Source organism: Nonomuraea sp. NPDC050202, from assembly GCF_040656115.1.
Taxonomy (GTDB): Bacteria; Actinomycetota; Actinomycetes; order Streptosporangiales; family Streptosporangiaceae; genus Nonomuraea.
Genome location: NZ_JBFALF010000005.1, coordinates 1 through 57206, shown reverse-complemented (window position 1 = coordinate 57206; position 57206 = coordinate 1). Strand labels below are relative to the sequence as shown.

The following is a 57206-nucleotide window of genomic DNA, read 5'->3' as shown; positions in this document are numbered from 1 at the left end:
CCACACGTTCATCCGCAGGGACCAGGTGCCGTTCGGCGCCTCGGTGAGCGACCGCTCGTCCTGGCGCGTGACCAGCTCCATGATCTGCGACGCCGCTCCGTACGGCGAGACCTGCCCCTGCTCGGCCCCCAGCACGACCGGCACCCGGCCCGCCGCGCGCACCCGCTCGATCAGCCGCCGCACCTCGGACTCGGGCGCGAGGTCGGCGGAGCCCACCCGGGCCACCTGCGCGGCCGGCTTACCGCACATGCCGCGGACGACCTGGACGAACCGGTCACCCGTGACCCGCTCCACGGTCAGCACCGAGGCGTCGGCCGGGATCTGCGCGCACATCGCCTCGACCGCCGCCGCCTCCCCCCGCTCGACCGGCGTGAACGCCGTCCCGATCGAGGTCACGACCGGGGGCACCAGGACGAGCACCACGGCCGCCGCCATGCCCCACTTCAGCACCTGCGGCCCGTGCCGGTCCGTGAGGCGGCGCAGCCGGGCCAGGCCGTAGGAGGCGAGCAGGATCATCCCGGGGATCACGACGGGGACCAGGCGGCGGGCGGCCCACGGATGGTCGGGGGTGATCTCGGGCCGCAGCAGCGTGGTGACGGTCGTCCAGCCCACGACGGCGAGCGGCAGCAGCCACTCGAACGACGATCCGCCGCGCAGCAACCTGCGCACGAGCAGGGCGGCGGCGATCGTGGCCAGCAGGACGGCGGGGGCGCCGACGTACCAGACCACCCAGTGCAGGGAGCTCTCGAAGTACAGCCTGGTGCCGTCGACGGGCAGGCCGTTGGCCCGCTGGATCTGCTCGATCATCTCGGCCGTGCGGCGGTCGTCGTCACTGGCGGGGATCCGGGTGACGGTCTGCACCCACGGGCGCGCGTACAGGGCCGCCATCAGCAGCACGACCAGCACCGCCCCCGTCCGCGGCGCCCACCTCGGCAGGCGGATCCGGGCGAGGGCCGGAGCGGCGGCCGTGCCCGCGGCGGTGAGCACGAGGACGCCGGCGCAGATGAACAGCAGCGGCTTCACCGAACCGGACAGATAGGAGAGGTAGGGACGGGCCAGCAGGTACGCCGCCAGCATCCCCAGCCCGGCCCCGGCCACCAGCCCCACCAGCAGCGGCGGCCCCACCACCCCCTCCGGCCTGCGGAAGCGCCGCATCGCGATCAGCAGCCCCGCGAACGCCAGCACCGGCAGCACGTCCCGCAGCCCGTCCACCCTGACCAGCACGGCCAGCCCGAACACCAGCCCGGCCAGCAGCGCCCTGCCCCGCTCCCGCCGGGCGAGCGCGTCGTACGCCAGGGCCAGGCCGCCGAACAGCAGGATCAGCGACGGGATCTCGCTGAACGTGGTGCGCGAGGTGTACAGGACCGGCAGGCTCACGGCGAAGGCCGCCGCCGCCACCACCGCCCACCTGGCCCCGGCCAGCCGCGCCACCACCCCGGCCACCGTCAGCACGGCCAGCGCCCCCAGCACGGCCGGCACCACGTACGGGGCGCCCAGCCAGTGGCCGATCGCGAACACCATCGGCGGGCCCGGCATGAACTGCGGCACCACCGCCCCGGCCACGTCGTAGAACCCGACACTCTTGAACACCAGCGCGGGATCCGGCCCGCCGAACGCCTCGGCCTGGGCGGGGACGGGCAGCCCGCCGTGGGCGGCGATCCAGGCCGCGTACTGGGTGTAGGTGGCCGGGTCGCGCCTGACGGCGATCTGCTCGCTGTGCATGATCGCGTTGAACACGCCCGACGCGACGGCGACCCCTACGACGCCCGCCACCTGCCACGTGGCGGCCCTGACCCGCCCCAGAACGCCCTCGGCCGCCCGCGACACCACCGCCTGCGCGACACCGCCGCTCCCCTCGGCCCTGCGCGTCACCGCCGCCTGGGCGCCGCCACCGCTCGCCGTGCCGTCGAGGGCCGTGCCCTCGCGGGTCGTGCTCCCGCCGAGCCGCCGCGTGCCCGCCGAGCACAGCAACACCGCCAGCGGGACCCCGAGCAGCGTGGCGGGCAGCGGCGCGAACCGGCCGAGCAGCAGCAGCGGCAGACCCGCCAGCAACCAGCCCGCCACGGCCAGCGCGGGCAGCACGGACAGCGTGGCGAGCACCCGGCCGGGTCGATCGAGTTCCATCGGAGAGCGAGCGTATCCAACCTTGGCGCCCCCGCCGTCCCCGCGTGCGGGCCGCAGGGTGCGGGTGAGTGGGTGAGCAGGCGGCGCGGCGTGCCGGCGATCGCCGGTAGCGTACGGACGTGCCGGAGAAGCGGGAGGACATGCGGTGAGGTCGGAGGCTCGCGACGGGGAGCCCACGAGGACCGGCCGCGGCCGGCGGCGCCTGCCACGCGATCCGCGTCGCCGGCCGGCACAGCTCCTGGGTCCGCTGGCCCGCCTCGCCGCCCTGGCACGCGTCCTGAACCCCGCGACGCGCCGCCCATCCGACAGCGCCGCACGGGACAGCCGCGCACCGGACAACGCCACACGGGACAGCGCCACACGGGACAGCGCCACACGGGACAGCGCCACACGGGACAGCGCCACACGGGACAGCGCCACACGGGACAGCGCCACACGGGACAGCAGCGCACCGGACAACGCCACACGGGACAGTGCCACACGGGACAGCAGCGCACCGGACAGCGCCACACGTGACAGCGCCGCGCGGGACAGCGCCACACCGGGGGGTGGCGCGCCTCGGCAGTGGGTGCGCCGGCACCGCTGGTTCCTGGCCGTGCTGGCCCTGGGCACCGTCCTGCGGGCCCTGGCCATGCTCGGCTACCGCCCCGCCCTGTGGTTCCCCGACTCCTACACCTACATCGTCACCGTCTTCAAACCCCGCCCCGACCTCGTGCGCCCGGCCGGCTACTCGATGTTCCTCAAGCTGCTGGAGCCGCTGCACGCGTTCGGCGCGGTCACGGCGGCCCAGCACCTGCTCGGCCTGGCCACCGGCATCCTGATCTACCGGGCCGCCCGCCGGGCTCCCAGGTGGGCGGCGACGCTGGCCACGGTGCCGGTGCTGCTGGACGCGTACCAGATCGAGCTGGAGCACCTGCTCGTCTCCGACACGCTGTTCATGTTCCTGGTGGTCGCCGCCGTGGCGCTGTGCGTCACGCGCCGGACGGCGACCATCGCCGCGATCGGCCTGCTGCTGGCCGCCGCCACGCTCACCAGGACGGTCGGCCAGCCCCTGATCGTGGTGCTGGCGGCCTGGTTCGCGCTGCACCACCGGCTCGGGCCGGCAGACGAACCGATCAGGCCGGCAGACGGATCGATCGGGCCGGCCACCGTACGAAAAAGGCCGACCGTGCGAAAAAGTCCGGACGCGCGGAAGAGGCTGGCCGTGCGGATCAGGTCGGCCGTGCGGATCAAGCCGGCGGCCGTGCTGCTGGCCGCCGCGCTGGTGCCGATCCTCGCGTACGGCGCCTGGTTCCACGTCACCTACCAGCGCGTCGGCCTGGTCGGCGCGAACGGCGTCTTCCTGTACGCCCGCACGATGTCCTTCGCCGACTGCGCCAGGATGGACCCGCCGCCCGACCTGAAGGTCCTGTGCGATCCGCGCCCGCCGGAGCAGCGCCCGCCCTCGCAGGAGTACATCTGGGCCAAGGACGCCCCGCTGGTGCTGCGGCCGGGGATCACGTTCTCGAAGGAGAACGACGACCTGGCGGCCAGGTTCGCGATGCTGGCGATCGTCACGCAGCCCCTCGACTACGCCGCCTCCGTGCTGGAGGAACTGGGCCGCTCGTTCACCTGGGGCCGGCCGATCTACCCCGACGCCGAGATCTACGGCTACTACCAGTTCCCGGCGACCGCTCCGGGACCTCCTGGGCGCTATCCCGCGCAGGTCGGCGCCGAGTATGCCAAGCTCTACGAGCAGGGTGCGATCGGCACGGAGATCGTGGAGCCCTTCGCCGGATGGTTGCGGGCCTATCAGAGCATGGTGCGCCTGCCCGGCCCGGTGCTCTTGGGGATCTTGCTCGTGCCACCGGTGGCGGCGATCGCCCGCAGGCGTGAGGGAAGGCGCCTCGCGGCGGGTCCGGCCTGGCTGGTGCCCTGGTCGGTGGCCGTTGTGCTGCTGATCACACCGGCCGCGGCCGCCGAGTTCGACTACCGGTACGTGTTGCCGGCCGTACCCCTGGCCTGTCTGGCGGCGGCCCAGAGCCTCGGGCCTGGCCTGCTCAGACGGTCCGGTGGCGATCCGAGGGCGAAAGAGTTTGGCGATGATATTCCACCCAATGTCCAGCTCTGAGTATGCTTTGCCGCGGAAACATCACGTCCGGGTCACGGCCGTTCCCCGCGATCATGGCTCGGGGCACGCCGTACGTGACCTAGTCTCGTGGCGCGGAGCGACCAATCCGGCGGCGCAAGGAGTGAGGCTAGGGGGCGTATGAGTGACTACAGGAGCGTGCCGGTAGTCGATTCCGTGCAGGACCGCCGTACCGCCGTCACACAACCCGGCAGCCGGATGGCGCGCCGGCAGGCGGCCGCCGCGCCGCCCCCGCCGCCCGACGACCGGCCCCCGCGCGGCCACCGCTCCGGCGGCGGCTCAGGCGGCCAGGCCAAGATGCGCGTGCTGGCCTGGGTCAGCATCGGCCTGACCACGGTCATGGTCGCGGGCGCGCTGACCGCGTACACCACCTACCGCGACGCCTTCGGCAACATCAACCAGAAGAGCGTCAAGGAAGACATCATCAATCCGCGTCCCCCGGAGACCGGCGCGCTCAACGTGCTGCTCGTCGGCTCCGACACGCGCGCGGGCCAGGGAAACGCGAGGTACGGCCAGGAGCTCGCCCGGCAGGCCGACGCGGGCGGCAAGCGCACCGACACGATCATCCTCATGCACATCTCGCCCAACCGCGACAAGGCCCGCCTGATCAGCTTCCCGCGGGACTCGATGGTGCAGATCCCCCGGTGCAAGAACGAGACCACCAAGCAGGAGATGGCCCCGCGCCGGGACATGATCAACTCGGCGTACAACGCGGGCGGCATCGCCTGCACGATCTCCACGATCGAGACCCTCACCGGCATCCGCGTGAACCACTACGTCGAGGTGGACTTCAGCGGGTTCAAGAACATCGTCGACGCCCTGGGCGGCATCGAGATCTGCCTGCGCACCGCCGTCGACGACAAGGCCTCCAAGCTGGTGCTGCCGGCCGGCAAGAGCCTGCTCAACGGCGAGAAGGCGCTGGGTTACGTGCGCCTGCGCAAGTACGGCGACGGCAGCGACATCCAGCGCATCAAGCGCCAGCAGATCTTCCTGAGCAAGGTCGTGGCCAAGGCCACCAGCAGCGAGCTGCTCACCGACGTCGGCCGGCTGCGCGACTTCGTCGCCGCCGCGGCGGGCTCGGTCACCATGGACCCCGAGCTGGCCAACGACACCGAGCAGCTCATCCAGATCGCGATGAGCGCCAGGGCGATGACCGCGAACGGCGTCAAGTTCACCACGGTGCCCTGGGGCCCCGACCCGCAGGACCCGAACCGGGTGGTCTGGAAGGAGCCGGACGCCACCGAGCTGTTCACCTCGATCAAGACCGACACCGAGGTCACCACGCCGGAGCCGAGCTCGAGCGCGAGCACCAAGCCCAAGGAGAAGATCAAGCCCGAGCAGGTGCGCGTGCAGGTGCTGAACGGCACCAAGACCGTGGGCAAGGCCCGCGAGGTGGCCGACGAGCTGGCCAAGCAGGGCTTCAAGGTCGTCGGGGTGGGCAACTACGAGGCGCCCGGCGGGGTGAGCCTGGCCAAGAGCGAGATCCACTACACCAAGACGGTCGAGACGGCGGCCGACCACGCCATCACGCTGGGCGGTTCCGTCCTGCCCAAGCCGCAGGCCGCGTCGGGCAAGGTGGCGGGGACCAACGTGCAGCCGTACACGTCGACGGTCACCAACGCCACGGCGGGGGGCGCCACGAAGGGCACTCCGATCATCCAGCTCCTGGTGGGCGAGGACTTCGAGTCGGTCAAGGTCACCAAGCTCCCCGACAGCGTCAACAACAGCACCATCACCGCCTCCGAGCAGAAGAACGTGTGCACCTGAGGCTCCAAGTTCCCTGTGGAAGCGGGCATTCTGCTCCTCTGCGAGAGACAGGACCCGCGAGGGCGGGATAGTCTGTTGCGGGTTGGCGACGCAGCGCGACACCAAGCCTCGTGGGTTTCCCGCTCTTGTCGTCGCGGTTCCCCGGCCCCGAGCGAAGCTGAGCGACTTCTTCCGTGTCTGACACCAGATTCTCCCCATCGGCCACGCCCCAGCGCAGCCCAGAGGAGCAAGGGCCCGCCAACACGGGAGCCCGCTGGCCGTTGCCGGAGGAGGCGTTCTGGAGCGAGTCCACCGATCCCCACGGGGTCGCCCCCGGCGAGCGCGCCGCGCCGCAGACGGCGATCGCCGAGGGGCCGGCGTCGGGCGAGGGGCGTGAGGAGCAGCCGCAGCCGGCGACGGAGCCGGCCAAGCGCAGGCGCGACCCGTTCCTCGACAACGTCAAGTTCATCCTGATCGCGCTGGTGCCGATCGGCCACTCGCTGGTGCCCACGCTGGCCGCCGACTCGGCGCGCGCGGCCTACATCTTCATCTACGTCTTCCACATGCCGCTGTTCGTGGTGATCAGCGGCTACCTGTCCAGGAACTTCTGGAACTCCAACGCCAAGACCAACAAGCTGGTCGACACGTTCCTGGTCCCGTACGTGATCGTCGAGGTGGGTTACGCCGCGCTCCGCACCGCCCTCGGGTCGAAGTGGAGCCTGACGATCATCGATCCGGCGTGGCTCAACTGGTACCTGCTGGCGCTGCTGTTCTGGCGGTTGTCCACACCGGTGTGGAAGCGGATGAAGTACCCGGTGCCGGTGGCGATCGCGATCTACCTGTTCGCCGGGTTCTCGCAGATCTCCGGTGACTTCAGCATGGACCGGTTCTTCGGCCTGCTGCCGTTCTTCGTGATCGGCCTGGTGCTGCAGCCCGAGCACTTCGAGCTGCTCAACCGGCGCTGGATCAAGGCCGTCTCGGGGTTCATCCTCCTCGGCGCGGCGGCGGTGGCGATCTTCATCGCGCCCATGGCGAAGCTGGGCCCGTTCTACTACAAGAACAGCTTCCAGGATCTCGACCTGTCCTGGTACATGGGCCTCGGCCTGCGCATCGGGCTGCTGGTCTGCGCGCTGGCCATGTGCCTGGCCGTGCTGGCGCTGGTGCCCAGGAAGGAGACCTGGTACACCGACCTCGGCACCCGCACGCTCTACTGCTACCTGCTCCACGGCATCCCGGTGCTGATCGCCAAGGAGATGGGCTGGCTGTCGATGCCGTGGCTGTACGGGCCGCTGGGCGTGCTGGCGATCAGCGCGAGCTGCTTCGCGCTGGCCATCATCCTGTGCCTGCCGGAGACCCGCACGGTCTTCAAGTGGGTCCTGGAGCCCCGCCTGACCTGGCTCTATCGGCGCCCCTCTCGAAGTTAAGCAGCCGTTTCACCCGCATTAACGCCTTTGACCTGGTAAGCGCTCAGCATCGACACATGCGCGCATGTGTCGCCACGACCGTCCACCATCCCGAGGACGCCCGGATCATGCACCGGCAGATCCGGGCGCTGCTCGACGCGGGCCACGAGGTGACCTACGTCGCGCCCTTCACCTATTTCAACGTGACCCCCGCCATGGGGCTGACCGCGATCGACGTGCCCCGCCAGGCCTCCTACGGCCGGGCGCGCACCGCGCTCAGACGCGGCGTGCGGGACGCGGACCTGCTGATCGTGCACGACCACCGGCTGCTGCGGGCGCTGCCGTACCGGCGCCCTCCGGTCGTCTGGGACGTGCGCGAGCAGGTCACCGCCAAGCAACTCGCCCGCGCCGGAAGGCGCCACCGGGTGATCACGCCCGCCGTGGTCCCCGAGGCGACCCTGGTGTCGTCCAGTCCTCCCCCTCCTGGCGACACCAGGGTCGTGCACATCGGCCGCCTGTCGGCCGAGCGCGGCGTGACGGAGCTGATCGGGCTGGCCGAGCGCCTGGTCCCGCACGGCATCCGGCTGGACCTCATCGGCGCCGCGGCCCGCGAGGTGCGCCCGCTGCTGCGGGACGCGCAGCGCGTGGGCCTGCTCGACTGGTTCGGGTACGTCCCGAACCGGCACGCCCTGCGCATGGCCGAGGGCGCGCTGGCCGGCCTGTCGCTGGCCGACGACACGGTCGGCGCGCCCCCCACCAAGATCATGGACTACATGGGCAGGGGGCTGCCGGTGATCACCACCCCGCAGGGCGCCTCGCTGGTCGAGGGGGCCGGATGCGGGCTGGTGGTGCCGCTGGACGTGGACGCGGTGCTGAACGCCGTACTGGATCTGAAGGAGAACCCGGCGCGGCGGCTTCGACTCGGCGCGCAGGGGCACGCGGCGGCGCGGCTGCGCCACCACTGGCCGGACCACTGCGAGGCGTTCGTGCGCCGCGCCGAGTCGTGGGCCGGCCTGACCAGGCACGCGCTGGCCGTCTAGGGGCTAGGGGCGGTCCAGGTCGAAGGTGGCGTCGGCCAGGCGGATCGTGCGCACGCGCGGGTCCTCGATGAGCCTGCGCAGCTCTTCGACCGAGGCGAGCTGGTCCACGTAGGCGTAGGCCAGGCCGTCGCCGGCCGCCTTGCGCAGCCGGTTCAGGGACAGGTCGAAGCGGCGCAGGTTCGCCTCGTCGTGCTCGCGCAGCAGCCGGACCCAGGAACGGAAGTTGGACAGGCCCACGCCGCACCCCTCCTTGCCCTCGACGAACTCACCGCGGTCCCAGGTGGTCTCTCCCCAGGTGATGGGCAGCGAGCTCGGCCTGCGTTCATAGACGACCTTGTCGGCGCAGGTCTTCTTCTCCTCCAGGAAGCCCTTCAGCTCGGCCTGCTTCAGCGGCGCGGCGAACTCCACCACCGCCAGCGTGTTGAGCCCGGCGGGCAGCCTGGCCAGCACCTTGCGGACCTGCTCCTTGCGCGCGAGCGTGCCGCCCAGGTCGTAGAGAGCGATGGAGAGCCTGGTGTTGGCGGTGCTGCCCAGAGGCAGGTGGCCGACGCGGCCGAAGAAGTCCTGAGTGATCGTGTACGTCTCGCCGCCCACCGGCCAGAAGCCGCCGACGGCACGCAGCGGGGCCGCGGCGACCTGGAACGACATCGACACCGGCGTGGTCTCGCAGCAGTCGCCGACCGTCACCGTGTAGGCCGGGTTGTACACCTTGAAGGCCGTGCCGAGCACGTCCATCATGCGTTGTTCCCGATCGCCGCGCTCCTGGACGAGCGTCGAGCCGAGCGTGGCCGCCAGGGCGAGTGCCAGCAGGACCGCCAGCACGTTGGTGGTCGTCCTGACCAGCCCGCGGCGGACGGCCTTCCGGGTGAGCTTCGGGTCAAAGTCCGGCATTTCCGGAAAGTCATCAGTCATGGGGGGCTCCATAAAGATCGGCGAAAGCGTTCCTGGCGCGCCAGAGGGCGGTCTTGATCGTGGCGTGCCTCCTGCCGGTCATCGCGGCCACCTCCACGAGCGAGAAGCCCTCGAAGTAGACCAGCGTGAGCAGCCTGCGGTGCTGCTCGGGCAGCCGGCCCAGGGCGTCGCGCACCTCCAGGGAGTCCACGTGGAACCCGGGCGCGCCCAGCTCGTCGGGCTCGGGCAGGGGCAGCTCGCGGCGCGCGCGGCGGACGTGGTCGATGAGCACGTTGCGCGCGATCGTGAGCAGCCAGGCGGCCGGGTTCTCCCCGCGCCAGCCCAGCAGGGCCCTGGTCGCCTTGACGAACGTCTCCTGTGCCAGGTCTTCGGCGAGGTGGGGGTCACGCGTCCTGCGCAGGAGGAACCCGCACACGAGCGGCCAGTGCTCGCGGTACAAGTCCTCGATGATGATGCCCCCCGTGGTCCTTCGATCGTCACATCACACCTAGACGCCACCGGGGCGGGAATGGTCACACGGCTTCCGGGTTGATGTACTGGGAGCCATGGCATCGCATCTGATCCAGAACCGGACGGTGAGCATGCCCGTGCGGGTGAGGGACGCAGAGGTGTGCAGTGCCCTCTACCCGGTGCGTGCCGACGCCGCCAGGGCGGTGATCGCGTACTCAGGGCTGGACGTCGCCGAGGTGCTCCCCGGCAAGGCCGTCTGCATGCTGGTGTTCGTCGACTACCGCGACGGGGACCTCGACACCTACCACGAGTTCGGCATGGCCTTCCTCGTGCGCCCGCCCGGCTCGTCCGGGGCCATGGGGCTCACGGAGCTGCGGCAGGCCGGCGTGTTCGTGCACTGGCTGCCGGTGGACCAGGAGTTCACGCTGGAGGCCGGGCGCACCTTGTGGGGCTTCCCGAAGGAGCTGGCCGACATCGAGCTGCGGCTGGCGTCGCCGTACAAGAGGTGCATCCTGCGCAAGGACGGGCGGCTCGTGCTCGACATGCTGATCAAGCCCGGCCTGCCCGTACCGGGCGCGGGGGCGATGGCGCCGCTCGACGCCTACACGCACCGCGACGGGGTGACACGGCGCGTCCCCTGGTCCGTACGTGCCGGCGGCGCCAGGATCCGGCCCAGCGGCGCGCTGATCCGCCTGGGCAACCATCCCATCGCCAAGGAGCTGAGCGAGCTGGGGCTGCCCAAGCGGGCGATGTTCGCCACCACCATCTCCCACGCGGAGATGAGCTTCGGCGAGGCGCAGCAGGTCTAGACGATCGGGGGCCGGCCCAGCTTGACCATGCGCCACGCCGTGCGCCAGGCCATGGGACGGCGCTCGCCCGCCGGGCTGCGCAACCCCTCGAAGAAGCCGGAGAACCACGCCTTGAGCGCCCCCGAGGCGCCTCGCTCGCGGATCACGGTGAGCACCACCCAGTTGGTGAGGTAGAGCACCGCCAGCGGCCACGGCAGGTTGCGCCGCGCCAGCCAGACCCGGTTGCGGGCGTTGAGCCGGTGGAACTGGGCGTGCCTGGTCGGCGGCACCTGCGGGTGGTACATCACCGTCTCGGCGTCGTACTCGATCCGGTAACCCTCGCCGAGCAGCCGCCAGGCCAGGTCGGTCTCCTCGTGCGCGTAGAAGAAGCGCTCGGGCAGGCCGCCCACCTGGAGGAAGGCCGAGCGCCTGATCGCCGAGGCGCCGCCCAGGAACGTGGTGACCGGGCTGGAGCGCTGCGGGTCGCCCGCGCGCAGGCGCGGGACGTGGCGGCGCTGGCTGCCGCTCCCGTCGGGGTCCATGATCCGGAAGGAGATCACGGCCAGGTCGGGCTCGGTGGCGAAGCGGTCCCGTACGTGCGAGACGACCTTCGGGTTGGCGTACCAGCCGTCGTCGTCGAGGAACAGCACGACGTCTCCCGAGCACTCCTCCACGCCCCGGTTACGGCCGGCGGGGATGCCCGTGTTCTGTTCGAGCCGGATCGCTTTCACGACCGCGGCCGAACCCTCGGGTGGCGTCGCCGACACCTCGGGCACGTCGGCACCGTTGCCTACGATCACCACCTCGACGTCGCCGTCGACCTGGTTCAGCGCGGACTCGACCGCCCGGTTCAGCTCCGCGACCCGGTTGCCCATGGTGAGGATGACGCACGAGATCTTCAACGAATCACTGTCCTGACGCGTTGAGAGCACGGGCGGAGCATTCTTTCATGATCACCGAGTCTGCTGGTCTGCATGGTCTGGGAATGGTGAAGCTAAGCGTATCGGAACCGACGATGAACCCCCACCGAACGGCGGACGTCCGATCAATACGACGGACGGGAAGCCCCCTCGGTTCCAGCCTCGGCATCAAGCGAGTCGCCTCGACGCCATGATGCTGATCAAATGCAGCACGGTCTGCAGCGCCGCGGCGGCCAGGCAGGCCACGACCAGCACCCGCGTCGCCGTCAGATCGCCGACGACCAGGTCGATCACCGCGGTCACCACCGCGAGCATGGACAGCTCGATCGGCTGCACGATCCGGTGGAACCTGGTCGCCGCCAGCACCCGCCGCCCCAGCCCCAGCAGCCCGGAGCGGAACTGCACGGCCGCCGCCTCGCTCGCGGCCCCCAGCCCGCCCTTGGCCCTGGCCACCTCCACCAGGTCGCTCTCGGCCTTGATGAGGATGGCGCCGAGCGCGGCGGCGAAGCCGCACACGGTGTACCAGTCGGGCAGCACGGCCGAGGCCCGCCAGCCCAGCCCGGCCAGCACCGCGGCCTCGGCGAAGTACGCGCCGACCCGGTCGAGGTAGACGCCGGCCAGCGACGTCTTGCCCGTCCAGCGGGCCAGCTCGCCGTCGGAGCAGTCGAGCAGCAGGTAGACCTGGATCAGCAGGGCGGCCAGCACCGCCGCCCAGAGCCCCGGCAGGGCCAGCACGAAGCCGGCGGCGACCCCCGCCACGGTCATCACCCAGGTGAGCTGGTTGGGCGTGACGGAGGTCTTGGCGAACATCCAGGTGACGTAGATGGACAGGCGGCGCATGTAGAGCACGCCCGCCCAGTGCTCGCCGTTCCTGCGCTCCAGGTGGCCGGGCGGCTGGGCCACCTGGCGCAGCTCAGCTACCGAAGGCCCGGACATAGTCCCCCACCCGATCGCGGATCTCCGAGTCCTGCATGCGCAGGTGCTCCAGGATCGTGTAACGGCCGGGGCGGGTGGCCGGGGCCAGCGCGACGACCTCGGCGAACTGCTCGGCGCTCAGCCCGATGTCGCCGGGCACGACGGGCAGCTCGTGCCGGCGCAGGCAGTCGACGACCTGTTTGACGCGGGCTTCGTCCTGCCTGAGGAAGAAGCAGAAGGCGGCGCCGATGCCGGCGAGCTCGCCGTGGTTGGAGGTGCCGGGGAAGAGCTGATCCACGGCATGAAGGATCTCATGATCTCCACCGCTCGCGGGCCGGGACGAGCCCGCGACGACCATCGACATGCCGGACAGGATCAGCGACTCGGCCAGCACGGTCAGGAACGCGTCGGACTCGATGGAGTCGGTGCGCCCGACGAGCGCCTCGGCGGCGGTACGGGACATCGAGCAGGCCAGCCCGTCGATCGGCTCGCCGCGCTCGACGTTGCCGAGCTGCCAGTCCTCGATGGCCGACAGGTTGCTCACCACGTCGCCGACGCCCGCCCTGACCAGCGACTCGGGCGCGTTGTGCACGAAGTCGAGGTCGACCAGGATGGCCAGCGGCATCGGCACGCCGAACGAGCCCTTGCCCCCCTCGTAGACGAGGGAGGCGGTGGGCGAGCAGATGCCGTCGTGGGAGAGGTTGGTGGCCACCGCGACCATGGGGATGCCGGCCAGCGAGGCGGCGTACTTGGTCACGTCGATCGTCTTGCCGCCGCCCACGCCGACGACCACCTCGTAGGCCGCCTTGCGCAGGTCGGCGCCGAGCGAGACGGCCGCGTCGACCGACCCGTCGGCCACCCTGAACACCTCCGCCTCGCCCAGCGTGGGCGCGATGAGGCTCTCGATGTGGTCGCCCTGGCCCATGCCGACGGCCACCGCGACCCTGCCCGAGGTCGCCACGCGGCTGTCGGCCAGCAGGGCGCCGAGCTGGGCGACCGCGCCGCGCCTGACGTCCATGGTCAGCGGCGCCGGCAACATCCTCGCTAGAAGCGGCATCCGCGCCCCCTCAGTAGTGAACGGCTATGGCGCGGGCCTTGGCCAGGTCGTCGTGGTTGTCCACCTCGACCCAGTCGACCTCTCCGATGGGCGCGGCGTGGATGACCTCGCCGCGGTCGACCATCTCCTGGTAACCGTCCTCGTAGTAGAGCTGCGGGTCGCGCTCGAACGTGGCCTTGAGCGCGTCGGCCAGCCGGCCGGCCGCGCCCGGCCTGATGAGGGTGGCGCCGATGTACTCGCCGTAGGCCTGCGCCGGGTCCATCAGCTTGGTGATGCGGCGCAGCGAGCCCTCGGGCGTGAGCGTGACCTTCATCTCCTCGTCGGCCAGCTTCTTGACGTCGTCGACCGCGAGCAGGATGTCGCTGGTCTCGGGGGCGGCCAGCAGCGTCTTCTCGATCGAGACCGGGTGCACGGTGTCGCCGTTGACCAGGAGCGCGCCCTGGGCGAAGTACTCGCGCGCGCACCACAGGGAGTAGGCGTTGTTCCACTCCTCGGCCTTGTCGTTGTGCACGAGGGTGAGCTTGACGCCGTGGCGCTCCTCAAGGGCGTCCTTGCGCTCGTGTACGGCCTGCGCCGCGTAACCGACGACGACCACGACGTCCCTCAGGCCCACCTCGGCGAGATTCCGCAGCGAGATGTCCATGATCGTGGTCTCGCCGTCGACCGGCACGAGCGCCTTGGGCAGCGTGTCGGTGTACGGCCGCAGGCGTCGTCCGGCCCCAGCGGCCAGAACCATTCCCAGCAACGTGCACTCCTCAGTCGAGCATGACTCCGATGGCCCAAAGAGTATTCGTCTTTGGCCCCCGTGCGGGTAATCCGGCGTTAGTCTTGCGTTCCCATATCGGTCGCTTCCACCCCGGATCGGGGCGCGGCGAGCCAGCACGTCAGGCTCTCCCAGCCGAACAGCCCCCACAGGTAGACCGCGAGCAGCGCGTAACCCCCGGTCAGCCAGCCCGACAGCGCGACCAGCGAGACCACCATCATCCGCCCGTCCCAGCCGAGCCCCAGCGTGGCCAGCCACGACGGCGGGTAGACGCGCTGGCGCAACCGGTAGACCAGATCGTAATGGTGAAACCCTAGCGCTCCGAGCAGCATGAAGATCACCAGGGGGTGCACCTCGTGGGCGAACCCGACGGCCGCGATGAAGGTGTACTCGATGAGCCGCAGGATCGGCGGCACGAGCCAGTCGAACCTGCCGTCGTGCGGATGCGTGCTCCCCGGTCCGGCCAGCAGCAGCGTCACGGCCGGGGCGAACACCGCGAGCCCGTCGGTCCCCGCCACGCCGAGCAGCAGCAGCACGCCGGTGACGAACGTGCCGGCGATCACCGGCGGCAGCGGCGGGAGCTGCCCGGCCACGAGCAGCCCCATGGCGCGCGAGAGCGGCCCGTCGTCGCGGTAGGCCACGACCGTGCTGTTCGGAACGGGTGTCATGTGGACCGAAATCACCTTGCCGACCTCGCGATCCGTCCGGCGAGCTGGTAGAACGCCGCCACGCCGCCCCAGCCGAGCAGCGCCAGGAACGTGACCCGGGTGTCCCAGAGGGCGGCGGTGACGGCGATCAGGGCCATGCGCTCCCCGATGGGCAGCACGATCATCTTCTTCAGGTAGCGGGCGATCGTGTCGCGTTCGAGCCGCTGGGCGAGCTTGAGCACGCCGCCGGGGGCGCGGCGCACGTCCTGCGACTCCAGCAGGGACCGCGCGGGCCTGCCCCACATGGAGCCGATGCGGGCGGCGTCGGCGACGGCGCCCGCGTACGTGTAGTCGATGGCGTGCCTGACGACCTGCAGCACCATCGCGGCCACCGCCAGGTACCAGATGTCGCCGGCGGCGGAGCCGAAGGCCAGGCCGACGTAGACGGCGTACTCCTTGAGCCGGTCGGACATGCCGTCGGCCCAGGCCCCCAGCGGGGAGAACGTGCGCGTGTAGCGGGCGAGCTGCCCGTCGAGGCAGTCGAGCGCGAACGACAGGTACAGCAGCCCCGCCCCGGCCAGCCGCCCGCCCTCGGTGCCCGCCGAGAACCAGACGGCCGCCAGCAGGGCCAGCCCGGCCGAGATGCCGGTGACCGTGTTGGGAGTGAGCTTGAGGCGCACGCAGGGCTTGATCAGGTAGCGGGTCCAGGAGGAGACGAAGAACGTGGCGAAGAAGCCGTCGTCCTCCTTCACGGAGGCGTCGAGCCTGACCTTGGCCTCGTCCACCTCGGACAGCCTGGCCAGGGCGGCGTCGGCGGCGTTCTGGCCGGTCACGCGGTCGGCGTGCAGCAGCCCGATGCCGGAGGCGCGCACGGTCACGCCCGACCTGACCAGCCCGACCAGCAGCAGGTCCACCGCCTCGACGGGGGTGACGGGGCCGAGCTTGCCGGCGTCGGCCAGCTCGGCCAGCTCCTCGGCGATGTCCGCGAGCGAGGCCAGGTCGGACTCGCCCGCCTGCAGCACGCCCCTGAAGGTGGCGTTCGCCTCGGGGACGAGGTGGAAGGAGCTGCCCGCCGCGACGATCCGGCCGCCTTCCACGCGTACGGGCGGGCGCAGCGGCCCGGCGGTGGCGTCGTGCGAGATCAGCGCGGCGGTGCTGCGCGCCGGGTGCTCCAGCAGCACGGCCAGCGCCTCGGTGTGGATCACCAGGTCGGCGGGCAGCACGGCGACGGCGCCCGTGGCGGTGCGCGCGATCTTGGCGAAGCCGCGCAGGTCGGCGGCGAGGCCGCCGCCGGCGGCGGACATCACCTGGACCTCGCGCACGGGCAGCGTGGCGAGCTGATCGCCGAGGCGGTCGAGGAGCGTGCCGTCACCGCTGAGGAGCCTGCACGCGGGCGTCGTGGCGAGCAGCACGACCGACGTGGTCGTGCTCTCGCGGGTCAATGAGTCGGGCAAAGCTCAGGTCTCCTCCCGGTCGGGGTGGAGCACACGGTCTCGGGGGGTGCGTAGACACAGCGTAGCGACAGGTCAACGCGATATCACGGAACAGCACCGTTACGCTGCCGGTATGGATTCACGGCTGCGGTCGGTAGGAGTGCTCCTCGCGGGCGGGGTGGGGCAGCGGGTCGGGCTCGGCACGCCCAAGCAGCTCATCGAGGTCGCGGGCAGGACGATCATCGAGCATTCGCTCGCGGTGTTCGAGGCCGCCCCCGAGATCGACGGGATCGTGGTGCTGATGACGCCCGGGTACGCCGACCGGGTGCGCGAGATCGTGACCCGTGGCGGGTATCGCAAGGTCAGCAAGGTGGTGGACGGCGGTTCCAGCCGTACGGAGAGCACGTGGCGGGCGCTGGCGGCGCTCGGCGCGGAGGAGTGCAACGTGCTGTTGCACGACGCTGTACGGCCCCTCCTGGAGCCCCGGATCATCACGGAATGTGTCCGGGCGCTGGAGACCCACGAGGCCGTCAACGTGGCGATCCCGAGCTCCGACACGGTCCTCGTGGCGACGCCCGAGGGGTCGATCGGCGAGGTGCTCGACCGGTCGCGGCTTCGGCGCAGCCAGACCCCGCAGTGTTTCCGGCTCTCGGTGATCCGGGAGGCGTACGAGCGGGCGATGGCCGACCCGGGCTTCGCCGGGCTGCCCGCCACCGACGACTGCGGGGTGGTGCTGCGCTACCTGCCCGAGGTTCCGATCCACCTGGTCCAGGGCAGCGAGCGCAACATCAAGGTGACCCACCCGGCCGACCTGCACATCGCGGACCTGCTCTTCCGGCTGCCCCGGCCGGTGCCGGCGGGCGACAGGGCCGCGCTGGCCGGGCAGGTGATCGTCCTGCTGGGCGACTGCGAGCTCGCGCGGGAGGCCGCCGGGCACGGCGCCACGGTGCACGTCCTGACCCGTGCCGGCGGCGTGCGCGTGGAGGACTTCGGCTCGGTGGCCAAGGCGCTCGACGACGTGGGCGGGGCCGATCACGTGGTGCTGGTGGCGGGCGCGGGCCACGCCGGCGACCTGGCGCGGGCGAGCGGCGAGACCGTCGCCGACGCGGTGGGCGCCGGCCACCTGGGCGCGCTCAACGTCGCCCGCGCCGCCCGCCCGCACCTGCGCGGCAGCCTGCTGTTGCAGGTCCCGCCCGGCTCCGGCGCCCTGCACGAGTCGGGCGCGGCGGCCGTGGCCGGGCTGACCCGGGCGCTGGCCCGCGAATGGGCCGCCGACGGCATCCGGGTCAACTGCCTCAATACCGGAGCCTCTCCGCTCGTGGTCACGCAGACCTCCCTGGACATCCTCATCTCCGACCTATCAGGGCAAGTCATAGACGCCCGCGTGGACGGCACTTGACCTGGGGGTTGTTACCGTGCGATCACATGAGGAGACTCATCGTGATCGCTGCGCTGCTCGGCTGCTACCCTGCGCTGCTGGTGGCGGCGCTGTGGCCGGCGCCGGCGCTGTTCGGGGCGGTGGCGGCGGCCTCGTACCTCGTCGAGTACGCGGCCCCGCGCGCAGCCCGCCCGCTGCCCGAGCTGCTCGGCAAGGTGCACCTCGGGATCACGCTGCGCTTCGCGGCCCGGGAGACCATGGCGCTGCTCCTGGTCGCGCGCACGGCGGGGGCCGAGCTGCCGTGGTTCGCGGCGCTGGCGGCCGGGATGCTGGCGATCCACGCGGTGCGGGCCCTGCACACGGGGCTGGCGCTGCGGCTGCGCCAGATGCTCAGCAGGATGCCGGTGACCACCCGCAACCTCGACGTCTCCGCGCTGCGCATCCCCAGGATGCCGCCGGGGCCGCTGCGTGACGCCGGCAGCGTGCCGTTCCTCTGCCTGGACGCGCTGCCGGTGCTCGGGTCCGTCCTGGGCGCCGTACCGGCCACGGCCGGCGCGGCGGTGGCGCTCGCGGCGGGCCTGGCGGGGGCGCTCGCGCTCATCCCGTACGTGCGCCGCGCCAGGCCGCTCACCGACCGGGCCAGGGTGCTGGAGGTCGTGGGCGAGCAGGTCGAGAAGTACCGCCCCGAGGTGATCCTGTACTTCTCCGGCGCCACGGCCGCCGCCTACCAGGCCAGGATGTGGCTGCCCACCCTCGAACGCATGCCCCGGCGCGCCATCGTCGTGCTGCGCGAGCGCGGCATGGCCAGGCACCTGGAGTCCACCAGCCTGCCGATGGTGTGCATCCCGTCGTCGGCCGACCTGATGAGCTTCCGCGCCCTGGCCGGGGCCAAGCTCTGCCTGTACGTCGCCAACGTCGGCAGGAACGTGCACATGCTGCGCATCCCGACCCTGCGCAGCGCGTTCCTCAACCACGGCGACAGCGACAAGGAGGCCTCGTTCAACCCGTTCTCGCGGGTCTACGACGAGGTGTGGGTGGCGGGGCCCGCCGGCCGCGACCGCTACCGCCGGGCCAAGGTGGGCGTCAGGGACGAGAACATCCACGAGGTCGGCCGGCCCCAGCTCCAGGGCATCTCGACGGAGGGGCCGGGGCGGCCGTACCGGACCGTCCTGTACGCGCCCACCTGGGAGGGCTGGAACGACGACCTGTTCCACACCTCGCTGATCACCATGGGCCCGCGCATCGTCCGCGCCCTCCTCGACCACCGGCCCCCGCTGCGCGTGATCTACAAGCCGCACCCGCTCACCGGGCACCGCGACAAGAGCGCCACCCGGGCCCACAGGAAGATCGTCGCCATGATCGAGGCGGCGGAGCTGGCCAAGTCGAAGGCCCGCCACCCCTCCAGGCCCGCCGGCGCGGCGCCGCACATCAGGCACCTGGTCGTCACCGGCCCCGAGCCGCACCTGTACGACTGCTTCAACGAGTGCGACCTGCTGATCAGCGACATCTCCAGCGTGGTGGCCGACTTCCTGGCCAGCGAGAAGCCGTACGCGGTGACGAACGTGGCGGGGCTGCCCGAGCGCGCCTTCCACGAGCGTTATCCGAGCACGGAGGCGGGGGTGCTGCTGGGCGAGGACCTGTCGGGGCTGGCGGAGTTCCTGGACGGGGAGGACACGCTGGCCAGGGCCCGGGTGAAGCTCAGGAGCTACCTGTTCGGGCCGGAGTACCCGGACGCGATGACGCGTTTCAACGCGGCCGTGGAGCGGGTCTTCTCCGGAGGATGAGCTGTAGCACCCCGCCGGGGTACGGCGGGGTGCGGGGACGGGAGGACGGGGTCAGCGCGGCGGCCGGGCCAGCTTCTTCGGGCTGGTGAGGAAGCCCCAGCCCCACGAGCAGTGCATGGTGGCGTACACCAGCGGCAGCCGCAGCTTGGCGCTCGCCGGCAGCCCGCCGCCGGTCAGCGCCGAGCCGGCGACGATGGCCACGGCGTACCCGCCGGGCACGATCAGCGCGAGCGGGAAGAACGGCGAGACGACCAGCCCGAGCAGCATGGCGAGCACGGCGGCCGGGGGCGCGAGGTAACGCAGGTTGATCGTGCCCTCGTGGGTGCGCGCGACCACCCGCCGCCAGCGGCCGTAGTGGAAGTACTGCTTGGCCAGCGCCTTCACGTTGGGCCTCGGCCGGTAGGAGACCCGCATGCGCGGCTGGAACCACACGAGCCCGCCCGTCTGGCGGATGCGGTGGTTCATCTCCCAGTCCTGGGCCCGCTGGAAGTGCTCGTCGTAGCCGCCCACGCGGTCGAGCGCCGACCGGCGGAAGACACCGAGGTAGACGGTGTCGGCCGGCCCGGCCGTGCCGCCCACGTGGAACGCGGCGGCGCCGACGCCGATCTTGGAGGTCATGGCGCACGCGACGGCCTGCTCGAAGGGGGTGATCCCTTCGGCCGCCATGATGCCTCCCACGTTGTCGGCGCCGGTCTCGGCCAGCGTCTCGACGGCCACGCGCAGGTAGTCGGAGGGCAGCATGGCGTGCCCGTCGACCCTGGCGACGATGTCGTTGCGGGAGGCGGCGATGGCCGCGTTGAGCGCGTTGGGGGTGCGGCCCGTCGGGTTGGGCACCACCGTCACCCGCCGGTCGGCCGCCGCGATGGCGTCGGCGACCTCCTGGGTGCGGTCCTGGGACGGACCCACGGCGAGGACGACCTCGATCTCACCGGGGTAGCTCTGGGCGAGGACCATCTCGACGGCCTCGCGGAGGTGCCGCTCCTCGTTGAGGACCGGCATGACGACGGAGATGGGGGGCCAGCCGCGCGTCTGTGCGGGCGCGTGCGGCGAGTCGGGGAACTGCTTCATGGCGGGGCTCACGCTACTGTACGACCGTGGGAGGAGGGCAATCGAAAGGCCGATCCTCCGGGGTGACAAGAGGGGGACGGGATGCGCGACCCGGACGAGGAGGACGGCGGTGTGCTCGTGGGCGGAGACGCCTACGGTGACGTCAAGCTGACGACACCCGTCCGCACTCGGCGGCCGCCGCGCAGGAGTGCCAAGGCCCGCCGCCGCAACGTGCTGGTCGCCGGTCTCCTGTCCACCGGCGTGCTGATCACCACGGGCGTGGTGTGGGCGACCCCGCGCCAGATCGGCACGGTCGACGCCGGGGTGACCGCGCCCGCGTCCCGGGGCGCCGAGAACATCCTGCTGGTCGGCGTGGACAAGCGCGACGACCTCACCCGCCAGCAGCAGAACCGGCTCAAGCTGGGCCGCGAGAGCGGCCAGCGCACCGACACGATGATGGTCATCCACCTGTCGGAGGACCACAGCAAGGTCACGGTGGTGAGCCTGCCGCGCGACACCTGGACGACGATCCCGGGCAGGGGCGACCACAAGATCAACTCCGCGTACCAGTTCGGCGGGCCGAAGCTGGCCAAGCAGACCGTGGAGGCGGCCACCGGGCTCCAGATCAACCGCTACATCGAGGTCAACATCCTGGGCTTCATCGACGTCGTCGACTCCCTCGGCGGGGTCACCGTCTGCACGCCCGTGCCCATCAACGACACCAAGATCGCGCTCAACCTGCCGGCCGGCACCCACCAGCTCGACGGCGTGCAGGCGCTGGGCTACGCCCGTACCCGCGCCACCGCCCGCTCCGACCTCGACCGCATCGACCGGCAGCAGCAGGTCATCTCGGCGCTGCTCAACCGGGCGCTGAGCGCCGACACGCTGGCCAACCCGGCCAAGCTGGCCTCGTTCGTCAACTCGACGCTGAGCACGGTGAAGGTCGACCCTGACGACGGGCTGCTCGGGCTGGCCACGCAGATGCGGGACGTCTCGCTGACGGACGTGAAGTTCGCCGAGGTGCCGTTGGCCGACGTCGACTTCAAGACCCCCACGGGCGAGTCGGCGGTGCTGTGGGACAAGCAGGCGGCGCGCGACCTGTTCACCAAGATCGACGCGGACCAGGACCCTGCCGCGCCCACGCCGTCCGCCTTGGCCTCGGCCTCCCCCAAGCCGTCGGCGATCGCGCCCGGCCAGATCACGCTGGAGGTCAAGAACGGCACGCTGATCACGGGCCTGGGGGCGCGCACGAAGGAGGCGCTGGTCGCCTACGGTTTCAAGGTGCCGGGCAAGCCGGGAAACACCTCGAAGAAGGACTACAAGCAGACCTTCATCCGTTACGGCGAGGCTTTCGAGGCGCAGGCGAAAGTCGTCGCCGCCGCCATTCCCGGTGCGGAGCTGCGGAAGGCGGAGCTCGACGGCATCGAGCTGATCCTGGGCAGCGACCAGCCGAAAGTGCAGCAGCAGAAGTCCACCGGCACCCCAACTGCGAAACCGAGTGTTACACCAACCACCAAAACGGCAATGCAGAACATATGTAAGAAATAGGCATAATTATCTGGGTGTCGGGCAGGTGAGGCCCATGGTGGTCAGGCACTGGCGGGAGGGGCCCTGTACGGTTCTGCACGTCGTAGGCGATCTCGACGTTGCAGGCGCGCCCCGGTTGCGGGCGGAGCTGGAACAGGCATTGGCGGCGGCCGATCCCCTCAACGTGGTCGTGGACCTCACCGAGGTGCCGTTCTGCGACTCCGTCGGGCTCGGCGTGCTGGTGGCCACGCTCAACCACATCCAGGACCTGCACGGGCGCATGATTCTGGTCCTCGCGCCCGGAATGATCCGCCATTTGCTGACGATCACGAACCTCGACCGGCATTTCGAGACGAGCCATTCCCTCACCGAGGCGCGGGCCGCGCTGGAGAGCGCCGCCTGAGCGGTAGCGGGTGAACCGGTAAGAGGTGTGCGAGAACATGGTCATGTCATGTTGGGCACGCCTCTCCACGACCCTTCTCCGAGTCGCGGGAGAGCCCCCTGAGGTGCGGAGGCTTTCACGTTGTTCGACCAGTTCCCCGAGCCTGGGCGCTCCCAGCTGCGCACCGCCTTCGACGAGGGCAGGACGCGGCCTGAGTGGTGCTTCGCGGAAGGGCAGGCCCGCCTGGCCTACTGGGCGCCCTTCCCCGGCTCGGAGCCGGCGATCGTCTGGCAGTTCGCCCCCGGCCCCGACCCCGTCGCCGCCGGCGGCCTGCTGCGCCGCAGCCTCGGCGCGATGGGCCTGACCAAGGTGATCCACGACATCTCGCTCCAGCCGGGGCTCGATCCCGCCGTCGATCGCGCGGTCGAGCACGAGGCGCTCGTCGAGGCCGGGTTCGTCATGGAGGTGGAGCGGCTGCTGCTGGAGTGGGTGGCCGTGAGCGACGTCCCCGAGGATCCGGGCAGGCTGACGTACCGTCCCGCGCGCCGCATGGACCCCGCCGAGGTGATCGACCTCCTCGTCCGCGTCTCCGAGGGCTCGCTCGATCACGACACGCAGGTGGAGGTGGCCACGTCGGGCGCGGAGAAGGAGGCCCGATGGATGTACGACGACCTGATGAGCCGTAAGGCCAAGCCGAACTGGTTCGTCATCGGCTACCTCGGCGACTCCCCCGTCGGGCTGGTGGCGCCCGACGACCACTCGATCGCCTACATCGGCGTGGTGCCCGAGCACCGCGGCCACGGCTACGTCGACGACCTGCTGGCCCGGGGCACCCGCACGCTCGCCGAGGCCGGCCTGCAGCGCGTCGTGGCCGCCACCGACGTCGCGAACGTCCCCACCGCCAACGCCTTCCTGCGTGCTGGATACTCGGAGACCGGCCGGTTGTTCCGCTACTACTGGAGGGCATCGTGAGACTCGGCGTCATGTTCGACCGGGGGCTGCCACCCGAGCAGCTCGTCCCGTTCGCGAGAGCGCTCGACGAGACGTCCGTCGACGACCTGTGGGTGGTGGAGGACCTGGGCTGGACGGGCGGCCTCACCTCGGCCGCCACGGCGCTCGCCGTCACCTCCCGGCTGCGTGTCGGCCTCGGCATCGCCCCCGCGCCGCTGCGCAACCCGATGCTGCTGGCGATGGAGCTGGGCAACCTGGCGCGGGTGCACCCGGGGCGGCTGGCCGCCGGGATCGGGCACGGCGTGCAGGACTGGATGCGGCAGGTGGGCGCCGCCCCGTCCTCGCCGCTCGCCCTGCTGGAGGAGACGATCACCGCGGTGAGCGCGCTGCTGCGCGGCGAGACCGTCACCCTGCACGGCAAGGAGGTCCACCTGGACGGCGTGTCGCTGGTGCACCCGCCGGCCGAGCCGCCGCCCGTGCTGGCCGGGGTGAAGCGGCCGCGCTCGCTGGCGCTGTCGGGGCGCGTGGCCCAGGGGACGATCGTGCCCGAGGGCGTGGGCCCCGACCAGGTGCCCGGGATCATCGAGACGATCGGGGCCGGGCAGGACCACGAGCTGGTCGTGTTCACGTTCCTGCGCCTCGGGGCCGGCAGCGAGGAAGAGGCGCGGGCGATGGTGGCCGGGCAGGCGGGGTTCCTGGGGGTGCCGCCCGAGGACGTGGCGATGGCGTCCGGCACCGCTGAGGAGGCCGCGGCGCACGTCAGGAGCCTGTGGGCGGCCGGGGCCACGTCGGTGGCGGTGCGCCCGATCGGGGCCGACCCGCTGGGGCAGGTGAACGCGCTGCTGTCGGCGCTGTAGCCGTCGCCGTCCCCCGAGTCCGGCCGAATGGCCGATGCCGATTCGGCCGGACGGTCGATGGCCGGGACGGCGCGCTCGGCCACGATCATGGCCATGAGGCAGATTGCGGCATTCGCAGCATGCGCGGCGCTCCTGGCGGCAGCGAGCACCGGTTGCGGCGTGGACCTGGCAGCCGAAGAGGTCCACGCCGCCCAGTCGTTCCCCTTCACCGGGACCGATCTGAAGATCGACGCCTCCCTGGGCGGCGTCCGCGTCCTCCAGGGCACCGGCGGCGCCGTACAGGTGGACCGGTGGGTGCGCGGCAAGGCGGCCGACGCCCCCGCCTGGTCCCTCCGGGACGGCACCCTGCGCCTGAGCGCCGGCTGCAACATGGTCTTCGGCGACTGCGGGGCCCGCTACCACGTCAAGGTCCCGCCCGGCGTCCGCCTCTCGATCGACGTGATGGACGGTCTCGTCCTCGACGGCCTCACCCAGGACGTGGCGGCGAAGAGCCGGGAGCGCATCCAGGTCACGGGCGCCTCGGGGCGGCTGCGGCTGCACAGCGACGGCTCGATCGAGGCCGAGGGGCTGAAGTCGGAGTACGTGCGCTGCCGCACCGCGGACGGGACGATCGACGTGGCGTTCGCCGCTCCGCCGGCCACCCTCGACCTGCGCTCACGCGATGGCAGGGTGACGGCGAGGGTCCCCTCGGGCACGTACGCGGTGACGGCCAGGAGCACGGACGGGAGCACGCGCTCGGAGGTCGAGAACGACCGGGAGGGCAAGCGGCGGATCACGGCCAGCAGCACGACCGGCGACGTCCGGATCCTGAAGAGATGACGGCGCGGGCGGCATGCGGCGCCGCTGCCCGGTGGCCTGGCGGCGCCGTCCGCCCGTGACGTCCACACGTCTACTGCCAGATGGCGGCGTACTTGCCGTTCTCCGCGTTGACCTGCACCGGCGCCAGCCCCTTGGCCTTGAGGTCGTCGAAGCGCTTCTGGTACCCCGAAGCGCTCATGTCCACGTAGTGGGCCCAGGACTTGACCCGGTCCTTGCGCCACACCGCCGCGTACGTCCCGTCGGGCGCCACGGAGATCTTGACCGGCCGGAAGCCCTTCTCCTTCTTGGCGTAGACCTCGGCCTCGTGCTGCTTGAGCGACTTGCCGTAGGTGTACTGCCAGGCACCGCCGCCGCCTGCGCTCCACACGCCGACGTAACGGATGTCGTCCGGCGTGCCGTACGCGTCCACCGAGGTCAGCGCGAGCCTCTTGTCGGCCGCCTCCTTGTTGGCGGCGGCGAAGCCGGCCGGGGTGAGGCCGGCCTTGGCCAGGAACGCCCCGGACTTCTTCTCGAAGACGGCGGTGAACACGGGCGAGTCGGCCGGCCCGGTGGCCGAGACGGAGGTCGGCTGCGCCCCCTCCTTCAGCCCGGCGTCGAACCGCTGCTGGAACCCGTCGGCCGACATGCCCTGCCAGATGCCCCACTGGCCGGACGAGCCGCCCTTGACCCAGACGGCGGCGTACCGCTCCCCGTCCGAGACGTTGACCGTGATCGGCCGGTAGCCCTGGTCCTTGAGCTGCTTCACCCGGGCGACGCTCTGGCTCGCGCTCAGGTCGTGGTAGGCGGCCCAGGCCGGCGCCGCCTGCGCCGTGGCCGCCGTCGGAACGGCGGCCCCGGCCAGCACGGACGTGACGATCGCGATCTTCCCCGTGGTCCGCATGACCCTCCCATGCAGGAATCTTCACTCGTTCAAGGGGCACGACCTTAACAGCCCTTGCTGACCGGCCGCAGGCGGCCTGTCATGGTCGCGGCGGCGTCAGCCGATGCGCTCGAAGGGCGTCGGGGACTGGCCGGTCCAGCGGTAGAGCTGGGCCTGGCCGGTGTGCTTGGAGACGCCGTCCTCCGTGACCTTGCCGGCCTTGGCCACGTAGTAGCGGCCGCCGCCGAGCGAGACCAGCCCGTACTCGCCGGTGAACTGCCAGCCCCTGACCCCCGTCGCCGCGTCCTCGAGCCCGCCGGGCGCCAGCGTGAGGAGCTTGCCGCGCTCGGCCTGCGGCTGGCCGGCGAGCTCGCCCGTCCTGGGGCGCGCGCCGCCGTCCACCATGAAGAAGGTGTAGTTGGGGAACTGCGGCTTGGTGCCCTTGTAGACGGCCATCATCCAGTTGCCGGTGTGCTCGTCGTACTGGAGGTTCTGCACGCCGTAGGTGGTGTTGCCGGTGTAGGCGAAGTACTTGCCGTCCACCCGCTCGGGGCCGCTCCGGTGCGGGGCGCTCTCGGTGAGCGGGCGCTCGTACTTCTTCCACTGCTGGATGTCGTACTGGAGCAGGACCTGGTGGTCGTTGTCCTGCCGGGTGGTGTTGGCGTAGATGCCGTAGGCGACGGTCAGTTTCTGCTTGCCGTGCTTCTTGCCGAACTCGGGGCCGAACGAGACACCGTCGATGCCGCTGCAGCCGTAGCGGTGGTCGGGGGTGTTGCCGACGTTGCCGTCGAACGTGCCGTCCCCGTTCATGTCGGCCACGTAGTCGGCGACGACCTCCTTCAGGTACACGGTCTTGACCACGTCGGTGGTCTGGGCGTCCATGTCGGGCGCGGTGATGCGGTCCACATCGAAGATCGCGATGTAGAACGACTCCTGCTCCTTGTACTCCAGCGAGCCGTACACGCGGCCGTCCTGGGAGTTGAAGTCGAGGTCGCCCAGGTGGCCGGTGAAGCCGGTCACGGAGCCGATGAGCTTGCCCTGGAGGTCGGTCTTGACGAGGAGGTTGGTGAAGGAGAAGTACATGTACCCCTTGCGCTGGTCGATGGCCATGCCCTGGACGTGACCGGCCGTCCAGGCGCCGCCGTCGATCTCCGGCGGGAGGTCGCGGGGACGGTCGGCGGCGCCTGCCGGGGTGGCGGCGAGGAGGGAGAGGGCGGAGGTGGCGGCGAGGGTGAGCGTCAGGACCTTGCGCATGGTGCGGTAACCCGTCTTCGGCGTTCAGTGATCAAAAGCCGACGTTATACCGACATCATGCTGATATCTGACAATTTCCTGAACTGCCAGTGAAGTGGTGCCGAACCCTCCGCCATTCACTCCATGGCCGTCCTGACCCGGTGCGCCTGGTACGCCGCCTCGCGGTAGCCGCTCGCCCGTACCCGTCGCAGCAGCTCGCGCCACGGCTCGCCCCAGCCCGCCCTGATGGCGGACGACTCGGCCAGCGCGACGGCCACCAGCGCGCCCGCCTCGCCCTGCTCCGCCAGCCACCGCGCGTGCGGCAGCAACCGCTCCGCCGGCACGTCCTGGGCCGACTCCGCGAGCAGCTTGCCCACCTCGACGGCGGCCAGCACCCCGGGGATCGTCCCGAGCAGCCGGGCCAGGTCGTCCCGCTCGGAGCCGTGCTCCCAGTCCACGGTGGCGGCCAGCAGCTCGGCCGCCAGGCCGGCAGGCAGGTCGGCCACGACCGCCCGCGCGGCCTTCCGCGCCGACTCCAGGTCCACGACGTGGCACGGGCCGGGGTCCGGATCGACGCGCCGGTTCATGCGCGGGCCCGGGCCTGGCTGGAGGTCGAGGCGCAGGCCCAGCACGATGGCCGCGAGCCGCTGGGCGGCCGGGCGGTCGCGCTCGGCCCCGGCGTCCGGGCCGTCGGGCGCGGCGGCGAGCGCGCGCACGGTGCGCCGCAGCTCCGCCACCCCGTTCCCCGAGCACGCCACCTCCACCAGCCCGCGGGCCGCGGCCCGCCACTCGGCGGTCTCGCCGAGGTCGCGGACGATCTCGGCCAGCCGCTCCGCGGCCCCCGGCACGTAGGGACCCCAGCCAGGCAGCGCCCGGATGGCCTCGACCCGGGTCCTCAGGCCGCTCGACCGGGTCGCGGCGGCGATCAGCTCCCCGTACGCCGGCCGCCACCGCTCCGGCAGGCTCAGCGGATGCGGCCCCAGCACCGGGGCGGCCACGTCCTCCACCGCCGCGACCGCCTCCCTGAGCAACTCCCAGGCCGCCGGCTCGGCGAGCAGCTCCGTGGCGGCCGACACGACCGCCGCCCGGACGTCCTTGTGCTGGCCCGGCGCGTCCCACAACCGCCGCAGCACGCCCATCGCGCCGGGCGCGCGGTGCCGGGCCAGCAGCCGGACGGACTCCTTGCGCGCGGTGACCTTGCCGCCGGCCAGCACCGGCTCCAGCGCCACCGTCAGCTCCGCCGGCCGCGCGAACCTGGCCGCCCGCGCCGCCCCGTACACCGCGACGTGCGCGTCGTCCCCACCCGCGTGCGCGAGCAGCTCGCCCAGCACGTCCTGCGGCGACGCCGTCCACGGCAGCGCGGTCAGCGCGGCCCGCCGCACCACGGCCTCCCCCGGCATCACGTACGGCCGCAACCGCCCGGCCCCGACCCCGGGCACCCCGCCCATCCTCCGCACGGCCTGCGCGCGCTCCCACACGGGCAGCGTGGTGTCCCGCGCGACCCGCTCCAGCAGCCCCAGGTACGCCTCACGCTGCCTGACCGTCCAGCGCAGCACCGCCCGGCGGGGCGCGCGGTGCACGCGGCGCGTGCCGCTCCTGGCGAACCGCCCCTCCGGATCCCGCGGGCCGAGCGCGACCTCCAGCAGGTCGGTACGCTGCCACGCCAGCACCTCGAACACCACGTCCAGGTTCACCACGGACGGATCGGCCGCCAGCAGCCTCGCCACCCGCTCACCCCTGGTCCGCGGCGGCTCCAGCCAGTACTCGACGGCCTCGATCGCCTCCGCCCCCTCGACGGCGTCCAGCGCGCGTTCCAGCGCCCGCCGCAGCTCGGGCAGCTCGTGCCCGCGCCGGCCGAGTCCCGTGGCGAGCAGGAAGGCGAGTTGGTGCCGGTCATGGCCGGCCGCCGCCTCCAGGTACGGGGCCAGCCTGCGGACCAGCTCGACCTCCTGGCCGCGCCGCAACACCTCCCAGAGGTGGCTGAGCGTGGCCGTGCCCACGTGCTCGGTCACCCGCTCGAACGTCCGCATGCCGAACTCCAGCAGGGCCGTGTCCTGCCTCGTCGCCCCCTGCTCGAAGACCGAGGCGGCCAGGCGGCCGATGGCGCGCTGGGTGCGGTACGAGCAGTCGCGGGCCGCCAGCGCGTCCTCGACGAGCTCGTCGAGGAAGGGCAGGTGCGCGGGCCGGAAGAGCCGGCCGGGGATCCCGGCCAAGGCCGTGACGGCCGCGCCGCGCACCGGCTCCTGCTCGTTGCGCAGGCGGGTGAGGGCGTCCGTCAGCCGGGTGAGGACCTCGGGGTCGCGGCTGCGGCCCGCGCAGGCGATCAGGTTGACGTAACCGCCGGCGCGCTCCTGGGAGTCGGAGCGGCGGGTGACGGCACGCAGCACCGGCTCGGCCTCGTCGTACGGGAGGAAGGACGTGATCTCCAGCGTGCGCGGCTCGTCCTCGGCGACGGCGCGGAGCCCGAGCATGCGGCGGGCCTCGGCGACGCGGCGGCGCAGCGGGAGCACGTCCAGCAGCTCCTCCGAGTGGACCTGCCGGGAGAGGTCGACGCCCTGCATCGTCGCGGTGAACACCGCGTCCCTGCGGGCGGGCGGCAGCGATCGCAGCAGGTCGGGCAGCGCGCCGGGCTGCTCGCGTACCGCCCTGCCGAGCTCGCCCAGCCGCTCGTCGGTGAGCGCGGACAGCCGCCGCCGCACGCTCGCCCGCCCGAGCAGCGCGGCGAGCTGCGGCTGCCGGCCGGGGGCCAGGTAGATGGCCAGCGTGCGGGCCGGGTCGGCGTCCAGGAGCCGCCCCGCGCAGCGCCAGGGCCTGGGTGTCCAGTGGCGCTCCAGCAGCGCGATCACCCGCACGGGGGCGTGCCGGGCGGCGGCCTCCACGCCGGGGATCAGGGCCGGCCACCAGGTGTTGCGCAGATCCTGGGTCAGGCCGTCCAGCACCTGCTCGGCGTGGTCGAGCACGAGAAGCGGGTGCTTCCTGGCCAGCGCCGCCCAGTTGGGCACCGCGTGGGCGAGGCCGGCCAGCCTGGCGGCGACCGCCTCGGTCCGGCAGGCCGCGAGCAGGCCCGCCGCCTCGCGGTCGCCCCACCGCTCGCGTACCTCGTCGATCAGGAGCTCGGCCAGGTCGGCGCGGCGGTTGCGCCTGATGGCGCGGTAGGCGGTCATGCGGTGGTGCATGGGGGCGGTGCGGGCGAGGGCGAGGATGGTGTCGTCGGGGGCGCCGAGCTTGACGGCCTGGGCGATCGCGAACCCGGAGATGTCGGGATCGGGGTCGGCCAGGGCGCGGGTGAGGTGCGGGAGGTCCTTCGCCATCACGGCCAGGCGTACGGCGAGCAAACGCTCGTACGGGCCGCCCTCGGCCAGCTCCTCCAGCAGGGCGGTCAGCTCGGACCGTGCGGGCAGCTTTGAGCGCGCGGACAGCTCGCGGGCGTGGTCGGCCAGGCGACGGCAGCGCTGCCCGTGGGACAGCGGCTCCACCTCGTCGAGCAGTTCCTGAGATCGCATCTTTCACCCCTGGTCCAGAAAGCCGTGCATGTCGTCGCGGAGCTCCCCGTCCGGCTCCACGGCGTGCGCCGCCCGCACCCACGCGACGGCCTCCTCCGGCGGCTCCGGCCACGCCCGCAGGGCCCGCATCGCGCACCGGCGGACCCGTACGCCCCGGTTGCGCAGCGCCGCCCGGATGAGCGGCAGGCCCAGACCCGGATGCGGCTCCAGCTCCGTGACCACCCTCTCCAGCGCCTGCTCGTGGCCATCACCGATGAGCCGGTCGCCCGGCCCGTTGGCCAGGTCGTCCAGCGGCAGCAGTTCCTCGGCGAGCGCGGCCAGCGCCTCCGGCTCGGCCAGGCGGGCCAGGCCGTGCCAGGCGAAGCCGTCGCCCGGGTCCGTCCTGAGCCGGGCCACGACCTGCGGCAGGATCGGCAGGCCCAGCTCGGACGCGCAGCGCTGGGCCCGCGAGAAGTCCGCACCCTCGGGGTCCGCCACGCCCGCCAGCGCAGCCTCGGCCCAGCGCGGTTGCCGGAGCACGTCCGCGAAGCGGCGCCGCAGCGCCGCCACGTCGCCGGGGAGCCAGTGCTCGGGAGGTTCCCGCAGGTGGCGGCGGATGGTCAGGAGGTGGTCGAGGCGCTGGAGCGTGGCCTGCCTGGCCGCGACCAGGTCGGCGTAGCGGGCCAGGGCCGGCACCGCCTCGCCGTACGCGCTGATGCCCGTGGTGGGGCCGCCCTCGCCGCGGATCAGCGCGGTCAGGATGCCGCCCGCGCCGTCCACCAGCGCCTCGTCCGGTTCAGGGTCGAGGAGCGCGGAGTACAGGTCGCCGGTCGTGGCGGCGAGCGGCGCCAGGTACTCGTCCATGACGCCGTTGCGGAAGCCCTCGCGCAGCAGCCACGCCTTGACCTCGGGGTCGTCGCTGCCTTCGAGGCGTTCCACGGCGTGGATGCGGCCCCAGGCGGTCACGCGCCGGGCCAGCTCGAACACCGCCCGATCCCCTTCCTGGGCCGGCTGGGTGCGCCGCAGGGCGACGACCGCGTACAGGGTGAGCTCCTCCAGCGCGCCGAGCAGGAGCAGCAGCTCGCGGTCCCGCTCGTCGCCGGACGCGCCGACGAGCACGATGCCGATCTTGACGGCCTCGCGGCGCGTGCCGTGCTCGGCCAGCCACCGGCCGGCCTCGTGGACCTGCCGCCTGCTCAGCTCCCTGCGCGCCAGCTCGCGTACCAGGTCGTCGCAGAACTCCAGCGCGCGGGCCTCCGCGAGGCGGTCGTGCAGCCTCTCGTACGGAGCCCGCTCCTGCAGGAGATCGGCGACCTCCTGGACGATGCCGAGGTCGGGGGCGAAGCCGAAGTGGTGGGTGCGGACGCCGTCCATGACGACGGAGGGCATGTACGGCTTGCCGTCGTCCTGGCGAGGGGGCTCGTCGGGCAGGTCCATGGCATGCGGCGGCCAGGGCCCGGGGCCGTGCAGCGAGGACATGGAGATCGCGTGTGCCAGGAAGGTGAGCTCGTCTCCGGTGCTCAGCTTCCTCGCGCCGGGGTTCACCGGCTGGGGCGGTGGCCGCCCTTCCCGTAGGAGATCATGGACGTCATGATGCCGCAGCGGGCCCGTTCGCGCCAGTCACTTTTCCCGGCCGGGAAGCGGCGCCCGCCGGAGAGCAGCGTCAGACAGCGGGCGGTGTCAGATAGGGGGCGGTGTCACAGGAGCGGGAAGCCGAACGCGGAACCTGGCCGATCGTCCTCCGGAGCCAGCACCAGCCTGGCCTTCCCGTCGAACACGTGTACCTGGTCAGCGCCGAAGACGCCGGCCACCACGTCCACCCGCCCGTCCCGGCTGAGGTCGGAGATGCCGTCGCCGTTGAGGCCCGCCGCTGCCAGCGGGCCCTCGGAGCTCCTCATCGGCTCCGCTCGGAGCAGCCCGTCGGCGGCGACGTACAGCACCTGGGTCGCTCAGCCGGATCCGGCCTCGTGGTAGTCGCGGCGGGCGAACCTGTAGAGGCCCGCGGATCCGGTCGCGAAGATGCCGGAGCCGTCCGGCAGCCAGACGCAGTCGCTGAGCCTGTCGTCCACCCGGACGGAAGCCACGGGCGCCAGGGTCCGCACCTCCGACACGAGCAGGACCCCCTCTCCGCCGGTGCTCGCCAGGAGATGCCCGGAGGGGGACAAGGCGATGCTCGTGGTTCTCGAGTCGTGGTCCTCGATGTCGCCGATGATCTTTCCGTCGCACCAGACCCTGATGGCGTTGACGTCGCCGGGCGCCCATACGAGTCCCCACAACGTCCGTTTGGCCATGGCCCCGTCGCCGTAGGCGGCGACGATCCGCAGATCCGGTGAGATGACCACACCGTGCAGATGGTTGGACAGGGTACGCAGCGTGGCCAGCCGCCTGCCGTCCGGGTGCCAGAGATGGACGCGGCCGTTCTCGGTCGTCGCCAGCCGGTCACCTCGCGGAGCGATGGCGAGGCAGTCGCAGCCCTCCATGTCGGTGCAGGGCGGGCGCCGCTTGCTCCTGAAACGGTGGCGCACCCTGCCGTCGGCTTCCCGGATCCGCACGACACCTCGGGAGTCCAGCGTGGCGAACCACGCATCGTCCGGGGCGACGGCGACCGCGGTCGCCTCGGGATCGAACATCAGGTACTTGAGCGGCGACTTGGCCGCCAGAAGCGAGAGCCCTGCTCGCATGGGGCCGAGGTTCGCGCGGAGGGTCCAGCCGGCGTCGGGAGGGAGTGCCGGCAGTTCGGCGGTGAGCGCGTCGCCGAACAGCGCGCGCAGATCCTCGTGCAGATCTTCTTCCCGCAGCTCGATGTGCTCCCGACGCGTTCCGTCCGGGTCCACGAGCTGCACCACCGTCCGCGTCATCACCGCGAGGCGGGAACCATCACGCGAGATGACCATCGCGCACGCGTCCCGCATCTGATGGTCTTCTCCCGCGACCGGCCGGGACAGGGCACGGTCGATGCTCCAGATGCGGACGGTCCGGTCGTTGCTGCTGGTGGCCAGCAGGCTTCCGTCGGGGGAGAGTGCCAGTCCGGTCACGTAGCCGCTGTGGCCGCGCAATGTGGCACGGCGGGTTCCGTCGCGGTCCCGCAGCTCGATGTCCTTCCCGGCCCGGGCACACAGCCACCGCCCGTCCGGCGGGACGAGCACGCCGTCCGGGCCCCGCTCGGTCTCACCGGCGAGCGGCCGGCCGCCCGCCACCGGCCAGGTACGGGTCTGCCCGTCACCGATCACCGTGATCCGAGCGCTGTCGGCGGAGATCACCATTCTCCGCACGTGCCGGGCACGAAGACCGAGGCGCCGGCCGAAGGCTTGAAGGGTGCGGAGATCGCCGCCCTCGCTGTTCCACAGCTTGACGGTGCCGCCCTGGGTGCCCGTCGCGAACCACGAGCCGTCGGGGGCCATGGCGATGACGTTGATCCAGGCCGCGCCCCAGGGCCCGAACCCCCTGTGGGCCGCGATCTCGCGGCGGAGCGTCCCGTCGGCGTTCCAGAGCCGCACCCTTCCGTCCTGGTGAGAGGTCACCATCCACGTGCCGTCGGGCGCGATCGCCAGACCCGTGGCACCGGCGGCGGAGCTCACCTCCTTGACGAGGCCTCCACCGGCGTCCCAGAGCCGCAGCCCGTCGAATCCGGCGCTCACCAGCCACTGGCCGTCAGGGGAGAACGCCACCCCCTTCACCAGGTTGGCGTGGCCATGAAGGGTCCGGAGCAGCGCCGGGTCCGGCAGGTCGGGGGGAGGCAGCAGGCTCTCCAGCCGGGGCTCACCCTCTTCCCGCAGGAGATCGAGCACACCCTTCGAGATCTCGGGGAACGCGTGCAGCCGATGAGCCAGGCTCGCGAGCACCCCCGTCCGTTCCTCCAGGTCGGCGAAGACATGCGCGCTCTGCGCGATGGCCTGGGCCAGTTGCCCGGCCAGGGGCGCCGCAGACCACGCGAGATCGGCCTCCACGGCCGACGGGCCGAACCTCACGAGCTTGACCGCGACCCAGCGGGCATCGCGGACCAGCTCGTCGAGCTCGGCGGTGAGACCGGCTTCGGCGAGGTGAAAGGCCAGGTGACGCCAGAGGTAGGTGCTCTCCTCCGGCAGCTCCCACCAGCCGGACGAGTCCGTACGGACGGCCTCGACGAACCTCTCGTTCGCGGCGGCGATCGCCGCGTGGCCCAGGGCCTGCCGGATGTAGCCGCGTACGACGTCGTGGACGCTGACGGCTCCGCCGCTGAAACTCGACAGCAGGGACAGCTCATCCAGCCTCTCGCACAGCGACTCCGTCTCGTCGTCGTGCATCCGCCAGAGAGCCGCGACCAAGGCGATCGGCACCTCGGCGTCCTCCTCGAACACGCCCAGTTCGAGGAATCGCATGCGGTCCGTCTCGTCCAGGGTTTCGAGCCCGTGCTCGATGCTGATCCGCACCGCCGTGTCGCGCGCCGCGGCGTCTCGCACATCGAGTGACGTCGGCCCGTCGACGGACAGGCGTTCGATGATGTCCGCCGCGACATCGGTGGCCTGCGCGCCTCGCCGTACCCGGCGCAGGAGGGCGGAGTTGACGATCGCCAGCAGCAGCGGCCATTGGCCTGTCAGGTCGAGCAGCTGGGCGATCTGGGGCTGGGTGAGCCGCAGATCTCCGCGCAGCAGCAGCTCGCGGGCCCGTTCCTCGTCCATCTGATCGACCCTGACCGGTACCGTGCCGTCGGGGAGCGCCTTGGGATTGCGGGTCGTGATCAGCCGGGTGCAGCGAGGTGCTCCCTGGAGGAAGGGCCGCAGCTGATCCGCGGTCCAGACGTCGTCGACGACCAGCAGGACGCGTCCCGCGTCGTCCAGGATCTGCCCCAGGTGCTGGCCTGCCTGTTCCGGGTCGGAGAAGGACGAGCGGGGGGCGTCGAACGCGGCGGCCACGTCGACGATCAGCTCGGTGAGCTTCGGGCCTCTGCGGTCACGCCCGACGGTCACCCACTTGACGGCGTCGAAGCGCTTGCGGACCTCGGGGTCGTAGCAGACGGCGTTGGCCAGGACGCTCTTCCCGAACCCTCCGGCCCCATGGACCCCCGCCGTCAGGGCCACCGGGGAATCCTTGTCGGACAAGCGCAGCGCCCGCAGGACCTCCCCGATCTCCGCGGGCCGTTCGACCCAGTCGGCCCGGAGCGGCACCTGGAAGATCCTCTTCCCACGCCCCGCGGCCTCCGGCCGGTTCCTGAAGAACTCCACACCGGTGTATCCCAGCCCGAGGACCAGCAGGGCGACGATCAGGGACACGGTCGGATCGCTGGTGGCGAGGTTGGTGAGCGTCCCGACCCCGATGCTCAGGACAGGACTGAGCACGTGCAGGACATTCGTACGGCGGGCACTCGCCATGGGCACCTCAGCGGGGATGACGGTTCGGACGTCCCAGATGATCAAGACATCATGTCATCGATCCCGGGCGCCCACCGTCCCGGAGCCGGGCGGGGGCAGGGCGGGGGCAGGGCGGGGGCAGGGCGGGGGCAGGGCGGGGGCAGGGCGGGGGCAGGACAGGGCAGGGCGGAGGCAGGGCCCGCGAAGCCCGCCGTTCAGGGGCGGAACGGGCTGATCAGCGTGGCCGCGCGGACCACCGCTGCGAGGGCGTCGGGATCGCCGGTGCGGCGGTGCACGTCCAGCGCCGTGTCGGCGAGCTTGATCACGTGCTCGTCCCCGTGCCGGACCGCGAGCTCGAACACCTCCTCCGCGGATCCGGGCCCGGACCGCAGCTCCGGCCCGGCCGTCACCGGCTCGGCCGGGGCGTAGGCGGCGGTCACCGCGGCGCCCGCCGCCCAGGCGGCGTTCAGGCCGGCAGCCCAGAGGCTCTCCGGCAACGCGGGCAAGGTCCGCAGCACCGCCGTCGGCGCAGTCGCGGTGTGGACGAGCATGACGGGATTGCCGTGCGCGTGGGTGGTGTAGCGCAGGGTCGCCGCGTCCGCCAGCTCGGCGAGGCGGGCACGGGCCTGTTCGGCGTCGGCGGCCGGTCTGAGCGCCGCCACGGACGGGCCCCACCCGGCGACCTCGGCGAGCTGGGCGAGCCGATGGTTGATGCCCTGGCTCTGGTCCGGTACGCGCGGGACTCCGGCGAGGGCGATCTCGGGGTCGGCCGTACCGGACGGCGCGTCGAAGGCCGCGACGGGCTGCCAGCGCGCCGCCCAGTAACCGAGCGCCTGGCCCAGCTCGGCGAGCCGCGTCTCGTCCTGAAGCTGGAGCAGCGCGTGGACCGCGTGCCCCGCGCGGATCACCCCGTGCGTGGCTCCGGCCGCGATGCCGGGCAACAGGCGCGGCCACCAGGTTTCCAGTACGTCCCGCCACGGCCGCTCCCGCAGCTCCCTGTCGAAGAACGCCAGCCAGTCACCGAGCCGGCCCGGATCGCCCAGCGCCTCCCGCCACTCCCCGGTGCCGACCGGCGAGGTGCCGCGCGGCAGCTCGTCCAGCCGGGCGACGTAACCGTCGAGCCAGCGATGCACGTCACGGTCGTAGCCGTGCCTGACCATCGCCTCGACGGCCATCGGGCCGTGGTTGGACAGCCATCCGTCGAACTCGGGGCCCGTCCTGTGCAGCCGCTCGTACGCTTCTTCCAATGTCCCGGTGTCGTTCATGGCAGGGACGCTAACCCTCGGCGGCGGGCGCGCACGTCGGTCCCGGGATCGAACGGCCCTCCTCCTTTGGGCCTAGGTCGTCTTCTTCGGGCCCAGGTCGTGCAACAGTTCCCGGCGATGCCTCCTCTTGGGGTTGATGGAGACAACGAAGGGTCGAGGCAGTTGGACGGTGATCCCCGCTACGCGGACTTCGTCGCCGAACGGGGTGACGCGCTCCTGCGGTACGGATACGTACTGGCCGGCAACCAGCACGACGCGGCCGACCTGGTGCAGGAGGCGCTGCTGAGGCTGCGCGCCGCCTGGCCGAGATTACGGGCGAAGGAGAGCCCCGAGAGTTACGTACGCACGACGATGGCCAGGCTGCACCTGTCGGTGTGGCGGCTGCGCCGGCGCGAGCTGCTCGCCTGGGACCTGCCGGAGAGCGTCCACCAGGACACTCTGCCGCGCGGCGACGAGCGCACCCTGTGGCTGGCGCTGGCGGACCTGCCGCGCAAGCAGCGCGCGGTGCTCGTGCTGCGCTACTACGAACAGCTCACGGACGCGGAGATCGCCGTCGTGCTCGGCATCTCCCGGGGGACCGTGCGGAGCCAGGCCTCCCGCGCGCTCGACAAGCTCCGCGCAGCCTTACCGGCCGATGGCGAGGGATCGCGCTCGCGTCTCGGCGGACCGCATCTGGGAGGGAACGTGCGATGACCGACGTTGAGGAGACCCTGCGCAGAACGCTCGGCAACGCGTCACAGAACGCGCCCCGGATGCCCGCCGACCTGCCCGCCCGGTTGGAGGCAGGCCACCGCCGACGCCGCCGGCGCAACCTCGCCCAGGCGGTGCTGGCGGCGGCGACCGTGGTGGTCGTGGCCGGCGGGACGGCGGCCGTGCTGCGTCACGGCGACATGACGGCTGCGCTGCCGAGCACGTCCACATCCACGTCCGAGTCCGCGTCCCCGGCCGCCGGCACGCCCCGCGCCCCGCGGGAATGGCCGCTTCCCGAACCCGTGGAGCAGGTGTGGCCCGAGGCGGTACGCAAGGTGCCCGCGCGCGGGCCCGGCGGGACGAAGCTGCTGCCCCAGGCGTTCATCGACGACCGGACCCTGCTCGTCACCACGTGGGGCGGGTTCGAGAAGACCGACGCCCTCTACGCCTACGACCTCCGCACCCGCGACCTACGGAAGATCACCGACGTGCCGACACCCGCGGGGACCGTCGCGTTCGCCTCGGACTTCACGGTCGGCGGCGGCCAGGTGGTCTGGTGGACCGCCACCAAGGACCGGCAGGTCCACGTGTGGACGGCCCCGGTGAGCGGCGGCGAGGCCACGAGCATCGCCGACGTGGAGGTGGAGGACGGCGGCGGCGCCGGGCTCGGCGGCCTCGCCGTCGAAGCCGACCGGATCGTCTTCTCCCTGCTCAGCGGCGGGGTGTTCACCGTTCCCGCTGCGGGGGGCGAGGTGCGGGCAGTGCCCGGCGGCGCGGGGATGCACCTGCTGGAATGGCCGTGGGTCGGCTCGCCCGGCCCGTTCGCCGAGGGGAACGGGGCACGCTTCACCAGCATCACCAACGTGGAGACCGGGGAGACGAACGCCGCCGTCACCCGTCCCGGCGAGGGCGGCCTGATCTGCGGGGCACGGCTCTGCGCCGGGGTGCGGGACGGCGGGAAGAGCTTCTACCGGCTGCGGGACGGCTCGCAGGAGAAGGAGCTGCCGATGAACGACCTCATGCCGGACGGGCTCGCGCGCGAGCGCTTCCTGGTCGCGCCGGTCACGGCCGAGGGCGCGGGGCACATCGCGATCCTGTACGACGTCTCGACGGGCACGGCGGCCGATCTCGGCGGGCGGGACGAGAAGGGGAACATCCAGGTGCCGGCCGTCGCTCGCGGCGATGATCGGCTGCTCGCGTACCAGGTCGATGACGACCTCTACGTCATCGACCTGGCGAAGATCGAATGAGCCGGGAGCGGCGAGCGGCCTCGGGTGTCAGGAGGCCGGGCCTGGCTCCACGCCTTGCGTCCGCGCGCCCGGGCGTAGCCGGTCGGCGACGGAGGCGATCAGCTCGTACGACCGGCGGCGGTCCGCGTGGTCGTACACCGGTGTGGTGATCATGAGTTCATCGGTACCGGTGCCGTCGAGCACCGCCTGCAGGTGCTCGGCCACCGTCGCCGGGCTCCCGACGAGGACCGCGCCCGCACGAGCGGCGATCTCGTCGCGATCGTCCCCGGTGTACGGATACGCGGCCGCCTCCTCTGGGCTCGGCAGCAGGATGCGGCTCCCCCTGGCCCGGCTGAGCACCTTCAGCCGGATGGGGCCGGCCAGCCACTGGGCCCGCTCGTCGTCCTCGGCGGCGATGACGGACACGCTGACCAGCGTCGCCGGCGCCGTGGCGCGAGGTGAGGGACGGAACAGCTCCCGGTAGGCACGCATGGCGTCCGCCGCCATCGGCGCGTTGAGGTGGTGGGCAAAGGCGTAGGGCAGGCCGAGCTCGCCGGCCAGCTCAGCGCTGCCGGGCGAGGAGCCGAGCAGCCACAGAGGCGGTGCGTTCCCGCCGAGGACGGGGATCGCCCGGACCCGCGCGTCCTCGGGCGGGTCGAGATAGGCCTGGAGCTCGTCGAGCTGCTGACGGAACGTCTTCGCGGTCCGCTCCGCTTCGGACCGGACCGCGTCGACGGCCGGCGAAGGCCCGCCCGGCGCCCGGCCGAGGCCGAGGTCGATCCGCCCCGGGTGGAGCGCGGCCAGCGTGCCGAACTGCTCGGCGACCACGATCGGAGCGTGATTGGGCAGCAGCACGCCGCCCGCGCCGACGCGGAGGCGCCGCGTGACGTTCGCGAGGTGGCCGACGAGAACGGCGGGGGCGGAGCTGGCGACGCCACGCATGCCGTGATGCTCGGGCACCCAGTAGCGGTGATAACCCAGCGCATCGGCCAGCATCGCGAGATCCACCGTGTTGCGCAGCGCCTGCCTCGGGGTGGAGCCGTGCACGATCGGCGAGGTGTCCAGCGCCGAAAGGCGTACGCCTGCCTGCCGGCACTCGCGCATGTCCGCCCCTCTCCGATCACGCCCTGCCGTAATTCTGGCAGCATGCTCGGCGCGGCCCGCTCCTGCTGCCCAACGGCGGCCGGCGTCACGCCGCTCCCCTCTTCCCGCCGGATAGACGAGGATGAGATCCTCTCCCTCGACCACCTCGTCCCAGCCCTTGCGTCTGAGGGATGGCGGGGCCGAGCGCAGCGCCTTCGCCGTTCTCGACGGCAACGCGATGCAACCGCATCCGGTCAGCCGTCCACGTCGCACCGCTGGGTCGAGACGTGCTTCGTGGCCTTGGCCGCACTGTCGGTAACGGGCAGGAGCTCCTCTCCCGCCAGCGCAAACCCCTCCTCCGGATGCTCTTTCGCCGAAGCGAAGACCATCCCGGCGACCGCGCCTCCTTCAAGGATCAGCGGGGCGCCGCTCAGACCCGCGTCCGCATCGGCGGAGAACCCGAGGATCACTCTGGTGACGTCGCGTTCCTTGTAGAGGTTCGGGCCTTTGGCCTCGATCCGCTGCTCGATCTCGACCGGCTGTGTCACGAGATGCTCGGCGCCCTCCGGATACCCCAGCATGCGGGCGTCGGCGAGCGACAGCCCGGGGATGCGCAGCAGCGGCTTGGGCGCCGCCGTGATGCGCAGCGGAGGCGCGGGCAGCTTCGGTACGTACAGGACCGCGACATCGGCATCGGGATCGAAGGCCACGACCCGGCCCTCGTACACCTCGCCGTCGGCAGTGGTGATGACCAGAGACACCGGGACGGCACCGGCCACCACATGCGCGGCGGTCACCACCCGCTGAGGGGCGTACACGAAACCTGTCCCCTCGATCTCCTTGTTGCACGACGGCGCGATCGCCGAGAGACGCACCACGCTCTGCTCTGCGCCGGCGTGCTCCGACGAGACGGCCACCTCACTCTCGGCCGCCGGTGTACCGCCGCGCATCGGCACCGGAGGGGCCGAGGTCGAGCAGCCGGCAAGGGCAAGGACGACGGGTAACCAGAACCAACGCCTCACGCCCCTTCACCTCCTTGCGTCTTCGCCGAACCGCGCTTCCCGTCCATGGCCACATGGCTCACGACGCACGGTCGATCAAACGATCGTCGCCAGATGACCACCGTGTCACGCTTCGTTTGATCTTGTACAGCGCCGCCGGCATGGCCGCGTGCCGGCACCGCTCCTTGGTGGCGATCACGTCATGCGGCGAAGACCTAACGGGGTGCGACGATGGAGCCCTTGCCTGGTTCGGCGGCGATCAGCCCTCGGCACGCTACGCCGAGTACCGCGCCGCGAAGTCGGTTGATAAGAAGAGGGAGGATAAGCGATAAGCCCAGGACACAACTGGCATGAGGTCAAGGCGGAAGCGCACCGGTTGTACCCCGAACTGGCCGACCCGCAGCGGCAGGCTGTCGCCGATGCGCAACTAGATGCCTACGTCGCCGGCCACCATCTGAAGGAGCTGCGCAAGCCTGTCGGCAAGACGTAATCCGAGGTGGCGGCTGCGCTTGGGATCTCACAGGCACGCGTCTCTCAGATCGAGAACGGTGATCTGGAGTCGATGGAACTCGAGACCATCCGCGCTTACGCAGCTGCTCTCGGTGGCCACGTCGATGTGACGATCAGCGTCGGACCTCACTCGGTACGGGTCGCCTGACCATGAAGCCGACCGTCGACCGGCGTGCGGCATCCCTCGGCCTCTGGCGTTGTAGGTGATCCGTCCTGGGATGCGAATGGCCAGAGCCCGGTACTCTGCTCCATCCTGACCGCACACGTACCCAGGGCGGCCAAACTCCACTGGACTCGGCACGGACGAACACCGGGGGAAGCTGCCCCAGAGCCCGCCAAGAGCGCTGTGTCAGCAAGCAGGCGGACACCGAAGATCAGCCGGCGTTTCAGCGGACCCGGCCTACCACCCCAGGTGAGCCGGGTTTCCGCACGTCAACGTCTACTTCAACAGCTGCCGCGCCATGACCATGCGCTGGATCTGGTTGATGCCCTCGTAGATCTGTGTTCTCCGACCCGCGATGCGATCACCTGCGGATATAGCCCGATCATGCCGATGAGCAGCGGTTACGCTTGCTGGCGTCTCGCATCACTTTTCGCTGATTCCGGCGCTCCTACGGAGCAGCGACGGAACACGAGCAGATCTTGGACGCTACTGCGGTGACACCAAGGTGGGCAGCAGCATGGCCCGCACAGCGAGATCCACCGGAGATGGCATCAGCGTGTCCCACCTCCTCATGCCAAGGACATCGATGCCCCGCCTGCTCGAACGCATCCCCGACAGGATTACGATCCGGGCTTTCAGCTTCATGATCATGGATCTCGATGGAGCCAACGGGCAACCGGAAGGCGCCGAAGACCTCTGGGATCTCGCGAACCGGGCGAGCATGACCGACTGGTTCCTCGCCACCGGGAACGTCGCGATCATCACCAGTCAGGCGGACTCCTGGCACACCGTCGATGTGACACTGGAACTCTGGGACGGCCAGCCACCCGGCGGCGACGCTCAATGGGCCCGAACCGAGACGACACAGTCCTACTCCAGCTCGGGCAAGCTCCGAGTCGTGGGAACCGCAGGCCACTCTTCAGGCAACCTCATGAACTTGCGCGGTCAAGCACGCCGCTGGTCCGTAAGCGCCAGCGTCCGCCCCGGCCCCGGTGCCCGATACCACGAAGAACGTCCACCTGAAGGGCTGGAGACGTACCGAGTGCAGTTCTGGCCTGCAAACCTTTGACCCTCTGTTTGCACAGGGTGGACGCCTGGTCAGCGGGATCTCGCCCTGCTCAGGTGATGGTCGCGGATCGGTGGATGGTGGTCCCATGAGGCGACGTTTGCTGTATCGACTGCTGTACGCCACCTCTGTGGACACAGCCTTCCGCTGATGTGGGCCATAACGATTACCTCCCGTAAGACCCTCGATTCTCTTCCCCACCCCTGAACGCACTGAGCCGTGGCCCGGCGCTTTCGGAGTACCTCCTTGGTGTCTGCCGAGCTGGTTGATTGCCTGCCATAAATCGGTGATCGGAAAGAGACCACGAGACGAAATGATCAGAGGTGCCATCCCGATGCGGGGAGGATCGAGAGAGGACAGCTCGGATGAGGCGAAGGGCCACAACGATGGCCGTCGGATTGATCGCCTCCGTGGCGCTCACCGGGCTCGGCAGCGCCGCGCATGCTCAGACGAGCCTGACCGGTCCGGCCGATGCGCTCCGGAGTCAGCTGGTGGAGAACCGTGGTGTGACCATGTCAGAGGTCACTACGCGGTCGGAAGCCGGGGACAGAGTGAGTTACCGGAAGAAGATCCGCGCCGAATTCGGCAAGGGCATGGTTACGGCCACCGACATCAGAGACGTCCCTTCCCCTGACTTCCCAGAACCCGCCCCACGGTTCCTCACGTTCAAGGGGCGGACGTACTGCCAGGGCTGGATCTGCCCCGCCCCCGAGGGAAAGACCTGGGTCCTGCTCTCCGAGAAAGAGAAGACTCGTCCCTTCCTGGAGTCCGGCGGAATCGACCTCGCCAATCCAGACACCCTGAAGGCAGTATTGTCCACGACCGAGGCCAAGCGTCCCGGAGGCATCTACGACGGCACCCGTACCACCATCTACTCGGGGACGCTCACCTTCGATGAGCTCTACAAGGTCTCTCCCGCGTTCCGCGACCAACACGGCGGGAAACAGCCAACCGGGAAATATGCCAAGACCGAACTCTCGTGGCGGCTCTGGCTCGGAAGAGACCAACTGGTGCGCAGGGTCCGGACATCTTGGCCCGAACAGCTCGGCAAGCGCTCGATTTCCAACCTCGTCGACGCCCGCCTGACTGGCTGGGGTGCCAAGACCGACATCGCAGTGCCCTCCGACGATGAGACGGCAGGACCGGACGATTGGAGAGATTCCCCGGCCTGAACTTTGCCGCCGATCGATGAGTGTCCACGTCGGTGACTGGCAACTCCTGACATCCTGCCTACAAACGTGGGCCAGTCACAAAGTCGGGCGACCTTCCACCTGGTCAAGCGTTAGGTGGTAACTGATGGAGGATGCTGCTGTACGTCGGCGTTGCTGTTCAGCGATGCCACCACCGCATATGACCCAGCCGGCTTATCCGGTGGCAAGGGACCCGTGCCGCAGAGCCGCCAGGCCCCCAGGCCCGAGAAAGGGAAGCCCCGCGGCGGCCTGACCTTCCGCTTTTCAGGCGGACCAATCACCCTGCTCGGGTGACCGAGAGCATGGCCAGGCGTGTGTGCGCGGATGTGTCAGCGTGTGGGGACGTTGCTGTCAGCACTGCTGTCACCTCAGCCATGGTCGCCCGGTGCCGGGGCCCGACGAAGGAGGGCTTCGGCGTCGATCGCCCCGGCCGGGGTCGGCGAGAACCAAAGTCAGCGATCGTCACGGCCCTGACCACCTCGATGCGGACAAGAGCACTGGCAGCTTTCGAGGCCAGCGCTCATCAATCCTCACAGAAATCAGCATCTAGATCGATGACGAAGACCCTCAGTATCCTGGCATGCCCCACTGACCGCGCGATACGTTCCAGATGCCGGAGTACCCTGTGAGCAACTTCAACTATAAGCGCACGGCCACATTGACCAAATTTGCGCTGGTCGCCCTATCTGCATTAGTGTCGCTTGCCGGCTGTGGCCGTCTCTTGTTTCACGAGACGTTCAAGGTAGACCCTGCCGCCGTCGAAGAAGTTCGCAGTGTGGGCAGAGTGGTACTCCAGGTTCAGTCGGACTGGACCTGGGAAGGCTCCACTCAAATTGACGAAATCCTACTGATGGACGTCGGGTCTTCTACTTATGAAGAGTCTTGTGATATCGCATACGAGCGCTTACGTCAGCTCGGCTGGTCTGAACGCGGGAATGATGGCCTAGAGTCGCACAAATGGGGCCACATAGCAATTTCTTTCGATTCGCTCGACAACCTAGACGCGTACGGACCCCTGGAGCAGCCATTATGGGATGCGGCTCTGGCGGATTCAGCAACATCTTCTTCGCTCATACTTGTTGATCTTGCACCCCTGAGTTGAGCCCTACCTGTTGCACAGTTCACTCGAAGGGACAAGCAAGGGGAATTAACACGTAGGATTCGCCATACGGTCGAGACGGTACTTGTCCAGCTTTCTCGCCGTAACTGGTTAGGCGGGCGCGTGGGCGGCGCGGGCCGCGACCGGCCGAAGAGCCGCAGCGCGGCCAGCGACCGCCCGATGCGCGCGGGACGCCGCAGGCGGCACGCGCCTTGAAAACATCGACTTCGAGGAGCGTGTTCTCCGCGTGCGGCGGCAGATCAAGAAGCTTGGGGCCGACCACGTCTTCGCACTGCCGAAGAACGACCGTGAGAGAGTCGTACCGCTGCCTGAGTGGGCGGCCGAGGCCATCAGGCGGCACGTCTCGGCCTTTCCCCCGCTGCCCTGCTCTCTGCCTTGGGAGAGGGTGGATGGCAAGCTCCGTACGCACAACCTGCTGTTCCGCTGGACAGACGACCGCTTCATCAAGGCCAGGAGCTACAGCGAGACCGTCTGGAAGCCCGCTCTCGTGGCCGCGGGCGTGATCCCGGCACCGGACAAGGATGCCCGTCAGCGGAGTCGGTACGCCACCTCCCGCAAAGAGGGGCTGCACCAGCTCCGCCATTACTACGCGAGCGTCATGCTGGCCGGCGGCGTTTCGGTCAAGGAACTCGCCGAGTATCTGGGTCACGCCGATCCGGGCTTCACGCTCCGCGTCTACGCACACATGATGCCGGGCTCCCACGATCGTGCTCGCAGAGCGATTGACGAGCGCTTCTTCCGCCCGTACGCGGCCGCCACGTCAGCGTAGAGGGGTCATCGCCGATCCCGATAGCGGGCTATCCGCGGAAGCCTGCGAGCCAGTTCCTGCTCATCGTCGAAGTCCCACTGCTCTCCATGGGGAACGCTGCCGAGCGCCGGGATCAGGGGGAACCCACCTGAAGCGCCCCGAGCATTCGCGGCTTCGCCGAGCTCGGCCGGATCCCTTCCGGTCACCTGCTCATAGGCGCGGTATGCCACATAGGCCAGCAACTCGAACTCAGGCCGCTCTTCCCGCGTCTGTTCCGGATTCCGCGGCCGGCGCCAGCGCTTGGTGGAGTTGGCGGGTAAATCCTCCAGCTCCACCAAATGGAGCACCTGCGGCTGCTCGATCAGCCGATCAGGGCAGTCGGAGACTGCCTCGAACGTCTCGCGGCCCAGACTGATGAGCCAGCTCACGAAGTACTCGAAACCGTCCAGGGATCCCCTGCGGAACACGAACCAGTACGCCGCATAGAGATCGATGGTGCAGCCGCGGTTCCGAGTCGTCGTCCACCAGATCTCAAAGTCGATGATCTCTTCGACCGGGCGGCGAGAGAGCTCGTCCACCAGCCACGCGACACGCGCTTCCCTCGTGTCGGTCTCACGTCCGGAACGCTCGATCAGGTCCCAGAACTCATCGACATCCATGCCGCGTGATGCTCGCACCCCTGGGCCGCCGTGTAAAGATCACGGAACAGGGACGGAACACGCCGAGACCGCTGATCAACCATGCCTTCGGCGGGCCCGGCCCACCCCACAGGAAGCGCCGGGTTCCCGCACGTCAACGCCTACTTCAGAAGCTGCCGGGCCATCACCATGCGCTGGATCTGGTTGGTGCCCTCGTAGATCTGGGTGATCTTGGCGTCGCGCATCATGCGTTCCACCGGGAAGTCCTTCGTGTAGCCATACCCGCCCAGCAACTGCACCGCGTCCGTCGTGATCTCCATGGCCGCGTCCGAAGCCGCGCACTTCGCCGCGCTCGACAGGAACGTCAGATCCTTCTGGGGCTCCCCGTGCATCGCGCGTTCGGACTTGGCCGCCGCGTGGTACGTGAGCTGCCGCGCCGCCTCCAGCTTCATCGACATGTCGGCGATCATGAACTGGAGGCCCTGGAAGTCGGCCACCGGCCGGCCGAACTGCTTGCGTTCCTTGACGTAGCCGATGGCGAAGTCGAGGGCGCCCTGGGCGATGCCGAGGGCCTGGGCGGCGATGGTGATGCGGGTGTGGTCGAGGGTGGCGAGGGCGGTCTTGAAGCCGGTGCCGGGGGCGCCGATCATGCGGTCCGCGGGGATGCGGACGTTGTCCAGGATGACCTGACGGGTGGGCGAGCCCTTGATGCCGAGCTTCTTCTCCTTGGGGCCGAACGAGACGCCTTCGTCCGACTTCTCCACGACGAAGGCGGAGATGCCGCGGGCGCCGGCCGTGGGGTCCGTGACCGCCATCAGGGTGTAGTACTCGGAGACGCCGGCGTTGGTGATCCACATCTTGACGCCGTTGAGCACATACGAGTCCCCGTCCGCCACCGCGCGGGTCTTCATGGCCGCCGCGTCCGAGCCCGCCTCCGGCTCCGACAGCGCGTACGAGAACATCGCCTCCCCCCTGGCCACCGGCGCCAGGTAGCGGGACTTGAGCTCCTCCGAGGCCGAGAGCAGGAGCGGGACCGTGCCGAGCTTGTTGACGGCGGGGATGAGGGAGGAGGACGCGCAGGCGCGGGCGACCTCCTCGATGACGATGACCGTGGCCAGCGCGTCGGCCCCGGCGCCCCCGTACTGCTCGGGCACGTGTACGGCGTGCAGGTCAGCCGCCACGAGCGCCTTGTAGACGTCCCAGGAGAACTCCTCGGTCTCGTCGATCTCGGCGGCGTGCGGGGCGATCTTCTCGTCGGCCAGGGCGCGGACCGTCTCCCTGAGCATGTCGTGCTCTTCGGCGGGCGCGTACAGAGGGAAGCTCATGCATCAAATACTAGGACGTCCGACCATCTTGTTACCAGCCGGTACGGTTTGCGAAGAGATGCAGGTGGCACGTAGGAGGTAGCGGGGGCCGGTAGCATGCCTGCGCGATCGAAAGGAGCTCCCTCGTGCCATATCGCCTCACGGTGATCGGGACCGGATATCTGGGCATCACCCATGCGGCCTGCATGGCTGATCTCGGGTTCGAGGTCCTGGGCCTCGACATCGACGCCGACAAGATCAACCGACTCAACGCGGGCGAGCTCCCCATCCACGAACCCGGCCTCGAGCCTGTGCTCCGCCGCGGTCTCGACTCCGGCCGGCTCCGCTTCACCACCTCCTACGAGGAGGTCGCCGCCTTCGGCGACGTGCACTTCGTCTGCGTCGGCACCCCGCAGAAGCGCGGCGAGTACGCCGCCGACGTGACGTACATGGACGCGGCCATCGAGTCCCTCGCCCCGCTCCTCGATCGCGAATGCCTGGTCGTCGGCAAGTCCACCGTGCCCGTCGGCACGGCCGAGCGGCTGGTCGACAAGCTGGCCAGGCTCGCCCCCGCCGGCGCCGAGGCCGAGCTGGCCTGGAACCCCGAGTTCCTGCGCGAGGGCTTCGCCGTCGAGGACACGCTGAGCCCCAACCGCATCGTCCTCGGCGTGCGCAGCGAGCGGGCCGAGAAGATGCTGCGCGAGGTGTACGAGCCGCTGGGCGAGGTGCCGATCGTGGTGACCGACTTCGCCACGGCCGAACTGGTCAAGACGGCCGCCAACGCGTTCCTGGCCACCAAGATCTCCTTCATCAACGCCATGGCCGAGGTCTGCGAGGCCGCTCACGCCGACGTCCAGCTCCTGTCGGAGGCCCTGTCGTACGACGACCGCATCGGCGGCCGCTACCTCAACGCCGGGCTCGGGTTCGGCGGCGGCTGCCTGCCCAAGGACATCAGGGCCTTCATGGCGCGGGCCGGCGAGCTGGGGGCGGACCAGGCGCTGACGTTCCTGCGCGAGGTGGACGCGATCAACATGCGCCGCCGCGCCCGCATGGTGGACCTGGCCAGGGAGCTGGCCGGCGGCTCCTTCCACGGGTGCACCGTGGGCGTGCTGGGAGCGGCCTTCAAGCCGAACTCCGACGACATCCGCGACTCTCCCGCCCTCGACGTCGCCGTCACCATCGGGCATCAGGGCGGGCAGGTCACCATTTACGACCCGATCGCGCTCGACAACGCCCGTAAGGCCCATCCCGAGCTGAACTACGGCTCGTCGGCCGTCGAGGCGGTTCGCGGGGCGCACGTGGTGTTGCTGCTCACGGAGTGGCAGGAGTTCCTGCAGCTCGACCCGGTGGAGCTGGGGGCCGTGGTTGCGGCCCGGCGCATCGTGGACGGCCGGAACGCGCTCAACTCCGAGATGTGGCGCTCCGCCGGATGGCACTACCGCGCCCTCGGCCGCCCGTAAGCCCAGCCGCCTCCCGGGTCCTCGTCTCCCGGGTCGTCATCTCCCGGAACGCCGCCCTGCCTGCTCGTCGTGACCGGCGCCGTCCTGGCCGCGCGCCGAGCTCCTGACGCCGCCCCTGGGGCCGCGCGTCGCGCCCCCGATGCCGTTCCTACTGCAGGTGGCGCACCCACTGGGTCATGAGCGGCCGGTAGCCTCGCCGCGCCCAGAACGGCGTCGAGAGCGGGTTCGGCAGGGCGTGGTGCAGCAGCATGACCGACACGCCGCGCGCCGCCGCCTCCCCGTGCGCCACGTCGGTGAGCGCCGCGCCCACGCCGTGCCCCCGCGCCCACGCCTCGACGTACATGACCCCCAGGTACGCCGCCGGCGCATCGTTGACGGCGTGGGAGATCCACCCGGACCGCCCCGGCGGCTCCACGATCACGCACCCGGCGGCGCGGCCGTCCACCTCGGCCAGCCAGCACCAGTTCAGCGGCAGCACCTCGGCCTCCACCGACTCCCTGAGCCGCTCCCTGGTGGACGCGCGCACCGTCACCCATCCCCACTGCGCATCGTAGGACACCAGCCGCTCGTACATCCCCGTCATCACCTCGACGTCGTCCGGCCCGGCCGGGCGGACGGCGAGGGCGCTCACGCCCGTGCCGAGGCGGACGCCGCGGACGGCCAGCGAGGTGATGGGGGCGAAGCCGCGGACGGCCAGCGCCCGGACGGGGGTGGTGTCGCGGCTGGGCCACAACACGCTGAGCGCCTGCCCGGGCTCGGTGCCGCGGGGCATGGCCAGCCACCGGTCGAGCAGCGCGCCGAGCGCGGCCTCCGGGTCGGGACCGGCGGCGCGGGCGCGCAGGCGGTGGACGACCAGCGGGGACCAGCAGGCCGGCAAGGTGTCGGGGTGGAGCCGGTCCACCGCGGCCAGGCCGATGGCGTCGGGCACCTCCAGCCGCTCCTCGCCGCGCTTGGCGATCAGCTCGTCCTGGCCGGCGAGGAGCGGGTCGGCGGCGTACACGCGGGCCGCGTGTCCCTTGGTCGGGTCGTCCATGGCCGCACCCTAGCCGCCGCGATCCCCGGGATACAGCGCTTTACAGCGCCGCTTATGGCTCTTCTCTCTGCTGAGCCCCTACAGCTCGGCGGCCTCCGCGCGCAGCTTCTCGCCCTTGGCGTACGCCTGCTCCTTCAACCGCTCCTGGAACTCCACCATCTTCTCCCGCAGCCCCGCATCGGAGGCGGCCAGGATCCGTACGGCCAGCAGCCCCGCGTTGCGCGCCCCGCCAACCGCCACGGTGGCGACCGGCACCCCGGCCGGCATCTGCACGATCGACAGCAGGGAGTCCATCCCGTCGAGGTACTTCAGCGGCACCGGCACCCCGATCACCGGCAGCGGGGTGACCGAGGCCAGCATGCCGGGCAGGTGGGCGGCCCCGCCGGCGCCGGCGATGATCACCTGGATGCCGCGGGAGGCGGCCTGGCGGCCGTACTCGATCATCTCGGTGGGCATGCGGTGCGCCGACACCACGTCGGCCTCGAACGGCACCCCGAACTCGGCGACGGCCTCCGCGGCGGCCTTCATGACCGGCCAGTCGGAGTCGCTTCCCATGACGATACCGATCATGTGTACTCCCCGGTCATGAGGTAGACGGCGGCGTGGCGGGCGCGGGCGCGGACCTCGTCGAGGTTGGAGCCGAGGGCCGTCACGTGGCCGATCTTGCGGCCCGGGCGCACGTCCTTGCCGTAGAAGTGCAGCTTGATGCCAGGGTCGTGGGCCATCACGTGCTCGTACCGCTTGAACAGGTCGGGGTCGTCGCCGCCGAGCAGGTTGGCCATGACGACGTGCTGGGCGGTCATCCTGGGCGTGCCGAGCGGCAGGTCGAGCACGGCCCGCAGGTGCTGCTCGAACTGGGAGGTCGTGGAGCCCTCGATGGTCCAGTGGCCGCTGTTGTGCGGGCGCATGGCCAGCTCGTTGACGACCAGCCCGCTCTCCGACTGGAACAGCTCCACCGCCAGCAGCCCGGTCACGCCGAGCTCGTTGGCGATCGTCAGGGCGATGCGCTGGGCCTGGGCGGCCTGCTCCTGGTCGAGCCCGGGCGCCGGCGCGATGACCTCGACGCAGATGCCGTTCTCCTGCACGGTCTCCACGACCGGGTAGCTCACGCCCTGCCCGTGCGGCGAGCGGGCGACCAGCACGGCCAGCTCCCGATCGAACGGCACGAACGCCTCCGCCATGAGCTCGACCCCGGTCGCGAACGCCTCGGCGACCTCCTCGGGCCTGCGGCACACCCACACGCCGCGCCCGTCGTAGCCGCCGCGCACCGCCTTCAGCACCACGGGCCAGCCGTGCTCGGCGGCGAAGCGCGCGACGTCGTCGGCGGACGACACCCGCGCCCAGGCCGGGCAGGGCGCGCCGATCCTGGTCAGGCGCTCGCGCATGACGGCCTTGTCCTGGGCGTGCACGAGGGCGTCGGCACCGGGGTGCACGACGTAGCCGTTGGCGGTCAGGGCCCTGATGTGCTCGGTGGGCACGTGCTCGTGGTCGAACGTGATCACGTCGCAGCCCTTGGCGAACTCGCGGAGGTCACCAAGATCGCGGTAGTCTCCGATGCGCGTGTCGACGATGACCCGGGCGGCGCTCTCCTCGGGGTTGTTGGCCAGCACCCGCAGCTCGACGCCGAGCGCGATGGCGGGCGGCTGCGACATCCTGGCCAGCTGGCCCGCGCCGACGATGCCGACGACCGGTCCGATGGGGCTGTAGGAACTCACGCCAGGTGAGCTTACCGGGACGCAACGACTTCCCCGACTGCACCCCTGAGCAGCCAGTCGTGTCACGAGAGCTGGACGGCCGTTCCGGGTCGCCCGGCGGACGGCACCGCCCGGCGGGCACGACCGCCCAGCGTTCGCGTGCCCTCGAACAGTTCAGCAGGGTAAACCCTGCGAAACGGGTATGCCGGATATCGGACGAAGTTTCTAAAGACTCATTTTCTGACCTTTGTCCATCCCGCCGACTCCCGCCCTCCATCGTGGCCGGTACGCTGGGGGCGCAAGCTCGACTACGGAAGGGACCGAGCAGAGACGTGGACTTCACCAGACGCCTCTACCAGCGGTTCTCGTCCCTCGTCAACGAGCTGGCCAAGTTCGGCAGCATCGGCGCCGTCGCCTTCCTCATCGACACGGGGCTGCTCAATCTCCTCAACGTGGTGATCGGTCTCGGGCCGCTCACGTCCAAGGTCCTCGCAACGACGATCTCCACCACGTTCGCGTACGCGGGCAACCGGTTCTGGACCTTCCGGCACCGCGAGCAGAGCGGGCTGCGCCGCGAGTACTTCCTGTTCTTCCTGCTCAACGGCATCGCACTGCTGTTCGGCATGCTGACGATCGGCTTCACCACCTACACACTCAACCTGCACGACCCGGTCAGCTTCAACATCGCCAACATCGTCGGCGTGGGGCTCGGAACGCTGTTCCGGTACTGGTCGTACAAGAAGTGGGTGTTCATGGAGGCCACCGACCCCATCCCGGTCGAGCTGCCCGAGGGCGGGGTCAGGCAGGACCGCTGACCACCCGGTTCCGCCCGTCGTCCTCCGCCGGGCGCAGGAAGATGGCGAACGTCGCGGGGCGCCGCCGTACGAGCTCCAGCCGGCCGCCGTCGGCCGCGGCCAGCGCGCGGGCCAGCGTCAGCCCGAGCCCGGTGCCTCCGCCGCCGCTGACGTTCCTGTCGAAGATCTTGGGGGCGATCTCGTCGGCGATGCCGGGGCCCTCGTCCGCGACCTCGATCACGACGTAGTTGTCGCCGAACGAGGTGGTGACGGTGACGGCGCCGCCGCCGTGCCGCAGCGAGTTCTCCAGCAACGAGGCGATGACCTGGCCGAAGCCCCCGGTGGTGGCCATCGCCTTCAGCCCGCGGGAGCCTTCGAGCTGCAGCGTGCGGCCCGCGTCGCGGAAGACCGGCTCCCACTCGGTGATCTGCTGGGCCAGCACCTCGTCGATCGCGACCGGCTCGGCCTGGGCGTGCCGCTGGCGGCGGGCGGCGGCCAGCAGCTCGTCGATCACGGCGGTGAGCCGCTCGGCCTGGACGATCGCCGCCTCGCCCTCCTCGCGCACGACCTCGGGCTCGCCGGCGGAGGCCACGATCTCCTCCAGGCGCATGGTCAGGCCGGTCAAGGGGGTGCGAAGCTGGTGGGAGGCGTCGGTGGCGAACTCGCGTTCGCGGGTGAGCAGGTCGGAGATGCGGGTGGCGCTGCGGTCGAGCACCTGGGCCACGCGGTCGAGCTCGGGGATGCCGTAGCGGTGCTTGCTCGGGCGCGCGTCGCCCGAGCCCAGCCGTTCGGCGATCTTCGCCAGGTCCTGCAGGGGCAGCGTCAGGCGGCGTGACTGCACGACGGCGAGGCTCACGGCCACCGCCAGAGCGGCGCCGGCCAGGGCCACGATGAGCAGCAGGCGGGCACGTACGTCCTGCTCGACCTGATCGCGGTCGCGGCTGATCCGCACGTAGACACCGGTGTTGGTCTGGGCGTCCTCGGTCATCAGGTGACCGGACGGCGGGGGGTCGCCGACGACGGTCACCCTCAGGGGGGTTCCGCGCTCCCAGATCTGGATGAACCTGCCCGGGTACTTTTGCTCCAGTTGCTGGGGGTCGAGCGGCGTCTCCTGGACGCGGGCGTACTCCACCTCTCCCACGAGACGCTTGGCTTCCGCCCCGAGCTCTTGAGCCGCCTCATCGACGATCAGACGGCTGACGACGACGCCCAGGGGGACCCCCAGCAGCAGGACCGCGATTACCGCGACGACCAGGGTGGAGGAGAGCAGTCGGCGGCGCATCTCCTACTCGCGCTCGAACCGGAAGCCGACTCCCCGGACGGTGGTGATGTAGCGCGGCTTGGCCGCGTCGTCGCCGAGCTTGCGGCGCAGCCAGGAGATGTGCATGTCGAGCGTCTTGGTGGAGCCCCACCAGTTGGTGTCCCACACCTCTCGCATGATCTGCTCGCGGGTGACGACCTTGCCCGCGTCGCGGACCAGGACGCGCAGCAGGTCGAACTCCTTGGTGGTCAGATGCAGCTCCTTCTCCCCCATCCAGGCGCGCCGCGAGTCGGCGTCGATGCGCACGCCCTGGACGACCGGGGTCTCGGAGGTGCCGCGGCGCAGCAGCGCCCGCACCCTGGCCAGCAGCTCCGCCAGCCGGAACGGTTTGGTCACGTAGTCGTCCGCGCCGGCGTCGAGGCCGACGACGGTGTCCACCTCGTCGACGCGGGCGGTCAGGATGAGCACCGGGGTGCCGTGGCCCTCGGCCCGGATCCGGCGGGCGACCTCCAGGCCGTCCATCTCCGGCAGCCCAAGGTCAAGAACGATCAGGTCGATGCCGCCCGACAAGGCCCTCTCCAGGGCCTGCGGGCCGTCGGGGCTCACCTCGACCTGATAGCCCTCGCGGCGCAGCGCACGCGCGAGTGGCTCTGAGATCGAGGTGTCATCCTCGGCGAGAAGTACGCAGGTCATGAAGCGATCGTAGGACCTTAAGCGATCGTTTCCCGGGCACAGCGCGCGGTTTGACTTGTCGTTGACCTATCCATTGACCTGGGCAAACACAGCTAAAATACGGTAGGTCGTGATTAAAGCACCGCCGTTTTCGGCCCGGGATTCATCGGACGATCATGCCCGGCCGCGCGATCCCCAACCCTCGGCTGAAATCGTCGGGAGCATGCCGCCGAGCGCTCTCGACCGTGCCCGCGAGATGTGGGCCGCACTGGCCCGGGTCCCCGTCACGTTCCCCGGCCGCGGGGAGGTGCGCGTCGTGGTCGCCCCCGAGTCGGGCATCTGCCCGCCGGGATGGGCGGGCGTCGTCGTCCTGGGCGGGGCCGTCCTGTGCACCGTGCCGAGCCCCGAGCTGGTGGACACCATGCTGGGCCACCTGCGGGCGAGCACCGGCCTCACCCGGCTGCCCGCGCGGGAGGTGCTCGGCCCGGCGGCGCCGGCCTACCTCGACGCGGCCGGTTTCCTGCCGCCCACGGGGCGGAGGTGCGCGGCCTGCCGCCGGGCCACCCGGACGTCATGGCGCTGCTCGCCTCGGTGCCGGAGCACGAGGCGCGGGAGTGCGGGCTCGACGAGGTGGAGTCGGCGATGTACGTGGTCCGCGACGGGCCGGAGGTGGTCGCGGCGGCCGGATACCGGACGTGGATGAGGCGGCCCGGCCGTTGGCTGGAGATCGGAGACTGGAGAAAGGTGAGCCTCCGGCTCACCTGACCCCCTGGCGTTCTTGCCGGCTCAGTCGTCGGCGGACGGCGGCTCGGCGTACCGCGCGAGGTAGAGCTGGATCCCGAGGCTGTTGATCAGCCCGAGCTCGGTCTCCAGGTAGTCGATGTGCTCTTCCTCGTCCTTCAAGATGTCCTCGAAGATGTTCGCCGAGGTGATGTCGCCCTTCTCGCGCATCAGCTGGATGCCCGGCCGCAACCGCTGCACCACCGACAGCTCCACCTCGAGGTCCGCCCTCAGCTGCTCCTCGACGGTCTGGCCGATGTGCAGGGTCCCCAGCCGCTGATAATTGGGCAGGCCCTCCAGGAAGAGGATGCGATCGGTGAGGCGCTCGGCGTGGCGCATCTCGTCGATCGACTCGTAGCGGGTGTGCTCGGCGAGCTTCGTGTACCCCCAGTTCTCCTGCATCTTGGCGTGCAGGAAGTACTGGTTGATCGCAGTGAGCTCCGCGGTCAGCTGTTCGTTGAGCAATTCGATGATCTGCTTGTCGCCCTGCATGACGGGCCCCTCATCGCTATCCGGCTATGCGGTCGTCAGTTCTTCAGACCTTTTCAGGATCGCACAGATCTTCCGAACACAACGGGCACAGTCCCCACCAGCACCGGTGGTGTCGCGGATCTGCTTCGCGCTCTTTGCCCCGGCAGCGATGCAGTCGTGGACCTCATTCTCGGTCACAGCACGACAAATGCACACGTACATCCAGGGACAAACCTCTCGCGAAGGGATGGGCGCCGTAAGGTTAGGCACACCTAAGGTAGCGCACTTTGGTTAGGCTTGCCTACGTTGGGTGGGTCACAAACGCCTATCCCCCGCTGTCAGTGACCTCGCGAGATCCACTCCTCCAGGTGCGGCGACTCCGCCCCGATCGCGGTCGAGTCGCCGTGCCCGGTGTGCACGACCGTCTCCGGCGGGAGCGTCAGCAGCCGCTCCCTGATCGACTCGATGATCGTCTCGAACGAGCTGTACGAGCGGCCCGTCGCCCCCGGCCCGCCCTTGAACAGGGTGTCACCGCTGAAGACGGCCCCCAGGTCGGGCGCGTAGGCGCACACCGCGCCCGGCGAGTGCCCCGGCGTGTGCAGGATCTGCAGCGCGACGCCGCCTGCCGGCAGCTTCTCGCCGTCGGCCAGCGGCTCGTACGTCACCTCCGGCCCGTACACCTGCTCCCACAGCACCTGGTCCGCGGGGTGCAGCCGGATCGGCGCCCCCGTCAGCGCGGCCAGGTCGCGGGCGGCGTTGATGTGGTCGTTGTGCGCGTGCGTGCAGACGATGGCCCTGACCGTACGCCCGCCCACCCGCTCGGCGATCGCCGCCGCGTCGTGGGCGGCGTCGATGACCACGACCTCGCGCGCGTCGCCGACCAGCCAGACGTTGTTGTCGACGTCCCAGGTGCCGCCGTCCAGCGAGAACGTGCCGGAGGTGATGATGCGGTCGATCATCAGAGGACCACCACCGAACGCAGCACCTCACCACGATGCATCTTGCCGAACGCCTCCTCGACCTGGTCCAGCGCGATCGTCTCGGAGACGAACTTGTCGAGCG

Annotated in this window: 51 protein-coding genes (1 of these 51 running past the window's edge); 22 read left to right on the top strand and 29 right to left on the bottom strand. The window is 70.8% G+C overall.

Annotation, left to right across the window (positions count from 1 at the left end):
* Nucleotides 1-2124, bottom strand: the 5' portion of a protein-coding gene (locus tag AB0I79_RS16810; protein WP_357873206.1) for a hypothetical protein. Its footprint begins 15 nt before the window's first position; only the first 2124 of its 2139 coding nucleotides appear in the window; it begins with the start codon at nucleotides 2122-2124; the stop codon falls past the left edge of the window.
* Nucleotides 2125-2692: 568 nt separating this feature from the next.
* On the opposite strand from AB0I79_RS16810, the gene AB0I79_RS16805 reads away from it, so the two are divergent.
* The 4 genes from AB0I79_RS16805 (at nucleotide 2693) to AB0I79_RS16790 (ending at nucleotide 8441) form a co-directional block, all read left to right on the top strand.
* Entirely contained in the window at nucleotides 2693-4234 is a 1542-nt protein-coding gene (locus AB0I79_RS16805; protein WP_357873203.1) for a hypothetical protein, read from the top strand.
* A gap of 138 nt (nucleotides 4235-4372) precedes the next feature.
* Nucleotides 4373-6019, top strand: coding sequence for an LCP family protein (locus AB0I79_RS16800; protein WP_357873200.1), 1647 nt, complete (start codon nucleotides 4373-4375; stop codon nucleotides 6017-6019).
* Between the two features lie 173 nt (nucleotides 6020-6192).
* Nucleotides 6193-7422 carry an acyltransferase family protein gene (locus AB0I79_RS16795; protein WP_357873197.1) on the top strand — a complete coding sequence of 410 codons (1230 nt, stop codon included), beginning with the start codon at nucleotides 6193-6195 and terminating at the stop codon, nucleotides 7420-7422.
* Nucleotides 7423-7478: 56 nt separating this feature from the next.
* Nucleotides 7479-8441 carry a glycosyltransferase gene (locus AB0I79_RS16790; protein WP_357873195.1) on the top strand — a complete coding sequence of 321 codons (963 nt, stop codon included), beginning with the start codon at nucleotides 7479-7481 and terminating at the stop codon, nucleotides 8439-8441.
* A 3-nt stretch (nucleotides 8442-8444) separates the two neighbouring features.
* Here the strand turns inward: AB0I79_RS16790 and AB0I79_RS16785 are convergent, their stop codons facing one another.
* Nucleotides 8445-9353, bottom strand: a complete 909-nt coding sequence (locus tag AB0I79_RS16785) for a hypothetical protein (protein WP_357873192.1) — start codon at nucleotides 9351-9353, stop codon at nucleotides 8445-8447.
* Nucleotides 9346-9792: an RNA polymerase sigma factor gene (locus AB0I79_RS16780; protein WP_357873189.1), complete on the bottom strand. Its 447-nt coding sequence runs from the start codon at nucleotides 9790-9792 to the stop codon at nucleotides 9346-9348. Before AB0I79_RS16780 ends, AB0I79_RS16785 begins: the two co-directional genes overlap by 8 nt.
* 106 nt (nucleotides 9793-9898) lie before the next feature.
* Between AB0I79_RS16780 and AB0I79_RS16775 the strand changes: the two genes are divergently transcribed.
* Nucleotides 9899-10612 (top strand): acetoacetate decarboxylase family protein, encoded by a 714-nt coding sequence (locus AB0I79_RS16775; RefSeq protein WP_357873186.1) that lies wholly within the window; start codon nucleotides 9899-9901, stop codon nucleotides 10610-10612.
* Here AB0I79_RS16775 and AB0I79_RS16770 read toward each other — a convergent pair.
* The 6 genes from AB0I79_RS16770 to AB0I79_RS16745 form a co-directional block, all read right to left on the bottom strand.
* Entirely contained in the window at nucleotides 10609-11493 is an 885-nt protein-coding gene (locus tag AB0I79_RS16770; protein WP_357873184.1) for a glycosyltransferase, read from the bottom strand. The genes AB0I79_RS16775 and AB0I79_RS16770 overlap by 4 nt on opposite strands.
* A gap of 186 nt (nucleotides 11494-11679) precedes the next feature.
* Nucleotides 11680-12447 carry a CDP-alcohol phosphatidyltransferase family protein gene (locus tag AB0I79_RS16765; RefSeq protein WP_357873182.1) on the bottom strand — a complete coding sequence of 256 codons (768 nt, stop codon included), beginning with the start codon at nucleotides 12445-12447 and terminating at the stop codon, nucleotides 11680-11682.
* On the bottom strand, nucleotides 12425-13465 hold the full coding sequence (locus AB0I79_RS16760; RefSeq protein WP_357874258.1) for an iron-containing alcohol dehydrogenase family protein: 1041 nt from the start codon (nucleotides 13463-13465) through the stop codon (nucleotides 12425-12427). The genes AB0I79_RS16765 and AB0I79_RS16760 overlap by 23 nt, the downstream gene beginning before the upstream one ends.
* Before the next feature lie 28 nt (nucleotides 13466-13493).
* Nucleotides 13494-14228 carry a phosphocholine cytidylyltransferase family protein gene (locus AB0I79_RS16755; protein ID WP_357873179.1) on the bottom strand — a complete coding sequence of 245 codons (735 nt, stop codon included), beginning with the start codon at nucleotides 14226-14228 and terminating at the stop codon, nucleotides 13494-13496.
* Between the two features lie 77 nt (nucleotides 14229-14305).
* Nucleotides 14306-14914 carry a DUF5941 domain-containing protein gene (locus AB0I79_RS16750; RefSeq protein WP_357873176.1) on the bottom strand — a complete coding sequence of 203 codons (609 nt, stop codon included), beginning with the start codon at nucleotides 14912-14914 and terminating at the stop codon, nucleotides 14306-14308.
* An 11-nt stretch (nucleotides 14915-14925) separates the two neighbouring features.
* The gene (locus AB0I79_RS16745) at nucleotides 14926-16347 is read right to left on the bottom strand and encodes a CDP-alcohol phosphatidyltransferase family protein (protein ID WP_357873174.1); all 1422 of its coding nucleotides are present in this window, start codon (nucleotides 16345-16347) and stop codon (nucleotides 14926-14928) included.
* A 112-nt stretch (nucleotides 16348-16459) separates the two neighbouring features.
* Between AB0I79_RS16745 and AB0I79_RS16740 the strand changes: the two genes are divergently transcribed.
* Both AB0I79_RS16740 and AB0I79_RS16735 read left to right on the top strand, forming a co-directional pair.
* The gene (locus AB0I79_RS16740; RefSeq protein WP_357873172.1) at nucleotides 16460-17725 is read left to right on the top strand and encodes a bifunctional cytidylyltransferase/SDR family oxidoreductase; all 1266 of its coding nucleotides are present in this window, start codon (nucleotides 16460-16462) and stop codon (nucleotides 17723-17725) included.
* 26 nt (nucleotides 17726-17751) lie between these two features.
* Nucleotides 17752-19488: a CDP-glycerol glycerophosphotransferase family protein gene (locus AB0I79_RS16735; protein WP_357873170.1), complete on the top strand. Its 1737-nt coding sequence runs from the start codon at nucleotides 17752-17754 to the stop codon at nucleotides 19486-19488.
* 51 nt (nucleotides 19489-19539) lie between these two features.
* Here the strand turns inward: AB0I79_RS16735 and AB0I79_RS16730 are convergent, their stop codons facing one another.
* Entirely contained in the window at nucleotides 19540-20556 is a 1017-nt protein-coding gene (locus AB0I79_RS16730) for a glycosyltransferase family 2 protein (RefSeq protein WP_357873168.1), read from the bottom strand.
* Nucleotides 20557-20637: 81 nt separating this feature from the next.
* On the opposite strand from AB0I79_RS16730, the gene AB0I79_RS16725 reads away from it, so the two are divergent.
* The 5 genes from AB0I79_RS16725 to AB0I79_RS16705 all read left to right on the top strand — a co-directional run bounded on the left by AB0I79_RS16725 (nucleotide 20638) and on the right by AB0I79_RS16705 (nucleotide 25071).
* On the top strand, nucleotides 20638-22083 hold the full coding sequence (locus AB0I79_RS16725) for an LCP family protein (protein WP_357873166.1): 1446 nt from the start codon (nucleotides 20638-20640) through the stop codon (nucleotides 22081-22083).
* 34 nt (nucleotides 22084-22117) lie between these two features.
* The gene (locus tag AB0I79_RS16720; RefSeq protein WP_357873163.1) at nucleotides 22118-22465 is read left to right on the top strand and encodes an STAS domain-containing protein; all 348 of its coding nucleotides are present in this window, start codon (nucleotides 22118-22120) and stop codon (nucleotides 22463-22465) included.
* 120 nt (nucleotides 22466-22585) lie between these two features.
* Nucleotides 22586-23416, top strand: a complete 831-nt coding sequence (locus tag AB0I79_RS16715; RefSeq protein ID WP_357873159.1) for a GNAT family N-acetyltransferase — start codon at nucleotides 22586-22588, stop codon at nucleotides 23414-23416.
* The gene (locus AB0I79_RS16710) at nucleotides 23413-24252 is read left to right on the top strand and encodes an LLM class flavin-dependent oxidoreductase (RefSeq protein ID WP_357873157.1); all 840 of its coding nucleotides are present in this window, start codon (nucleotides 23413-23415) and stop codon (nucleotides 24250-24252) included. The genes AB0I79_RS16715 and AB0I79_RS16710 overlap by 4 nt, the downstream gene beginning before the upstream one ends.
* 93 nt (nucleotides 24253-24345) lie before the next feature.
* Nucleotides 24346-25071, top strand: a complete 726-nt coding sequence (locus AB0I79_RS16705) for a DUF4097 family beta strand repeat-containing protein (protein ID WP_357873155.1) — start codon at nucleotides 24346-24348, stop codon at nucleotides 25069-25071.
* A 70-nt stretch (nucleotides 25072-25141) separates the two neighbouring features.
* Here AB0I79_RS16705 and AB0I79_RS16700 read toward each other — a convergent pair whose 3' ends face one another.
* The 7 genes from AB0I79_RS16700 to AB0I79_RS16670 form a co-directional block, all read right to left on the bottom strand.
* Nucleotides 25142-25951: a hypothetical protein gene (locus AB0I79_RS16700; protein ID WP_357873151.1), complete on the bottom strand. Its 810-nt coding sequence runs from the start codon at nucleotides 25949-25951 to the stop codon at nucleotides 25142-25144.
* A 96-nt stretch (nucleotides 25952-26047) separates the two neighbouring features.
* Entirely contained in the window at nucleotides 26048-27184 is a 1137-nt protein-coding gene (locus AB0I79_RS16695) for a hypothetical protein (RefSeq protein ID WP_357873148.1), read from the bottom strand.
* Nucleotides 27185-27300: 116 nt separating this feature from the next.
* Nucleotides 27301-30666 carry a hypothetical protein gene (locus tag AB0I79_RS16690; protein WP_357873146.1) on the bottom strand — a complete coding sequence of 1122 codons (3366 nt, stop codon included), beginning with the start codon at nucleotides 30664-30666 and terminating at the stop codon, nucleotides 27301-27303.
* 3 nt (nucleotides 30667-30669) lie between these two features.
* A complete protein-coding gene (locus AB0I79_RS16685; protein WP_357873144.1) occupies nucleotides 30670-32190 on the bottom strand; it encodes a hypothetical protein in 1521 nt (506 codons plus the stop codon).
* Nucleotides 32191-32342: 152 nt separating this feature from the next.
* The gene (locus AB0I79_RS16680) at nucleotides 32343-32585 is read right to left on the bottom strand and encodes a hypothetical protein (RefSeq protein WP_357873142.1); all 243 of its coding nucleotides are present in this window, start codon (nucleotides 32583-32585) and stop codon (nucleotides 32343-32345) included.
* Between the two features lie 9 nt (nucleotides 32586-32594).
* Nucleotides 32595-36038: an NB-ARC domain-containing protein gene (locus tag AB0I79_RS16675; RefSeq protein ID WP_357873139.1), complete on the bottom strand. Its 3444-nt coding sequence runs from the start codon at nucleotides 36036-36038 to the stop codon at nucleotides 32595-32597.
* Nucleotides 36039-36187: 149 nt separating this feature from the next.
* Nucleotides 36188-37237, bottom strand: a complete 1050-nt coding sequence (locus AB0I79_RS16670) for a questin oxidase family protein (protein WP_357873137.1) — start codon at nucleotides 37235-37237, stop codon at nucleotides 36188-36190.
* A 162-nt stretch (nucleotides 37238-37399) separates the two neighbouring features.
* On the opposite strand from AB0I79_RS16670, the gene AB0I79_RS16665 reads away from it, so the two are divergent.
* A complete protein-coding gene (locus tag AB0I79_RS16665) occupies nucleotides 37400-37930 on the top strand; it encodes a SigE family RNA polymerase sigma factor (RefSeq protein ID WP_357873134.1) in 531 nt (176 codons plus the stop codon).
* Entirely contained in the window at nucleotides 37927-39177 is a 1251-nt protein-coding gene (locus AB0I79_RS16660; RefSeq protein WP_357873132.1) for a hypothetical protein, read from the top strand. Before AB0I79_RS16665 ends, AB0I79_RS16660 begins: the two co-directional genes overlap by 4 nt.
* A 27-nt stretch (nucleotides 39178-39204) precedes the next feature.
* Here the strand turns inward: AB0I79_RS16660 and AB0I79_RS16655 are convergent, their stop codons facing one another.
* Nucleotides 39205-40260 carry an LLM class flavin-dependent oxidoreductase gene (locus AB0I79_RS16655; RefSeq protein ID WP_357873130.1) on the bottom strand — a complete coding sequence of 352 codons (1056 nt, stop codon included), beginning with the start codon at nucleotides 40258-40260 and terminating at the stop codon, nucleotides 39205-39207.
* Between the two features lie 233 nt (nucleotides 40261-40493).
* Nucleotides 40494-41189 carry a trypsin-like peptidase domain-containing protein gene (locus AB0I79_RS16650; RefSeq protein ID WP_357874255.1) on the bottom strand — a complete coding sequence of 232 codons (696 nt, stop codon included), beginning with the start codon at nucleotides 41187-41189 and terminating at the stop codon, nucleotides 40494-40496.
* Nucleotides 41190-41736: 547 nt separating this feature from the next.
* On the opposite strand from AB0I79_RS16650, the gene AB0I79_RS16645 reads away from it, so the two are divergent.
* The 5 genes from AB0I79_RS16645 to AB0I79_RS16625 all read left to right on the top strand — a co-directional run bounded on the left by AB0I79_RS16645 (nucleotide 41737) and on the right by AB0I79_RS16625 (nucleotide 46058).
* Nucleotides 41737-41898 (top strand): XRE family transcriptional regulator, encoded by a 162-nt coding sequence (locus tag AB0I79_RS16645; protein ID WP_357873127.1) that lies wholly within the window; start codon nucleotides 41737-41739, stop codon nucleotides 41896-41898.
* 601 nt (nucleotides 41899-42499) lie between these two features.
* Nucleotides 42500-42982 carry a hypothetical protein gene (locus AB0I79_RS16640; RefSeq protein ID WP_357873124.1) on the top strand — a complete coding sequence of 161 codons (483 nt, stop codon included), beginning with the start codon at nucleotides 42500-42502 and terminating at the stop codon, nucleotides 42980-42982.
* A 383-nt stretch (nucleotides 42983-43365) separates the two neighbouring features.
* Entirely contained in the window at nucleotides 43366-44151 is a 786-nt protein-coding gene (locus tag AB0I79_RS16635; protein WP_357873121.1) for a hypothetical protein, read from the top strand.
* 643 nt (nucleotides 44152-44794) lie between these two features.
* Nucleotides 44795-45271 (top strand): hypothetical protein, encoded by a 477-nt coding sequence (locus tag AB0I79_RS16630; RefSeq protein WP_357873117.1) that lies wholly within the window; start codon nucleotides 44795-44797, stop codon nucleotides 45269-45271.
* A 217-nt stretch (nucleotides 45272-45488) separates the two neighbouring features.
* On the top strand, nucleotides 45489-46058 hold the full coding sequence (locus AB0I79_RS16625) for a tyrosine-type recombinase/integrase (RefSeq protein WP_357874252.1): 570 nt from the start codon (nucleotides 45489-45491) through the stop codon (nucleotides 46056-46058).
* 5 nt (nucleotides 46059-46063) lie between these two features.
* On the opposite strand, the gene AB0I79_RS16620 is transcribed toward AB0I79_RS16625, so the two are convergent.
* Together AB0I79_RS16620 and AB0I79_RS16615 are read right to left on the bottom strand one after the other, a co-directional pair.
* On the bottom strand, nucleotides 46064-46696 hold the full coding sequence (locus AB0I79_RS16620; RefSeq protein WP_357873115.1) for a DUF4240 domain-containing protein: 633 nt from the start codon (nucleotides 46694-46696) through the stop codon (nucleotides 46064-46066).
* A 140-nt stretch (nucleotides 46697-46836) separates the two neighbouring features.
* Nucleotides 46837-48000 (bottom strand): acyl-CoA dehydrogenase family protein, encoded by a 1164-nt coding sequence (locus AB0I79_RS16615; RefSeq protein ID WP_357873112.1) that lies wholly within the window; start codon nucleotides 47998-48000, stop codon nucleotides 46837-46839.
* A 125-nt stretch (nucleotides 48001-48125) separates the two neighbouring features.
* Here AB0I79_RS16615 and AB0I79_RS16610 point away from each other — a divergent pair, with 125 nt between their 5' ends.
* Nucleotides 48126-49439, top strand: coding sequence for a UDP-glucose/GDP-mannose dehydrogenase family protein (locus AB0I79_RS16610; RefSeq protein WP_357873109.1), 1314 nt, complete (start codon nucleotides 48126-48128; stop codon nucleotides 49437-49439).
* Between the two features lie 148 nt (nucleotides 49440-49587).
* On the opposite strand, the gene AB0I79_RS16605 is transcribed toward AB0I79_RS16610, so the two are convergent.
* The 3 genes from AB0I79_RS16605 to AB0I79_RS16595 all read right to left on the bottom strand — a co-directional run bounded on the left by AB0I79_RS16605 (nucleotide 49588) and on the right by AB0I79_RS16595 (nucleotide 52187).
* Nucleotides 49588-50472 (bottom strand): GNAT family N-acetyltransferase, encoded by an 885-nt coding sequence (locus AB0I79_RS16605; RefSeq protein ID WP_357873106.1) that lies wholly within the window; start codon nucleotides 50470-50472, stop codon nucleotides 49588-49590.
* A gap of 78 nt (nucleotides 50473-50550) precedes the next feature.
* The gene (purE, locus tag AB0I79_RS16600; protein WP_357873103.1) at nucleotides 50551-51042 is read right to left on the bottom strand and encodes a 5-(carboxyamino)imidazole ribonucleotide mutase; all 492 of its coding nucleotides are present in this window, start codon (nucleotides 51040-51042) and stop codon (nucleotides 50551-50553) included.
* Nucleotides 51039-52187: a 5-(carboxyamino)imidazole ribonucleotide synthase gene (locus AB0I79_RS16595; protein ID WP_357873100.1), complete on the bottom strand. Its 1149-nt coding sequence runs from the start codon at nucleotides 52185-52187 to the stop codon at nucleotides 51039-51041. Before AB0I79_RS16595 ends, purE begins: the two co-directional genes overlap by 4 nt.
* Before the next feature lie 311 nt (nucleotides 52188-52498).
* Between AB0I79_RS16595 and AB0I79_RS16590 the strand changes: the two genes are divergently transcribed.
* Entirely contained in the window at nucleotides 52499-52981 is a 483-nt protein-coding gene (locus AB0I79_RS16590; RefSeq protein ID WP_357873097.1) for a GtrA family protein, read from the top strand.
* Here AB0I79_RS16590 and AB0I79_RS16585 read toward each other — a convergent pair.
* Together AB0I79_RS16585 and AB0I79_RS16580 are read right to left on the bottom strand one after the other, a co-directional pair.
* A complete protein-coding gene (locus AB0I79_RS16585) occupies nucleotides 52965-54242 on the bottom strand; it encodes an ATP-binding protein (protein WP_357873094.1) in 1278 nt (425 codons plus the stop codon). The two genes, AB0I79_RS16590 and AB0I79_RS16585, sit on opposite strands and share 17 nt — an antisense overlap.
* 3 nt (nucleotides 54243-54245) lie before the next feature.
* On the bottom strand, nucleotides 54246-54914 hold the full coding sequence (locus tag AB0I79_RS16580; protein WP_043620820.1) for a response regulator transcription factor: 669 nt from the start codon (nucleotides 54912-54914) through the stop codon (nucleotides 54246-54248).
* A 519-nt stretch (nucleotides 54915-55433) separates the two neighbouring features.
* Between AB0I79_RS16580 and AB0I79_RS16575 the strand changes: the two genes are divergently transcribed.
* Nucleotides 55434-55658, top strand: coding sequence for a hypothetical protein (locus AB0I79_RS16575; protein WP_357873091.1), 225 nt, complete (start codon nucleotides 55434-55436; stop codon nucleotides 55656-55658).
* 21 nt (nucleotides 55659-55679) lie between these two features.
* On the opposite strand, the gene bfr is transcribed toward AB0I79_RS16575, so the two are convergent.
* From bfr to AB0I79_RS16560, 3 genes are all read right to left on the bottom strand, one after another.
* Nucleotides 55680-56165, bottom strand: coding sequence for a bacterioferritin (gene bfr, locus AB0I79_RS16570; RefSeq protein WP_357873088.1), 486 nt, complete (start codon nucleotides 56163-56165; stop codon nucleotides 55680-55682).
* 24 nt (nucleotides 56166-56189) lie between these two features.
* On the bottom strand, nucleotides 56190-56366 hold the full coding sequence (locus AB0I79_RS16565) for a (2Fe-2S)-binding protein (protein WP_080042937.1): 177 nt from the start codon (nucleotides 56364-56366) through the stop codon (nucleotides 56190-56192).
* A 116-nt stretch (nucleotides 56367-56482) separates the two neighbouring features.
* Nucleotides 56483-57103: an MBL fold metallo-hydrolase gene (locus tag AB0I79_RS16560; protein WP_357873084.1), complete on the bottom strand. Its 621-nt coding sequence runs from the start codon at nucleotides 57101-57103 to the stop codon at nucleotides 56483-56485.
* Nucleotides 57104-57206 lie beyond the last annotated feature (103 nt).

Coding starts and splice junctions, on each gene's coding strand:
- AB0I79_RS16725 (WP_357873166.1), top strand. CDS start 20,638: ATGCGCGACCCGGACGAGGAGGACGGCGGTGTGCTCGTGGGCGGAGAC.
- AB0I79_RS16800 (WP_357873200.1), top strand. CDS start 4,373: ATGAGTGACTACAGGAGCGTGCCGGTAGTCGATTCCGTGCAGGACCGC.
- AB0I79_RS16690 (WP_357873146.1), bottom strand. CDS start 30,666: ATGCGATCTCAGGAACTGCTCGACGAGGTGGAGCCGCTGTCCCACGGG.
- AB0I79_RS16700 (WP_357873151.1), bottom strand. CDS start 25,951: ATGCGGACCACGGGGAAGATCGCGATCGTCACGTCCGTGCTGGCCGGG.
- AB0I79_RS16705 (WP_357873155.1), top strand. CDS start 24,346: ATGAGGCAGATTGCGGCATTCGCAGCATGCGCGGCGCTCCTGGCGGCA.
- AB0I79_RS16730 (WP_357873168.1), bottom strand. CDS start 20,556: ATGAAGCAGTTCCCCGACTCGCCGCACGCGCCCGCACAGACGCGCGGC.
- bfr (WP_357873088.1), bottom strand. CDS start 56,165: ATGCAGGGCGACAAGCAGATCATCGAATTGCTCAACGAACAGCTGACC.
- AB0I79_RS16695 (WP_357873148.1), bottom strand. CDS start 27,184: ATGCGCAAGGTCCTGACGCTCACCCTCGCCGCCACCTCCGCCCTCTCC.
- AB0I79_RS16765 (WP_357873182.1), bottom strand. CDS start 12,447: ATGTCCGGGCCTTCGGTAGCTGAGCTGCGCCAGGTGGCCCAGCCGCCC.
- AB0I79_RS16750 (WP_357873176.1), bottom strand. CDS start 14,914: ATGACACCCGTTCCGAACAGCACGGTCGTGGCCTACCGCGACGACGGG.
- AB0I79_RS16785 (WP_357873192.1), bottom strand. CDS start 9,353: ATGACTGATGACTTTCCGGAAATGCCGGACTTTGACCCGAAGCTCACC.
- AB0I79_RS16605 (WP_357873106.1), bottom strand. CDS start 50,472: ATGGACGACCCGACCAAGGGACACGCGGCCCGCGTGTACGCCGCCGAC.
- AB0I79_RS16635 (WP_357873121.1), top strand. CDS start 43,366: ATGGCCGTCGGATTGATCGCCTCCGTGGCGCTCACCGGGCTCGGCAGC.
- AB0I79_RS16565 (WP_080042937.1), bottom strand. CDS start 56,366: ATGTACGTGTGCATTTGTCGTGCTGTGACCGAGAATGAGGTCCACGAC.
- AB0I79_RS16735 (WP_357873170.1), top strand. CDS start 17,752: ATGAGGAGACTCATCGTGATCGCTGCGCTGCTCGGCTGCTACCCTGCG.
- AB0I79_RS16760 (WP_357874258.1), bottom strand. CDS start 13,465: ATGTTGCCGGCGCCGCTGACCATGGACGTCAGGCGCGGCGCGGTCGCC.
- purE (WP_357873103.1), bottom strand. CDS start 51,042: ATGATCGGTATCGTCATGGGAAGCGACTCCGACTGGCCGGTCATGAAG.
- AB0I79_RS16560 (WP_357873084.1), bottom strand. CDS start 57,103: ATGATCGACCGCATCATCACCTCCGGCACGTTCTCGCTGGACGGCGGC.
- AB0I79_RS16650 (WP_357874255.1), bottom strand. CDS start 41,189: ATGCGCGGCGGTACACCGGCGGCCGAGAGTGAGGTGGCCGTCTCGTCG.
- AB0I79_RS16640 (WP_357873124.1), top strand. CDS start 42,500: ATGCCCCGCCTGCTCGAACGCATCCCCGACAGGATTACGATCCGGGCT.
- AB0I79_RS16660 (WP_357873132.1), top strand. CDS start 37,927: ATGACCGACGTTGAGGAGACCCTGCGCAGAACGCTCGGCAACGCGTCA.
- AB0I79_RS16580 (WP_043620820.1), bottom strand. CDS start 54,914: ATGACCTGCGTACTTCTCGCCGAGGATGACACCTCGATCTCAGAGCCA.
- AB0I79_RS16670 (WP_357873137.1), bottom strand. CDS start 37,237: ATGAACGACACCGGGACATTGGAAGAAGCGTACGAGCGGCTGCACAGG.
- AB0I79_RS16790 (WP_357873195.1), top strand. CDS start 7,479: ATGCGCGCATGTGTCGCCACGACCGTCCACCATCCCGAGGACGCCCGG.
- AB0I79_RS16775 (WP_357873186.1), top strand. CDS start 9,899: ATGGCATCGCATCTGATCCAGAACCGGACGGTGAGCATGCCCGTGCGG.
- AB0I79_RS16655 (WP_357873130.1), bottom strand. CDS start 40,260: ATGCGCGAGTGCCGGCAGGCAGGCGTACGCCTTTCGGCGCTGGACACC.
- AB0I79_RS16585 (WP_357873094.1), bottom strand. CDS start 54,242: ATGCGCCGCCGACTGCTCTCCTCCACCCTGGTCGTCGCGGTAATCGCG.
- AB0I79_RS16620 (WP_357873115.1), bottom strand. CDS start 46,696: ATGGATGTCGATGAGTTCTGGGACCTGATCGAGCGTTCCGGACGTGAG.
- AB0I79_RS16615 (WP_357873112.1), bottom strand. CDS start 48,000: ATGAGCTTCCCTCTGTACGCGCCCGCCGAAGAGCACGACATGCTCAGG.
- AB0I79_RS16740 (WP_357873172.1), top strand. CDS start 16,460: ATGGATTCACGGCTGCGGTCGGTAGGAGTGCTCCTCGCGGGCGGGGTG.
- AB0I79_RS16720 (WP_357873163.1), top strand. CDS start 22,118: ATGGTGGTCAGGCACTGGCGGGAGGGGCCCTGTACGGTTCTGCACGTC.